The sequence below is a fragment of the Bradyrhizobium sp. Tv2a-2 genome, from assembly GCF_000472425.1.
Classification (GTDB): Bacteria; Pseudomonadota; Alphaproteobacteria; order Rhizobiales; family Xanthobacteraceae; genus Bradyrhizobium.
Window position 1 is genome coordinate 1 of sequence record NZ_AXAI01000011.1, and the last position, 57,671, is coordinate 57,671.

The 57,671-nt window shown below is 60.8% G+C and carries 51 protein-coding genes and 1 pseudogene; 38 read left to right on the forward strand and 14 right to left on the reverse strand.

Annotated features, from left to right (window positions below; translation table 11 throughout):
* On the reverse strand, positions 1-1,509 hold a 1,509-nt coding region (locus tag A3AI_RS43275; RefSeq protein ID WP_245286935.1), incomplete at its 3' end, for a S8 family serine peptidase.
* Positions 1,510-2,840: 1,331 nt separating this feature from the next.
* Here A3AI_RS43275 and A3AI_RS0122805 point away from each other — a divergent pair.
* The 21 genes and pseudogenes from A3AI_RS0122805 to A3AI_RS0122905 all read left to right on the forward strand — a co-directional run bounded on the left by A3AI_RS0122805 (position 2,841) and on the right by A3AI_RS0122905 (position 23,764).
* A complete protein-coding gene (locus A3AI_RS0122805) occupies positions 2,841-3,485 on the forward strand; it encodes a winged helix-turn-helix transcriptional regulator (RefSeq protein WP_024517801.1) in 645 nt (214 codons plus the stop codon).
* Positions 3,482-3,997 carry a transcription termination/antitermination protein NusG gene (gene nusG, locus A3AI_RS0122810; RefSeq protein ID WP_024517802.1) on the forward strand — a complete coding sequence of 172 codons (516 nt, stop codon included), beginning with the start codon at positions 3,482-3,484 and terminating at the stop codon, positions 3,995-3,997. The genes A3AI_RS0122805 and nusG overlap by 4 nt, the downstream gene beginning before the upstream one ends.
* A 116-nt stretch (positions 3,998-4,113) precedes the next feature.
* Positions 4,114-5,112, forward strand: coding sequence for a UDP-glucose 4-epimerase GalE (gene galE, locus A3AI_RS0122815; RefSeq protein ID WP_024517803.1), 999 nt, complete (start codon positions 4,114-4,116; stop codon positions 5,110-5,112).
* A gap of 27 nt (positions 5,113-5,139) precedes the next feature.
* On the forward strand, positions 5,140-6,000 hold the full coding sequence (locus A3AI_RS0122820) for an ABC transporter permease (protein WP_024517804.1): 861 nt from the start codon (positions 5,140-5,142) through the stop codon (positions 5,998-6,000).
* Positions 6,001-6,006: 6 nt separating this feature from the next.
* Positions 6,007-7,437, forward strand: a complete 1,431-nt coding sequence (locus A3AI_RS45805; RefSeq protein ID WP_024517805.1) for an ABC transporter ATP-binding protein — start codon at positions 6,007-6,009, stop codon at positions 7,435-7,437.
* 23 nt (positions 7,438-7,460) lie between these two features.
* On the forward strand, positions 7,461-8,006 hold the full coding sequence (gene rfbC / locus A3AI_RS0122830; RefSeq protein ID WP_024517806.1) for a dTDP-4-dehydrorhamnose 3,5-epimerase: 546 nt from the start codon (positions 7,461-7,463) through the stop codon (positions 8,004-8,006).
* Positions 8,007-8,011: 5 nt separating this feature from the next.
* Positions 8,012-9,154: a DegT/DnrJ/EryC1/StrS family aminotransferase gene (locus tag A3AI_RS0122835; RefSeq protein WP_024517807.1), complete on the forward strand. Its 1,143-nt coding sequence runs from the start codon at positions 8,012-8,014 to the stop codon at positions 9,152-9,154.
* A gap of 41 nt (positions 9,155-9,195) precedes the next feature.
* The gene (locus tag A3AI_RS45425; RefSeq protein WP_024517808.1) at positions 9,196-9,984 is read left to right on the forward strand and encodes a class I SAM-dependent methyltransferase; all 789 of its coding nucleotides are present in this window, start codon (positions 9,196-9,198) and stop codon (positions 9,982-9,984) included.
* 43 nt (positions 9,985-10,027) lie between these two features.
* Complete coding sequence (locus A3AI_RS0122845; protein WP_024517809.1) at positions 10,028-10,798, forward strand: rhamnosyl O-methyltransferase; 771 nt, start codon at positions 10,028-10,030, stop codon at positions 10,796-10,798.
* A gap of 44 nt (positions 10,799-10,842) precedes the next feature.
* A complete protein-coding gene (locus A3AI_RS0122850; protein ID WP_198030180.1) occupies positions 10,843-12,939 on the forward strand; it encodes a glycosyltransferase in 2,097 nt (698 codons plus the stop codon).
* Positions 12,940-12,982: 43 nt separating this feature from the next.
* Positions 12,983-13,756 (forward strand): glucose-1-phosphate cytidylyltransferase, encoded by a 774-nt coding sequence (gene rfbF, locus A3AI_RS0122855; protein WP_024517811.1) that lies wholly within the window; start codon positions 12,983-12,985, stop codon positions 13,754-13,756.
* A gap of 25 nt (positions 13,757-13,781) precedes the next feature.
* Entirely contained in the window at positions 13,782-13,934 is a 153-nt protein-coding gene (locus tag A3AI_RS47820) for a hypothetical protein (RefSeq protein ID WP_156927896.1), read from the forward strand.
* 64 nt (positions 13,935-13,998) lie between these two features.
* Positions 13,999-14,958 (forward strand): class I SAM-dependent methyltransferase, encoded by a 960-nt coding sequence (locus tag A3AI_RS45810; RefSeq protein WP_198030181.1) that lies wholly within the window; start codon positions 13,999-14,001, stop codon positions 14,956-14,958.
* Complete coding sequence (locus A3AI_RS0122870) at positions 14,958-16,025, forward strand: DUF268 domain-containing protein (RefSeq protein ID WP_198030182.1); 1,068 nt, start codon at positions 14,958-14,960, stop codon at positions 16,023-16,025. Before A3AI_RS45810 ends, A3AI_RS0122870 begins: the two co-directional genes overlap by 1 nt.
* A 123-nt stretch (positions 16,026-16,148) precedes the next feature.
* A pseudogene (locus A3AI_RS43295) lies at positions 16,149-16,762 on the forward strand (sugar phosphate nucleotidyltransferase).
* A gap of 5 nt (positions 16,763-16,767) precedes the next feature.
* Entirely contained in the window at positions 16,768-18,033 is a 1,266-nt protein-coding gene (locus A3AI_RS0122880) for a class I SAM-dependent methyltransferase (protein ID WP_245286936.1), read from the forward strand.
* A complete protein-coding gene (locus A3AI_RS0122885) occupies positions 18,026-19,030 on the forward strand; it encodes a glycosyltransferase family 2 protein (protein WP_024517815.1) in 1,005 nt (334 codons plus the stop codon). The genes A3AI_RS0122880 and A3AI_RS0122885 overlap by 8 nt, the downstream gene beginning before the upstream one ends.
* 90 nt (positions 19,031-19,120) lie before the next feature.
* Positions 19,121-20,536 carry a glycosyltransferase family 4 protein gene (locus A3AI_RS0122890; RefSeq protein WP_198030183.1) on the forward strand — a complete coding sequence of 472 codons (1,416 nt, stop codon included), beginning with the start codon at positions 19,121-19,123 and terminating at the stop codon, positions 20,534-20,536.
* Between the two features lie 221 nt (positions 20,537-20,757).
* Positions 20,758-22,191, forward strand: a complete 1,434-nt coding sequence (locus A3AI_RS0122895; RefSeq protein ID WP_024517817.1) for a glycosyltransferase family 4 protein — start codon at positions 20,758-20,760, stop codon at positions 22,189-22,191.
* Positions 22,188-22,889, forward strand: coding sequence for a nucleotidyltransferase family protein (locus A3AI_RS0122900; protein WP_024517818.1), 702 nt, complete (start codon positions 22,188-22,190; stop codon positions 22,887-22,889). Before A3AI_RS0122895 ends, A3AI_RS0122900 begins: the two co-directional genes overlap by 4 nt.
* Positions 22,886-23,764 carry an NAD-dependent epimerase/dehydratase family protein gene (locus A3AI_RS0122905; protein WP_024517819.1) on the forward strand — a complete coding sequence of 293 codons (879 nt, stop codon included), beginning with the start codon at positions 22,886-22,888 and terminating at the stop codon, positions 23,762-23,764. Before A3AI_RS0122900 ends, A3AI_RS0122905 begins: the two co-directional genes overlap by 4 nt.
* Here A3AI_RS0122905 and A3AI_RS0122910 read toward each other — a convergent pair.
* Positions 23,747-24,973 carry a polysaccharide biosynthesis protein gene (locus A3AI_RS0122910; protein WP_051382475.1) on the reverse strand — a complete coding sequence of 409 codons (1,227 nt, stop codon included), beginning with the start codon at positions 24,971-24,973 and terminating at the stop codon, positions 23,747-23,749. The genes A3AI_RS0122905 and A3AI_RS0122910 overlap by 18 nt on opposite strands.
* Positions 24,974-25,143: 170 nt before the next feature.
* Here A3AI_RS0122910 and rfbG point away from each other — a divergent pair, with 170 nt between their 5' ends.
* The 6 genes from rfbG (at position 25,144) to A3AI_RS45430 (ending at position 30,950) form a co-directional block, all read left to right on the forward strand.
* Positions 25,144-26,241: a CDP-glucose 4,6-dehydratase gene (gene rfbG, locus A3AI_RS0122915; protein WP_024517821.1), complete on the forward strand. Its 1,098-nt coding sequence runs from the start codon at positions 25,144-25,146 to the stop codon at positions 26,239-26,241.
* Positions 26,228-27,169: an NAD-dependent epimerase/dehydratase family protein gene (locus tag A3AI_RS0122920; RefSeq protein ID WP_024517822.1), complete on the forward strand. Its 942-nt coding sequence runs from the start codon at positions 26,228-26,230 to the stop codon at positions 27,167-27,169. The genes rfbG and A3AI_RS0122920 overlap by 14 nt, the downstream gene beginning before the upstream one ends.
* A 20-nt stretch (positions 27,170-27,189) precedes the next feature.
* Entirely contained in the window at positions 27,190-28,101 is a 912-nt protein-coding gene (locus A3AI_RS0122925; protein ID WP_024517823.1) for an alpha-1,2-fucosyltransferase, read from the forward strand.
* Between the two features lie 46 nt (positions 28,102-28,147).
* A complete protein-coding gene (locus A3AI_RS0122930) occupies positions 28,148-28,894 on the forward strand; it encodes a class I SAM-dependent methyltransferase (RefSeq protein WP_036049253.1) in 747 nt (248 codons plus the stop codon).
* A 37-nt stretch (positions 28,895-28,931) separates the two neighbouring features.
* Positions 28,932-29,861 (forward strand): glycosyltransferase family 2 protein, encoded by a 930-nt coding sequence (locus tag A3AI_RS43300; RefSeq protein ID WP_024517825.1) that lies wholly within the window; start codon positions 28,932-28,934, stop codon positions 29,859-29,861.
* A gap of 132 nt (positions 29,862-29,993) precedes the next feature.
* On the forward strand, positions 29,994-30,950 hold the full coding sequence (locus A3AI_RS45430; RefSeq protein ID WP_024517826.1) for a class I SAM-dependent methyltransferase: 957 nt from the start codon (positions 29,994-29,996) through the stop codon (positions 30,948-30,950).
* Positions 30,951-31,028: 78 nt separating this feature from the next.
* Here A3AI_RS45430 and A3AI_RS0122945 read toward each other — a convergent pair whose 3' ends face one another.
* Positions 31,029-31,991, reverse strand: a complete 963-nt coding sequence (locus A3AI_RS0122945; RefSeq protein WP_024517827.1) for a lysylphosphatidylglycerol synthase transmembrane domain-containing protein — start codon at positions 31,989-31,991, stop codon at positions 31,029-31,031.
* A gap of 200 nt (positions 31,992-32,191) precedes the next feature.
* On the opposite strand from A3AI_RS0122945, the gene A3AI_RS0122950 reads away from it, so the two are divergent.
* From A3AI_RS0122950 to A3AI_RS0122975, 6 genes are all read left to right on the forward strand, one after another.
* Positions 32,192-33,475, forward strand: coding sequence for a nucleotide sugar dehydrogenase (locus tag A3AI_RS0122950; protein WP_024517828.1), 1,284 nt, complete (start codon positions 32,192-32,194; stop codon positions 33,473-33,475).
* Between the two features lie 16 nt (positions 33,476-33,491).
* The gene (locus A3AI_RS0122955) at positions 33,492-34,508 is read left to right on the forward strand and encodes an NAD-dependent epimerase (RefSeq protein WP_024517829.1); all 1,017 of its coding nucleotides are present in this window, start codon (positions 33,492-33,494) and stop codon (positions 34,506-34,508) included.
* Between the two features lie 13 nt (positions 34,509-34,521).
* Positions 34,522-35,934, forward strand: coding sequence for a mannose-1-phosphate guanylyltransferase/mannose-6-phosphate isomerase (locus tag A3AI_RS0122960; RefSeq protein WP_024517830.1), 1,413 nt, complete (start codon positions 34,522-34,524; stop codon positions 35,932-35,934).
* A 109-nt stretch (positions 35,935-36,043) separates the two neighbouring features.
* Entirely contained in the window at positions 36,044-36,442 is a 399-nt protein-coding gene (locus tag A3AI_RS0122965) for a hypothetical protein (protein ID WP_024517831.1), read from the forward strand.
* 67 nt (positions 36,443-36,509) lie between these two features.
* The gene (locus A3AI_RS0122970) at positions 36,510-37,262 is read left to right on the forward strand and encodes a class I SAM-dependent methyltransferase (protein ID WP_024517832.1); all 753 of its coding nucleotides are present in this window, start codon (positions 36,510-36,512) and stop codon (positions 37,260-37,262) included.
* A 247-nt stretch (positions 37,263-37,509) separates the two neighbouring features.
* A complete protein-coding gene (locus A3AI_RS0122975) occupies positions 37,510-38,697 on the forward strand; it encodes an acyltransferase family protein (RefSeq protein WP_024517833.1) in 1,188 nt (395 codons plus the stop codon).
* A gap of 67 nt (positions 38,698-38,764) precedes the next feature.
* Here the strand turns inward: A3AI_RS0122975 and A3AI_RS0122980 are convergent, their stop codons facing one another.
* From A3AI_RS0122980 to A3AI_RS0123030, 11 genes are read right to left on the reverse strand one after another with little or no spacing between them, the layout of a single operon-like run.
* Entirely contained in the window at positions 38,765-39,427 is a 663-nt protein-coding gene (locus A3AI_RS0122980; RefSeq protein WP_024517834.1) for a class I SAM-dependent methyltransferase, read from the reverse strand.
* 39 nt (positions 39,428-39,466) lie between these two features.
* Positions 39,467-40,498 carry a phosphotransferase gene (locus A3AI_RS0122985; protein ID WP_036049259.1) on the reverse strand — a complete coding sequence of 344 codons (1,032 nt, stop codon included), beginning with the start codon at positions 40,496-40,498 and terminating at the stop codon, positions 39,467-39,469.
* Complete coding sequence (locus tag A3AI_RS0122990) at positions 40,485-41,111, reverse strand: hypothetical protein (RefSeq protein WP_024517836.1); 627 nt, start codon at positions 41,109-41,111, stop codon at positions 40,485-40,487. Before A3AI_RS0122990 ends, A3AI_RS0122985 begins: the two co-directional genes overlap by 14 nt.
* An 8-nt stretch (positions 41,112-41,119) precedes the next feature.
* Positions 41,120-42,160, reverse strand: a complete 1,041-nt coding sequence (locus A3AI_RS0122995; protein ID WP_024517837.1) for a zinc-binding dehydrogenase — start codon at positions 42,158-42,160, stop codon at positions 41,120-41,122.
* A gap of 12 nt (positions 42,161-42,172) precedes the next feature.
* Positions 42,173-43,096 carry a transketolase family protein gene (locus A3AI_RS0123000; RefSeq protein WP_024517838.1) on the reverse strand — a complete coding sequence of 308 codons (924 nt, stop codon included), beginning with the start codon at positions 43,094-43,096 and terminating at the stop codon, positions 42,173-42,175.
* Positions 43,093-43,941 (reverse strand): transketolase, encoded by an 849-nt coding sequence (locus A3AI_RS0123005; RefSeq protein WP_024517839.1) that lies wholly within the window; start codon positions 43,939-43,941, stop codon positions 43,093-43,095. The genes A3AI_RS0123000 and A3AI_RS0123005 overlap by 4 nt, the downstream gene beginning before the upstream one ends.
* A 40-nt stretch (positions 43,942-43,981) precedes the next feature.
* Positions 43,982-44,980, reverse strand: a complete 999-nt coding sequence (locus tag A3AI_RS0123010) for a GDP-mannose 4,6-dehydratase (RefSeq protein WP_024517840.1) — start codon at positions 44,978-44,980, stop codon at positions 43,982-43,984.
* A 10-nt stretch (positions 44,981-44,990) separates the two neighbouring features.
* The gene (locus A3AI_RS0123015) at positions 44,991-45,602 is read right to left on the reverse strand and encodes an SIS domain-containing protein (protein ID WP_024517841.1); all 612 of its coding nucleotides are present in this window, start codon (positions 45,600-45,602) and stop codon (positions 44,991-44,993) included.
* Positions 45,599-46,537, reverse strand: a complete 939-nt coding sequence (locus tag A3AI_RS0123020; RefSeq protein WP_024517842.1) for an NAD-dependent epimerase/dehydratase family protein — start codon at positions 46,535-46,537, stop codon at positions 45,599-45,601. Before A3AI_RS0123020 ends, A3AI_RS0123015 begins: the two co-directional genes overlap by 4 nt.
* The gene (locus A3AI_RS0123025; protein ID WP_024517843.1) at positions 46,534-47,301 is read right to left on the reverse strand and encodes a nucleotidyltransferase family protein; all 768 of its coding nucleotides are present in this window, start codon (positions 47,299-47,301) and stop codon (positions 46,534-46,536) included. The genes A3AI_RS0123020 and A3AI_RS0123025 overlap by 4 nt, the downstream gene beginning before the upstream one ends.
* Positions 47,302-47,312: 11 nt before the next feature.
* The gene (locus A3AI_RS0123030) at positions 47,313-48,818 is read right to left on the reverse strand and encodes a PfkB family carbohydrate kinase (protein ID WP_024517844.1); all 1,506 of its coding nucleotides are present in this window, start codon (positions 48,816-48,818) and stop codon (positions 47,313-47,315) included.
* 331 nt (positions 48,819-49,149) lie between these two features.
* Between A3AI_RS0123030 and A3AI_RS43310 the strand changes: the two genes are divergently transcribed.
* The 5 genes from A3AI_RS43310 to A3AI_RS0123055 all read left to right on the forward strand — a co-directional run bounded on the left by A3AI_RS43310 (position 49,150) and on the right by A3AI_RS0123055 (position 57,660).
* The gene (locus A3AI_RS43310; RefSeq protein WP_024517845.1) at positions 49,150-50,043 is read left to right on the forward strand and encodes an SDR family oxidoreductase; all 894 of its coding nucleotides are present in this window, start codon (positions 49,150-49,152) and stop codon (positions 50,041-50,043) included.
* A gap of 97 nt (positions 50,044-50,140) precedes the next feature.
* Positions 50,141-51,295 (forward strand): class I SAM-dependent methyltransferase, encoded by a 1,155-nt coding sequence (locus A3AI_RS0123040; protein WP_024517846.1) that lies wholly within the window; start codon positions 50,141-50,143, stop codon positions 51,293-51,295.
* A 266-nt stretch (positions 51,296-51,561) separates the two neighbouring features.
* Complete coding sequence (locus A3AI_RS0123045; RefSeq protein ID WP_024517847.1) at positions 51,562-53,796, forward strand: O-linked N-acetylglucosamine transferase, SPINDLY family protein; 2,235 nt, start codon at positions 51,562-51,564, stop codon at positions 53,794-53,796.
* 107 nt (positions 53,797-53,903) lie between these two features.
* On the forward strand, positions 53,904-55,307 hold the full coding sequence (locus tag A3AI_RS0123050; RefSeq protein WP_024517848.1) for a GSCFA domain-containing protein: 1,404 nt from the start codon (positions 53,904-53,906) through the stop codon (positions 55,305-55,307).
* A 115-nt stretch (positions 55,308-55,422) separates the two neighbouring features.
* Positions 55,423-57,660 (forward strand): O-linked N-acetylglucosamine transferase family protein, encoded by a 2,238-nt coding sequence (locus A3AI_RS0123055; protein WP_024517849.1) that lies wholly within the window; start codon positions 55,423-55,425, stop codon positions 57,658-57,660.
* Positions 57,661-57,671: the final 11 nt, after the last annotated feature.

Sequence of the window (57,671 nt, forward strand, 5' to 3'; positions counted from 1 at the left end):
GTTGGTGTAAAGGTAGAAATTGTTTCCGACCTCCGTCAGCGTGGTGGACCCATCGGTCTGGATCACTTTGGTCGGAAGGCCGATCGTACCATCGCCGTTGAGGTCCTGATGGAAGGTGGTCTCAAGCGTTTCGAGCGATGTCGAGTTGCCCGGGACAGCGGGAATGAGGTTGGCGAGATAGTTGCCGTTGCTATCGGTGCTCCAGACCGTGTAGAGGCCGGAGCTCGGATCCTTCCAGGCGACGTCGTAACCGCCCGCAACTTGTACTGCGCCGATGGGAGCCCAGGTGCCAAACTCCCCCGCGAATACTGCTGATCCACCTCGCATTAGCTCGGGACCTGTTCCGCCGCCGACAGGATTGAGAAAATAGTTCCATCCGACCTGCACCAAACTTGTCGTGCCGTCGGTCTGTATAACGACGGCACTATCCTGGAGCGCGGCAGCAACGGCCGGATTGACCTGGACTAGGCCCGCGCCGCTCACGGCCGAATTCGCCATTGGCAGCGCCGTTTGCTCCATGATTGCTTCGACCTGCGCAGGCGTGAGACTGGGATCGGCGGACAAGATGAGAGCTGCGACGCCAGCCAGGCTGGCCGAGGCCGCCGAGGTCCCGTAGAAATTTTGTAGACCGCCTGGAACCGTCGTGGCGATATCGTCGATACCGGAGACGGCCACCGGGCTCAGCACGTCGGGCGAAGAGAGCGCCGCGCCATTGTTGGCGAACAGCAGCTCTGTCCCAGCGCCTGATGAGGAGAAGGTCTCGCTGACGGGACTGACCCCAAAGGCCGGCGTGTCGGCGGCGTTGACGGCGCCGGCGGCGATGACGCCCGGCGTCATGGCATGGCCATAGACAGTGCCGGCATTCGCGCCGCTGATTGTCTCCGGCAGGCCGTTGCCAAACAGGATCTCTTTAATCAGGCCGGGATCCGGGCCAAAATTATTGGCGATCACAATTTGGTAGGTGCCTGAGGCCGTGAACTCATACCCAGTAAACGGATTGTTCGGTTCGCCGGCGGTAGCGTTGGTTTCTTGGGCGACGAGGCTTCCGTTGTGGAAAACAAAAAGGTCGATATCCGGCGCTTGCCCGGAATTGAAATTCGCCTGTCCGTAAGCCTCATTCCATTCGAGCAACAGTGGAACCGGGTCGCTCGTGCTTGCGGTCACCGTGATGGTCTGCGCGAGGCTGCCGTTGAAGAGCTCGGCATCGCTGAAATACCAACCGTCGAATGATCCAGATCCAGGCGTCCATGACGCCTGATAGGCGTTGCTCGCATTGTTACCGGCTGCGGTGACATAGGTCACGCCTTCCGCTTCAACAGTCTGGATGGCCTGCGCGACGATGCCGTTTTGGAAAAACGGCTCGTCGAAATAACTCACGTCGTCGCAGATCACCTTGCAGCCCGCCGCTGCTAGCGCCAGGATGCCGTTCGCGAAATCTTGTTCGCTATTGGCGGCGGTGTAGAAGGCGAGACTCGAGCCGGGCGCGATGTCGTGCACGATCTGCATCATCGCGCGGCCCTCGTCGGTACCGCCCGACGATAGATCCGACAAGATCTGAACGTTGGAGGCAGAGGGCAATGCGCCATCGGCTTCGTCCGCCGCGGCCCCGCCGAGATCGTTGAAACTGTCGGACAGAACGCCGACCTTTATACCGCTGCCGTTGACACTCAGTCCGCTCTCGTCGAGCGCCTGCCGCACTTGGGCTGCGGTCGCTCCACCGGCGCCGACAGCGGAATTGGTCACAGGTGAGTTGGCCTGCGAATTCTCCAGGCTCGCCAAAGCGGCGATGGCGGCTGCCGGCGAGCTTGCGTCCGGGCTCGCCTGATGTGCAACGGCTGTTTCGGCGGGACCGGAGCCGATGACATCTTGCGTGGCGTGCGCTCCGAAGGGCGCCGGAGCTGAATTGGCCGAGACGAGCAGCGATACTGCAGAGGCCGCCGCGCCGAATAAAGCATCGGTGGCCGCTGTGAAGCTGCTATCGACGGGCGGGGCTAGGTGTAGACCGCTATTTGGATAGCCGACACTTGTTTCCTGAGTTGGCATCGCAATGACGCTAATGATGCCAGAGCCCAGATTGACTTCAGGAATGGACGTCTCGAAGGAGTCCGTCGCTGGATGTTGCGGGTCGGACGACACGTCAAGTAAGGCGAACAGGGGTGCTGCTGGCCCACCCTCATCGACATTCGCAGGTCCATCGTCTTCCGCCGTCACTGGGAAATCTAACGCCGCGGTCGCCTGAGGAGCGAATTCGTCGCCAGAACCGGACGCTAGGTCGGGCGGAGGAACGAAGATATTGGCATCGAAGTTCGTGTCTTGGCCACCTGCCGTAGCCACGACATCGCCATCTGAAAGATTCTGCGGATTGTGCAGGTGGGAGTTATCGCTCATCGTGGATTCCTGGCACCCGCTGGCACATCTGGAAAGTCGGAGTTACCGACGAACAAAGCTTACATAAAATCGACCCACAGTTGGAAGCATCTCCGCTCGATCTTAATTTACGATTGTCGGCGGGCCCCAAGATTTGCGGCAGCTGCGCCACGACTTTCCCCATGTCCTTTGTTGAAACGTGCGGGCAAGCCACCGCAAAACATTACCAACCTCTGGCCGAACGCCTGATGACGTTTGGAAAATGTCGCCATCGGGCAAGGGCGTCGATCCCCGAGAACCTGGGGTGGCCATCGGGAGAGTCTGTTGCCCAGATGCACTATCCACCTCAGAATTTCGGTCTCTGAGATAAAGTCTAATATTTTCAAATACTTGTAATGTTCATCACTTGAACGTTGCACTTGACGTTCACTGGGTGAACGCAGTAAGACCGCCAGCAGACCGGAGGGGGCGGGGTGGACCATTCGTTAAACACAGAGCATGAGAACGAGCGAATCGTTCTCGGCCTGTTGAGTTCGGTGGAAAGCGATGGTGCGCGCTCACAACGCCACATCGCTGCCGAGCTCGGCATCGCGCTCGGCCTGGTCAATGCCTACCTCAAGCGCTGCATCAAGAAGGGACTGGTGAAGGTGAGCGACGCGCCGGCGCGCCGCTATGCCTATTACCTGACGCCGCAGGGTTTTGCCGAGAAATCCCGCCTCACGGTTCAATACCTGTCCAATTCATTTTCCTTCTTCCGGCTCGCCAAGAGCGATTGCGCGCGCGTGCTCGATCAGGCCAAGGAAAAAGGCTTTTCGCGCCTGGTGCTGGCCGGCCAATCGGACCTTGCGGAGGTTGCAATCCTCTGCGCGGTCGAGGCTGGTGTCTCGATCGTCGCAGTGGTCGATCCCGCAAGCGAGCTTGCACGCTTTGTCGGCGTCAATGTCTTCAGGTCCTTTGACGAGGTGACGGACGCGTTCGACGCCGTCATCGTCACCGACGTTGCACACGCAAGCGCATCCTACGACGCGGCTGCGGCGGTGTGCGGCGCGGAGCGCGTGCTTGCGCCGGGGCTGCTCGGCCTGCGCGAGCAGGGCGGAGCTGCGGAGGGCGCGCCATGAGCGAGGCCCTCGACATGCACTGGTATGTGGTGCAGACCCAGGTGAACGGCGAGGTAAAGGCCGCGCAGAACCTGTTGCGCCAGGGCTATGAGATCTATCTGCCGCGTTATCTGAAGCGTCGGCGTCATGCGCGGAAGGTCGATTTCGTCGCCAAGCCGCTGTTTCCGCGCTACATGTTCGTGGCCATCGACATGGCGGCGCAGCGCTGGCGGGCGATCCAGTCGACGCAGGGCGTGTCGCATCTCGTCTGCAACGGCGACGAGCCGGCCGCAGTGCCGAGCGGCGTGCTCGGTGCGCTGAGGGCGCGCGAGGACGAGCGCGGCTTCGTAAGGATGGAAGCCAAGCCTGCCTTTGCGCCGGGCGACAAGGTGCGCGTGCGTGCAGGCGCCTTCATGGACAATGCCGGGCTGTTCGATGGAATGGGTGACCATGACCGGGTCGCCATTCTGCTCGACATGCTCGGCCGCAAGGTCCGCGTTCATCTCGACGTGGATCTGGTTGTCGCCGCCTGAGCGCGGCGTATCGCGTGGCGCCCTTCAGCGGCGCCGCGCTTGGTCTGCTCTCTTCGGGGAGCCTCCGGGTGGAGAGCGTTTCACCCGGAGTGCGGTAGCATGGAAATTTTTGGCGAATGACAGTTCTGGTGACAGGCGGCGCGGGCTATATCGGCAGCCATGTCGTGTACGGGCTCCTCGAGCAGAATCAGCGCGTGATCGTGCTGGACAATCTGTCCTCAGGTTTCCGCGAGGCCGTGGCGGAGCAGGCGACGCTTATTGTCGGCGATGTCGGGGATGCAGAGCTGGTGTCGCGGCTGATCGCCGAGCACGGCATCAACGCGATCATGCATTTTGCTGCGTCGACCGTGGTGCCTGAATCCGTCGCAAAGCCGGTAGCCTATTACAGAAATAACACGGTCAATTCGCTTGCGCTGGTCGATGCGGCTATCCGCGGTGGCGTCAGGCACTTTGTCTTTTCGTCCACCGCCGCGGTCTATGGAAATCCCGCCACCCAACTGGTCGACGAAGACGTACCCCCGCAGCCAATGTCGCCCTACGGCACCTCGAAGCTGATGACAGAAATGATGCTGCGCGACGCGGCTTTGGCGAGCGGGCTGAGCTACGTGGTGCTGCGCTATTTCAATGTCGCCGGCGCCGACCCTCTGCTGCGGACGGGGCAATCGACGCGCGCTGCCACGCATCTGATCAAGGTCGCTGCGCAGGCTGCGCTAGGCATTCGCAACGGCATGGAGATTTACGGCACCGATTATCCGACGCCCGACGGCACCTGTATTCGCGATTACATCCATGTCTGCGATCTCGTCAGCGCCCATATCAAGGCGCTTGACTATCTACGCGGCGGCGGCGCGAGTGCGACGCTCAATTGCGGCTATGGTCATGGCTATTCGGTGCGCGAAATCATCGCGGCCGTGAGGCGGGTGTCTGGCAGCGATTTCGAAGCCACACAGCAACCACGGCGCGCCGGTGATCCCGCGGCGATCGTCGCAGACAGCCAGAAGCTGCGGCAGTTGCTGTTATGGGCGCCCACTTTTGACGATCTCGACACCATTGTCGGGCATGCGCTTGCCTGGGAACGGAAGCTGGCGGCAGGGGACCAGCATGCAAGATCGTAACCTGACGGCGCGAGGTCGGAGCCGGATATGACAATCGTTCTGACACCCATCGAAGATATCGAAGATATAGGTGATACCGACGCCGGCCTGCGCTCTCTGGAGACCACTGCAGCCGAAGATTTGTTGCGCGGACTCTCCAAAAGAGAGCTGTGGGGTCGGCTCGGCTGGCTCGATGTCAGGAGGCGCTATCGTCGAACGACGATCGGTCCGTTCTGGACGTCGATTACGCTTGCGATCTATGTCGTCACGGTCGGAACGGTCGGCGCCGCCCTCTGGCACCAGAACATCTACGAATATCTGCCGTTCCTGGTCAGCGGCATGATCGTGTGGACGCTCGTGTCTTCGATCATCATGGAGTCATGCAATCTGCTCATTGCTGGCCAGTCACTGTTCCGCAGCATCCGGTTTGACTATTCGATTCTCGCCTATGCGCTGGTCTGGCGAAACTTCCTCGTCCTTCTGCACAATTTCGTCGTCTATTTCGTGGTTGTTCTGGCGCTGAAGCCGTCTCTGCTCAGCTTCACCGCGCTCCTGGCGTTGCCGGGTCTGGCGCTCGTTCTTTTGAACGGTGTCTGGGTCTCCCTGCTATTCGGGATCGTCTGCCTGCGGTTCCGTGACGTGCCGCCCCTGGTCTCCAGCGCCTTGCAGATCTCGATGCTGATCACGCCGCTGTTCTGGCCGGCCGACACGCTGACCGGAATCAAGCGGTTCGTGTTCGTCGATCTCAACCCGCTTTATCACGTGGTCGACGTGGTCCGCGCTCCCTTGGTGGGCCGGGTGCCGGACGCGATCAGCTATGGCGTGATGATCGCGATGACGATCGGGGGGTGGTGGCTGACCTATGCGATGTTCACGCGCTTCCGCAAGCGCATCGCCTATTGGAGCTGAGCGAACGTGGCGACCATTATTCTTGAAAATGTGAGCGCGCAGTTCCCGATCTACGGGGCGCAGCAGCGCAGCCTGCGCAAGGCGATCTTCCAGCGCGCCACCGGCGGGTCGATCGAGCGCGAAGGCAAGAACGGCGAACGCATAACAGTGAAGGCGCTAAGCGATATTTCACTGACGTTGCACGACGGTGATCGCGTCGGCCTGCTCGGCCACAATGGAGCTGGCAAGTCGACGTTGTTGAAGCTCATGGCCGGCATCTATGAGCCAGTCTCGGGTACCATCAAAGTCGAAGGTCGCATAACCCCGCTGTTCGACACTATGCCCGGGCTCGATGGCGAGGACACCGGCTACGAGAATATTATCACGTCGGGAATGCTCGTCGGCATGACGCGTCAGCAGATCGAGGCCAAGATTCCGGAGATCGAGGAATTCTGCGAACTCGGAGAATATCTCACGCTTCCGGTTCGCACCTATTCGAGCGGCATGACCATGCGGCTTGGCTTTGCGCTGGTGACTGCGTTCGATCCCGGTGTGCTGCTTATGGACGAAGGCTTCGGCACAGGCGACCAACGCTTCGCCGAGCGCGCCGAAGCGCGCATGAAGGAGTTCATCGGACGAAGCCGCATCATGGTACTGGCGAGCCACTCCGACACGATCATCAGATCGATGTGCAACAAGGCCATCATCATGGAGACGGGGAAGATAATTGCATCTGGCCCCGTCAACGAGATCTGCGACCAGTACTACGAAAGCGTCCACAGGGCTGCTGTGATCGCTAAACGGGCCACGCAACTGAAACAAGCTGCGGCGATTGCGGCTTCATCCTTCGATGGCGCGGAGCCCGGGACGGAAAATGAGACCAATGAAATCATCGAGGCCCAAGATAAGTGCGATGCCTGGGAGGATGCCGGGAATGGAGTTTTTCGGCTGGACGACGCTTCCCGCATAATCAGCGGAGAGATTCGTCCCAGGTCCTTGGTGAGTTTTCCCTCGGACATGAGGAGACCGGGCGATGATGTCGCGAGACTTTGTAGTGCACGATTGCTGGTGGATGATCTCGACGATCTTGAGACCATCGACAGGGATGAGCTGATTTGTGTCGAAATGACATTCGAGGTGCTGAAGCCTGGCTATGTTCTGATGCCGAATTTTCATGTGTTTCTGGGGGACCAGTACGTCTTCGTAAGTTCTCCGCCGCAAATTTCCGAACTGGCGCCAGGTATTTACAACTCCACGATGTCCATTCCGCGAGGATTTCTGAATGTTGGATTCTTTATCATCGGGGTGGCGTTGACGTCGGTTAATCCGCTGAAGGTGCATTTTTACGTTCAGCATGCCTTGCGTTTTCATGTTCCGGAGAAAACGGTTGCTGGTGTCATCAAAGGAATTCCGGGACCTATCAGACCGTCGATGGAATGGAATGTTACACACACGTGAAGCTGCTAGGCCGAGCTGTTTTTATGATTTTCCATGAGCTCCATCTTTCCGGAGCGTACCGCATCGAGCTGCAGTTGATCGCTGATCAACGCGGCGCGTTCGCGCGAAGGTTCTGCGCCGAAAAGTTTCGGGCGCATGGTCTGGAATCCGATTTCGTGCAGAGATCCGTCTCGTACAACAGGCATGCGGGAACCCTGCGCGGGATGCACTTTCAGGCCCCCCCGCATCTTGAGGCGAAGCTCGTCCGCTGCACGCGCGGCGCAGTGTTCGATGTGATGGTGGATTTGCGCCAAGATTCGACAACCTTCGGTCAATGGTACGGTGAAGCGCTGACTGCCGATAACCGCATCGTTCTCTATATTCCGAAGGGTTTTGCGCACGGCTTTCAGACGTTGGTTGACGATACGGATGTCGATTACGAGATCACGCCGGCTTACGTGCCTGGCGCGGAAAGAGGCTTCCGGTTCGACGATCCGTCTCTAGCCATCAATTGGCCGATCACGGATGCTATTTTGTCCGAGCGGGACAACGCCTTGCCGGCATCGTTTCTCGAACGTCGCTTGGGGTAAACCGAATGTCAGGCCAAATTGGCGCGGCTTCCTCGAAGCCTCCGCTTATTCTCTACACCAAGCCATCCATTACCGAGCTTGAAACTCGCTACGCCGCTGACGCTGCAGCGAACGGCTGGGGCGAACGCTGCTACGATTATATCAATCGCTTTGAGGCAGCCTTCAAGGATCATGTGGGCACGTCCTTTGCGATCGCCACATCGAGCTGCACAGGCGCACTGCACATGGGAATGGCCGCGCTGGGGATTGGCCCGGGTGACGAGGTGATCTTGGCCGATACCAATTGGATAGCGTCGGCAGCGCCGATCATTCATCTCGGCGCCAGGCCGGTCTTTGTGGACATCCGTCCGGATAGCTGGTGCATCGATCCCGATCTGGTCGAGGCTGCGATCACGCCTCGAACCAAGGCGATCCTCGCGGTTCACCTCTATGGCAATCTTTGCGACATGGAGTGTCTGCTCGCGATCGGAGAGGCGCACAGCATTCCTGTGATCGAGGACGCTGCGGAGGCGATCGGCTCCGAATATTTTGGCAGGCGTGCGGGTAGCATGGGGCGGTTCGGCGCGTTCTCGTTTCACGGCACCAAGACAGTCACGACGGGTGAGGGCGGGATGTTGGTGACGAACGATCCGGTGTTATACGAGCAGGTGCTGACGCTTTCGAACCACGGTCGGTCGCGCGGGCAATCAAAGCAATTCTGGCCCGATATCGTCGGGTTCAAATACAAAATGTCCAACATCCAGGCTGCGCTGGGCTGCGCACAGATGGAGCGGATCGAGAGTTTGATCAGGCGAAAGCGGGAAATCTTTTACTACTACCGCGGTCGTCTGCGGGACCTTCGCGGGGTAGTGATGAATCCGGAGCCCAGTAACGTTGTCAACGGCGCCTGGATGCCGACCGTTGTCTTCGACAAGGCCGCCGGAGTCACCCGCGAGAAGCTGTGCTCTGCTTTTGCAGCTGAAAATATCGACGCTCGGGCATTTTTCCATCCCCTGTCGGGGCTTCCGATGTTCGAGCGTGTGCCGAAAAACCGGAACGCATCGGACATTCCGACCCGGGCGATCAATCTTCCGAGCTATCATGACATGACGGATCAAGAACAAGATCGTGTGGTCAAGACAATCCAGAAAGTCATGGGACGGTTGTAGCGTCGATCGGAATTTTACCTCATTGGGCTGTAGAGTGGTCGATGGACAAAATTAGAGAATATTGGAACGAGCGGGCGGTCGATGCGAAAGGCTCGCCGACGGCTACGACGAATGATGTTTTCTTGCGGCAGCTCGAAGGCGTCACTTTGGTTGCGAGGCTGCGCGACCATTGTTTGCGAAGTTTGTGCACGATTTTGGATGTCGGATGCGGCGACGGCATGACAACTTTGGAGCTCGCCAGGCATTTTCCCGATGCGCGTTTCCTCGGAATTGACTTCAGCCCATCTATGATTGAGGCCGCGCGATCCAATCTGGCGGTCCAACCGGACCTGGGTGCAAGGGTCGCGTTCTCGAGCGGGGATGCGCGCGATCTAAAGGGTGCCGTTGGTAACCAGAAGTACGACGCGATCATAACCAATCGGTGTCTGATCAATATTCCCGAGCCGGAGGGGCAATTTCTGGCGCTAAAGGAAATTGCCGATCATCTCTCGGACGCTGGCCTCTTTCTTGGAAGCGAAAACTTCATTGGTGGTCAGATCGAGTTGGATCGACTTCGAAATTTGATGAATTTGCCGAAAATCCCGATCCGTTGGCATAATTTGTACCTTGATGAAACGAGTTTTCTGGATGAGTGCAAGAAGCACTTCTCCTCCGCGACATTGGAAAATTTCACCAGCAGCTATTATTACGCGACCCGTGTAATCTATTCGGCTCTCTGCAAGATTGAAAATTCTCCGGTGGACTATGAGCATCCTATACATCGCGTGGCAATGCAGCTTCCGCCGTTCGGCGACTCCAGCCCTATCAAGTTGATCGTGGCGGTGAAATGAAAAGCATTGTGACCGGCCAAGTGCGGGGCAGGTGGGCTACCCAATGAGCAGTCGAAGCAGCGGTACAGGTCCGCGTGAGGAATTCCTCGCGGAGATAAGACAGCAAATTGAGGGAATGGGGGCAGATAGTAATACCCATTCTCTCTCCCGAGCTTGGATTCAGGGAACCCTGAAGCACAAATATGCGTATCATTTCTCATGGATGGGGCAGCCCATCATTCAATATCCGCAGGACATTCTCGCGGTTCAGGAAATCATCTGGTCGGTGAAGCCCGACCTCATTATCGAGACGGGTATCGCGCATGGTGGATCGCTGATCTTCTCCGCCTCGATGCTAGAATTGAACGCGATCTCCGGCGGTCCGCAGGACGCGCAGGTGCTGGGAATCGACATCGATATCCGTGCCCACAACCGCGCGGCGATCGAGGCACATCCAATGGCTCGGCGCATCGCTATGATCGAGGGATCGAGCGTCGCTCCCGAGGTGGTCTCTCAAGTCAAGTCCAGGGCTGCCGGCAAGCGCAGCGTGCTCGTCATGCTGGACAGCAACCACACCCACGATCATGTTCTTGCCGAGCTGGAAGCCTATGCGCACCTGGCTACAGTCGGAAGCTACTGTGTTGTGTTTGATACTATTATAGAGGATCTGCCGGACGACGCGTTCTCCGATCGTCCCTGGCGGAAGGGCAACAACGCTAAAACCGCGGTCTGGGAATTTCTCAGACATCATTCGGAATTTGAGATCGACAAGAGCATAGAGCACAAGCTGCTTATCACGGTGGCGCCGGATGGTTACCTGAAGCGTCGGCGGTAGTGACACCAATGCTCTTTCAAGGCTGGTACAGGAGACAGCAGCAGATGCTGGGCGGCTCTGGCGTCCGTATGGTGCTTCGGATTGCAAGGAGAGTTGCTGGGCACGTGGCTGCTTGGACGGATCAAAATGAGTTGCGCCAACAGAGCGCAGCGTCCGGCACCGATGCTTCCGGGCCAAATGCTTCCGACTTTTTTGTCTCTCAGGTCCGCGCGGAAATCCCGAAAGTTGACGGTCCGATCTTTTGGGTCGTGATCCCGACGATGGATCGGGCTGCCACGGTTGCCGATACGATCAGAACCTGTCTGGCCCAAGAAGATGTCAATCTCCGGATCGTCGTGAGCGACAATGCATCGATCGACAATACGGCCGAGGTCGTGAAGTCGTTCGCCGACTCTCGGCTATCTTACATCAATCCCGGCCATCGCCTGGGGATGTCGGAACATTGGGAGTACGCCTTGACCCATGTAGGAGACGGCTATGTCACCGTGCTAGGCGACGACGATGGTCTCCTGCCCGGCGCGGTGAGTGCCGCACGTCAAATGATTGCGAAATACGATACGCAAGCTTTCAGCTGGCGGAAGGTTGAATATTGCTGGCCCGATCACATCGCCCCCTCCTTCCGCAACTGGCTGCAGATTCCGCTCGGGACGGACATTAGGAGGATGAAATCGCTCGATGTCGTTGGTAGCGTCGTTGAGTTTCGCGACAGCTACACGAAACTGCCCTGCATCTACAACTCTTTCATTTCGATCGATTTGATCAGGTCTTACCAGGCGAAGAACGGCGGAATATTCTTTGGTGGGAGCAATCCCGACATATTTTCGGCTTTTGCGATCGCCTCCGAGGTCGAGGAGTTTGTCTTTTGCCAACGTCCTCTGTCCATCAATGGTGCCGGTAGCAAAAGCAACGGCACACTACAAACAGTCGGTGACAAGGATGATGGGCTTGCGAAGAGCTTCTGGGCCGACACCAAGTTCACGTTCGAGCCAGGCATCCCGCAGGCGCCGGTGGTTGAATTCTGCATTATCGACTCGTTTATGAAAGTTCAAAAAGTCGCGGAATGCTTTTCTCCCGACTTGGTGGACAAGAAGTTGCTGATCCAATCCGCGGTCGGGGGCACATTCGGCGGCCATATTCCCGCAAGCCGTCGCGCCGATCGTCTTGAGTCCTTGAGGGAATATGCCCGGACAGAAGGGCTCCTGGAGCTGTTCGAAGAGACCTGCGATCGCTATGCGCGAATCAACATAGAGCCGGGTTTACCGAAGCCCGGATATTACGAACCCGATATTGTTGTCTTCGACGCATCAAGTATGGGGGTCGATAACGTCTATTCGGCGTCGTTGCGCGTGGCCGAAATACTCAATCTTAAGGCCGTGCAGGAGGCGCTCTTCCGGCGATTGACGGAAACACGTCGTCCAGAGCTCGCAATCGCCCTATTCGCGCGATCGAACGGTTCGCCGCTGCGTCTTCATCTCGGGTGCGGCGCCGCCCATTTTTCTGGCTACGTCAATGTCGATAATGTCGATTTTCCTCAGTCGGAACGCGTGATCATGACTGTCGTGCCGGACGTCGTGTGCGACATCGCGCGGATTGATCTGCCGGAAAATAGCGTGAAGGAGATCCGCCTTCATCACGTGTTCGAACATCTCAGTCGCGCTGTCGCGCTGGCGTCCCTAATCAAATGGCAAGGTTGGCTTGAAATCGGCGGAGAGTTACGGATCGAAACGCCAGACTTTGAGGCCTCCGCCCGCGATTTTCTCAATGCAAATAGTGTCCAGGAAAAGCTGCGGGCGATTCGGCATCTCGAAGGAGACCAGGTCGGCGGCTGGGCCTATCACGTTGGCCAATGGTTTCCCGAGCGCTTCGACCACACGATGAGGAAGCTAGGTTTTGGAGAAGTCTACACAAGGCAGGAAGCTTCAGCTCACACGCCGCCTCTGCGCAATGTCATCGCGATCGGAAGGAAGACAGCTTTCAGGTTGCGCTCAGAGCAATTCGAGGCCGGCTGCGAACTCCTGAGAGATTTTATGGTGGCTGATGGAGAGATCTCAGCCTGGGAGGCGTGGAAAAATCAATTGTCGACGATCCTGGACGAGGCCGATGTTTTTCCGGCCCCGAACATTCTTAGTTCTGAGGCTTAGCGCTGCTTCGCAGCAGCGCACGTTGAAACAGGCAGGTGGAATCGTGAAAGCAGTCATTCTGGCAGGTGGCATGGGTACGCGGATCTCGGAAGAGACGTTGGTGCGGCCGAAACCCATGATCGAGATCGGTGGGCGGCCGATCCTGTGGCACATTATGAAGCTCTATGCGCACCATGGGATTACGGACTTCGTGATCTGCCTCGGCTACAAGGGGTACATGATCAAGGAATATTTCATGAACTTCGTGCTGCATCATTCCGATGTTACCATCGATGCCACGAAGAACAGCGTCACGTACCATCAGAGCAGCGTGGAGCCGTGGCGGATCACGCTTGTGGATACGGGCGAGACAACTCTCACGGGCGGCCGGCTCAAACGGGTGCGCAACTATGTCGATCCACAGGAGCCGTTCTGCTTCACCTACGGCGATGGCCTTTCCGACATCAATATTGCTGACAGCATCAAATTTCACAGCAGCCATGGCAGACAGGCGACAGTGACGGCCGTGCGGCCGCCGGGCCGCTACGGCGCGCTGGAGATCGATGGGTCGACCGTAAAATCCTTCGTCGAGAAGCCGCCTGGTGATAATGCGTATATCAATGGTGGTTTCTTCGTGCTCAATCCGGCGGTGATCGACCGTATCGAGGGCGACAAGACATCCTGGGAGTCGGCCCCGCTTGAGGCATTGGCCCGAGATGCGCAGCTCGCTGCTTATCGCCACTACGGTTTCTGGCAGCCGATGGACACGCTTCGCGACAAGATGATGCTCGAGGAACTCTGGCAATCGGGCCGTGCGCCCTGGCGGCAATGGGGCTAGGCGCAACGGCGGCTAGCTCTCCGACGTGTCAGTCCATGTGCCCGACATCAATGACTTCGTCGCGGGTTTTGAGATCCTGCTCGGCAAGCAGGTCGATGCCACGTTCGAAATTCCACATGTATTGGAAATGATCCGCAATGTCGAGTTCGATACAATCTATCGCAAGCATTACTCCTAATTCCGAATGGCAGCATGCTGGCGCAGTTCGGGGCGGCCAAGACGGCCGTCGATAGGACCGCTCAATGATCCTTGCGCACCAAGTAAGGGCAATCGTGACGCGTGCATTGGCCAGGATGCGCCGCGGCCCAGGGCTGCTGGAACAGCTGAAAGATTTACAGGGCGCCCATGCAGCGCTCCATACCTCCGCCGCGGTCCAAGCCGCTCATGTTGCGCTTCAGGCCAAGCACGAACGCTGGGCGGAGGCGGAGCCGCTAATCGAGAGCTTCCTCGCGCTGTCGACTATCGACCGTACAAAGATTCTCTCCACCGATCAGGGGCAGTATGTCGTCGGCACCAGAAACGCCGCGACGCGCGATGGCTGGGTAGCCGAAGTGCTTGCCGAATTGCCGGCCGGCGCGCGACTGCTCGATGCGGGGGCCGGCGAGTGCCAGTATAAGAAGCACTGCGGCCATCTCATATACGTCGCGCAGGACAACGCGATCTATGACGGCAAGGGCGAGGAGGGCTTGCAGACCGGAAGCTGGGACTTCTCCCAGATCGACCTCGTCTGCGACATCCTGAACATCCCCGAGCCTGATGCATCTTTCGATGCAGTGCTCTGCACGGAGGTACTGGAGCATCTGCCGGATCCTCTCCGCGCGCTCGAGGAAATGGCACGTCTGCTGCGGCTGGGCGGTGTGTTCATTATTACCGCGCCGTTCTGGAGCCTGACGCATTTCGCGCCTTATCACTACGCCACTGGCTTCAATCGTTACTTCTACGAACTTCATCTCGGCCGGCTCGGTTTCGACATCGTCGACATGATCCCGAACGGCAATTTCTTCGAGTGCGTCGGCCAGGAGCTGCGTCGCGTGGCCGATATGGCGGAGCGCTTTGCGGCGGGCGAGAGACCGACTGCGCTGGAGGTCTATGCGGTGCAGGTCGTGCTCGCGATGGTCGAGCGCATGTCGGCCCGGGACACCGGTAGTCCCGAAATGCTGCACTTCGACTATCAGGTGCGCGCGATCAAGCGGCAGAAATAATGATTCGCGATCTGGCTAAGAGCATCCGCTCCAGCCTGGTCGGTTGGGCTTGGAGGTTCACGCTCCGAGCGGGCGGCGTGGTGGACCATGGCGAGCTGCCCAGCAAGGCCGTGGGAGATTACGAGCTTCTCGGGGAGGTGTTGCGCTTCAAGCCTTATGTGAGACGTGTGCTTGCCGACCGCTGCTGGCTCGAGGACGCGCTGGGGCGCAAGGAAGAGCTTCTCAGGGAAGCGTTGCGCCTTGAGCCTTATGTGAAAGATGTGCTCGCCGACCGCTACTGGCTGGAGGATGCGCTGGCGCGCAAGGACGAGGTGATGTCGTTCCTCGACCAGCGGCGCGGCCAGGAAACCGCGCGAGGCGCATTTGGCGACGAGTTCAACCAGTTTGTTGCCCTCGCCGGCGAGACGCCGCGCCTGCCAGTCCATCCTGACGATGTCAACCCTCAGCTGTCCGACCGCGGGAGCGTCACCCCGATCGACCGCCACTACACGTACCATCCGGCCTGGGCCGCGCGGGTCCTTGCCAAGACCCGGCCGCCCAAGCATGTGGACATCTCTTCCATCGTGAATTTCGGCGCGATCGTCTCGGCTTTCGTTCCCATCGAGTTCTATGATTTCCGGCCCGCGCCGGTCGAGCTCGACGGGCTCTTCACGGGTGCGGCCGACCTGACGCAGCTGCATTTTCCAAGCGACAGCATCGGCTCGCTGTCCTGCATGCATGTGATCGAACATATCGGCCTTGGCCGCTACGGGGATCCGCTCGATCCCGATGGCGATTTGAAGGCGATTCGAGAGCTCGTCCGCGTTCTGGCGCCCGGTGGGGATCTTCTGGTCGCAACGCCAGTGGGCCGTCCGCGAGTGGAGTTCAACGCGCACAGGGTCTATGACCATGAGGCATTCGCGCGCTATTTCGCGCCGCTCGAGCTCGTCCAGTTCGCGCTCATTGAAGAGCGCGGCGAGGGTGGGATGATCGTGGCGCCGCCGCCGGAGCGGGTGCGGGCGGAATCCTACGGTTGTGGATGCTTCTGGTTCCGCAAACCGAAACAGGAAGAGGGCGCGCAAGCCTAACTTGCCGCCGGCGGTGTGCCGGCGGGTTGAGGGCTGTTCTATGCGTGATCGTCAAGTATCGCGCCGGCGTGACAATACTGGGCTGATGGCGCGTGCAGTTTGAAATTGGAAAAAGGTGATAGCGTGAAGGTGGTCGGACTGGCGGGAGGCATGGGTACCCGCATGCTGAAGAGAGTTTGGTGCGGCCGAAACCCATGATCGAGATCGGTGGGCGGCCAATCCTGTGGCACATTATGAAGCTCTATGCGCACCATGGGATTACGGACTTCGTGATCTGCCTCGGCTACAAGGAGTACATGATCAAGGAATACTTCATGAACTTCGTGCTGCATCATTCCGATGTCACCACCATCGATGCCACGAAGAACAGTGTCACCCACCATCAGAGCAACGTCAGCCATAGAAAACTGGCGACGGTGACAGCGGTGCGTCCGCCGGGCCGCTACGGCGCGCTGGAAATCGATGGGTCGACCGTAAAATCCTTCGTCGAGAAGCCGCCTGGTGATAATGCGTATGTCAATAATGGCTTCTTCGTGCTCAATCCGGCGGTGATCGACCGTATCGAGGGCGACAAGACATTCTGGGAGTCGGCGCCGCTTGACGCATTGGCCCCGGATGCGCAGCTCGCTGCTTATCGCCACTACAGTTTCTGGCAGCCGATGGACACGCTTCGCGACAAGATGATGCTCGAAGAATTCTGGCAATCTGGCCGTGCGCTATGGCGGCGGTGGAGCTAGGCGCGATGGTCGCTAGCTCTCCGATGTGTCGGTCTTGCGGCGCGCCGCTGACGGCCGTGCTGGTGGATCTCGGCATGACGCCGATCTCGAATGCGTTCGTTCGCTCAGATCATGCGTCGTTCAGCGAGCGCTTCTATCCGCTCAAGAGCTTTGTCTGCGATCGCTGTTGGCTGGTGCAGCTTGAGGATTTCGAGACGCCGGAGACGCACTTCCACGCCGAATATGTCTATTTCTCGTCATTCTCGGACAGCTGGCTTGCCCATGCGCGCAGCTTTGTCGAAAAGGCTGTGGTACGTCTTGCGCTTGGCGCCAGTTCCCGGGTCGTCGAGGTCGGTAGCAATGACGGATATCTGCTGCAATATTTCGTTCAGCGCGGTATTCCCTGCCTCGGCGTCGATCCGGCCGCCAACTGTGCCAAGGCAGCCTGGGGCCTGCGACGTGTGCCGACCGAGGTCGCGTTCTTCGGGTCAAAGGCAGCAACGCGGCTTCGCGAGCAGGGCGGGACGGCGGATTTGATCATCGCCAACAACGTGCTTGCCCATGTGCCGGACATCAACGACTTTGTCGCAGGCTTCAAGATCCTGCTCAACGAGCAGGGCGTTGCCACGTTCGAATTTCCGCATGTTCTGGAAATGATCCGCGACGTCGAGTTCGATACGATCTATCACGAGCACTATTCCTATTTGTCGCTATTGGCGCTGGAGCCGTTGTTCGGACGTCACGGATTGCGGGTGGTTGACGTCGAACGGCTCTCGACCCATGGAGGGTCGCTTCGACTCTATGTCGCGCATGCCGATCGCATGGCGGTGACCGAGTCCGTCAAGAAGCTCAGGCAAGAGGAGGTCCTCGCCGGTCTCGACCAGCTCGCGACCTACGAAACCTTCGGCCAGCGCGTTCGCCAACTGAAGCGCTCGTTGCTGCGTCTCCTGATCGAGCTAATAGAAGGTGGAAAATCGGTTGCGGCTTATGGCGCGCCCGCGAAAGGCAACACTCTGCTCAACTACTGCGGAATCGGCCGCGACTTCATCGCCTTCACCGTCGATCGCAACGTGCACAAGCAGGGTCTGTTGTTGCCGGGAACGCGGATCCCGGTCCTTGCCCCGGATGAAATCGCAAGAAGGCGGCCCGACTATGTTCTCATTCTGCCGTGGAATCTACGGGAGGAGATCGTGGCCCAGCTGAACGAAATTCCCGACTGGACGGGGCAATTCATTATTCCCGTGCCCGAACCCGTGATTCTGGACAGCCATGGCGATGCACACAATGAGTAAGCAGGACAGCGCGCCGACGGTCAGTGTCGTCTTGTCGGTGAAAAATGGCGGCCGCGACTTGCCGCAGGCGCTTGGGACGATCCTGAACCAGTCATTCACCGATTTCGAGCTGATCGCAATCAACAACGGCTCGACGGACGAGACTTGTTCCTACCTCGACAGCATCGGCGATCCACGTGTTCGCGTCATCCATCAGGATGACGCGGGTCTTGCGGGAGCGCTCAACCGCGGAATCTCACTGGCGCGAGGGCGCTATATCGCAAGACAGGACCACGACGATCTCGCCGATCCGAGTCGAATAGCAAAGCAGGTGGAGTTTCTTGACGCTCGCCCCGATCATGCCCTGGTCGGCACGCGCGCCGAAATCTGGGTCGGCGACACGCCCACCGGCCGGTTCCACGATCATCCGACGGACGATGCGGACCTGCGCTTCGCTCTCCTGTTCAACAATTACTTCGTCCATTCCTCGGTGATGATGCGCAAGGCGGCGCTCGACGAGGTCGGAGTCTACAGCACCGACCGTACGCGCCAGCCGCCGGAGGACTACGAGCTGTGGTCGCGCATCGCGCGACGTTTTCGTGTCGCCAATCTGCCGGAGCGGCTGACCATTTATCGTGAGGTGCCGACTAGCATGTCGCGAGATGGCGTCGATCCCTTCAAAGAGAAGCTGGTGCTGATCTCGGCCGAGAACCTCGCAGCGGCCAGCACCGGTGAGGCCAAACCGCAGCGCGTTCATCACGACGTCGCCAATCTGGTGCACGGTATGCCCGACAAAATGTCGCGAGGCGCAGATATTGAAGCGATGTGCGCTGTCATTTCCAAAGCAGGTGCCGCGATTTTCGGCGACGGGTATCTGGACGGACAAAACAATCCTGTGGCGATCTGGAGCCGGAATTTGCGGCATCACTTCGGTATCCAGAGGGCGGGCCTGACTGGTGTGCGCAACTTCGCCGGCGGCGTTAGAAGTAGATTGCGGCGTCTTGGATTTTCTATTTAAGATTGTAAGATGAAGTTTCGAGGTTGCCATATGAAACTCCTTCTTTGTTGCGAAAGCTATTTTCCTGCGCGTGGTGGCGTGCAGGAGGTCATGAAACAAATTGCGGAACGAATGGCGGCAGCCGGCCACGACGTTTCAGTTGCGGCTCGCAAGCAACCCGACCGGACCTCGACTATCCACAATGGCGTGCGGATCCACGAATTCGACGTGAGCGGCAATCTGGTCAATGGACTTCGCGGTGAAGTGGAACGGTACCAGGAGTTCATCAAGAATTTCCATGGTGATGCGATCCTGATCAAGGCCGCCCAGCAATGGAGTTTTGACGCTCTTTGGCCCGTGCTCGATCAGGTGAAGGTCCGCAAAGTATTCGTGCCGTGCGGCTTCTCGTGCTTCTACGAACCCGACTATGCCGACTATTTCGCGCAATTGCCCGAAATCCTGCGCAAATTCGATCATCTGATTTTCTACGCGGAGAAATACCGCGACATAGACTTCGCCAAGGCGCACGGCATTACGACATTCTCGATCATTCCTAATGGGGCCAGCGAGATCGATTTTGGGCGTCCCGCCGACGGTAGGCTGCGCGCCAAGCTCGGCATTCCTGCCGACGATCTGCTGTTCCTGACCGTGGGTACGCCCGTCAATGCCAAAGGGCACAAGGACGTCGGGGAGGCATTCGCCGAGATGGATCTGGACGGGCGCAATGCCACCCTGATCCTCAACGGTTCCTGGCCTGAGCCATCGATTCAAGTCGGGCGGCGGCTGTGGGGGCCCAAGTGGCTGCACGATACTTTGCGCAAGGCGCGCAGGGTCGCACACAAGGTGCGCGCAGTTGCATCGCTTTATCTGCGCCCAAATACCATGAAGAAGGGCCTTGTCGTCCTTTATCGTGAAGGCTGGAGCGGCGTCTGGGATCGGTTATTTCCGAAGCCGCCGACCTTGCCCGCCCCGCCGCCAGCCGTCGCTGCGCTTCCGACGGCTGCCCCGTCACCACCGCCACCGCGACGCCTCGAAGTGCCTGACACCATCGGCGCCGACAGGGCCATCAAGGAGGCCAGCGGAACAAAACGGATTCTGTGCCTGGATATGCCGCGGGAGGACGTGATCAGTGCATTTCTGGAGGCTGATCTGTTCGTTTTCGCCTCCAAAGTGGAATATTCTCCACTCGTTCTGTTTGAAGCCGCCGCATCCCGGACGCCGTTTCTCACCGTTCCGGTCGGAAATTCCAGAGAGATCGTGCGCTGGACTGGCGGCGGTTGGATATGCCCGGCCGAGGTCGACGAGCGCGGATACACCAAGGTATCGCCGGCTGTGCTCGCGAGAGAGATGGAGAAGGCCGTGCACTCGCCGGAATTTCTTCGCCAGCTCAGCGAGGCGGGCAAGCAGGCGTGGTGCGATCGCTTCACCTGGGCGAAGATTGCGCAGTCGTACGAACGGATATTGCGTGGCGAGACTGTTTGGTCGCGGACGCAAGACGCGTCGCTCGACAAGGTACTCGGCGGGTAAGGCTCGCCCGATCCAACCGCAATTTTGACGCTGATTGAGGATCCAGTGGCTTTATGGATCAGAAATCTGCGGCATCATTTTGCAATTCAACGGCTTAGGTTGTGTCAGGTCCGTAATGTTGCCCAGGGCGCGAAAGGCATTGCGTCGTCCCGCCTTCGCATCTAGGTCTGTAAGACACACGCCTCTTCAAAGCGTCGATTGATAGAGTGAAGGAACATTGATTGCGCCTGCTGCTTTGTTGTGAATCCTATCATCCGCATCGAGGCGGTGTGCAGGAAGTGATGCGCCAGGTTGCGGAATGCATGGCAGCATGGGGCCATGACGTTACGGTCGCCACAAGCCGGCATCCGCGCAGGAAATCGAGTGTGGTCAACGGCGTGAGGATTCGCGAATTCAAAGCGGGCGGGAAGATGGTTTATGGCCTCAACGGCCAAATAGATGAATACCGCGAGTTTGTCAGGACCTTTGCGGCAGACGCGATCCTCATCATGGCCGCGCAGCAATGGAGCTTCGATGCGCTGTGGCCCGTTCTGGATGATATCAAGGCGCGCAAGGTGTTTATTCCTTGTGGCTTCTCAGGTCTCTATGAGCCGGATTTCTCGGAATATTTCAGGGAGCTTCCGGACGTCCTCAGGAAGTTCGATCATCTCGTCTTCAACGCGGAGAAATACCGCGATATCGATTTCGTAAGGAACAACGGGCTGAGCAATTTCACGGTGCTGCCAAACGGCATCAGCGAAGCTGATTTCGAGCGGGAGCCTGACGGTCAGTTTCGGCAGAGGCTGGCAATACCGGAAGATGCGTTTCTGTTCCTGACTGTCGGCAATCCGATCGAGGCCAAGGGACATCGTGACGTTGTCGACGCATTTTCGCGCCTGGATACGGGCGGACAATCCGCGGTGCTGCTTTCGATCGCCGGCTGGCCCGGGAGTGGTTTGGGAGCTTCCCGCAGAGAACGCGGTCTAGCTCAGCTTGTGCGTCAGAAGGTGATTAATTCCCGCCTGGGGACTGCCGTTCGCTATGGTGACGCGGTTGTGCGACGTCTATTCTATATCGCTCGATTCGAGGGATGGATCGGGATCGAACAACTTGTGCGTCGCAAGCTGACACGACGCAAGCTGGCGCGCATGGATCCGCCCGTACCACCGCTTGAGAGCATCGAGAGCATCGCCGCGAAGGCCTCGGCGCAGCCGTTCAAGCGCGTGATCCTGACGGATCTTGAGCGGCAGGACCTTATTCAGGCTTACCTCGCAGCCGACTTGTTCGTTTTCGCCTCGCGAATCGAATATTCCCCGCTGGTCCTGTTTGAGGCCGCCGCCGCGGGCACGCCGTTTTTGACGGTTCCCGTGGGTAACGCCGATGAGATTGTCCGCTGGACTGGCGGAGGGATGCTATGCGAGGCGGCTAAGGACGGACGCGGTTATACCCGTGTCGATCCAACGACGTTGGCTCGCGAGATGGCAGGCTGTATGAGGGATCGCGAAAAGCTTAGCCGCCTCGGTGCTACGGCACGCGAAAGGTGGCGCAATTGTTTCACCTGGAAGGTTGTCGCTGGCTATTACGAGGACATCCTCGCCGGCAAAACTCCGAATGTGCGTATCACGGAGTTCAAAGAATTGGTGCCGGATGAGCAAGCAATCTCGGGTGTAGCATGAAACACGCAGTTATCTTGGCAGGTGGTCGGGGGACGCGCCTGCGGCCGTATACGTTGACGCTCCCGAAGCCGTTAGTCCCGCTGGTCGATACGCCGATCGTCGAGATCGTGATCCGCAAGCTGGCAAACGCGGGTTACGATGGAGCTACCTTGGCGATCAACCACATGGGCGAGCTCATCCAGGCCTATTTCGGCACCGGCGAGCGTTGGGGATTGGAGCTTCGATACTCGCTGGAAAACGAGCCATTGGGAACGATCGCTCCGCTTCGGCTGATAAGCGACCTCCCTGACAACTTCCTGGTCATCAACGCGGACGTATTGAGCGACCTCGACCTGTCACGGTTTCTTGCGGACCATGTTGCGTCGGGCGCGATCTTCACGATTGGCGCCACCAGCCGCGATCAGGTACTGGACTATGGTGTTCTTGGGGTCGAGGGCGAGCGCCTCGTGAACTTCCGCGAGAAGCCGAAACTCCCGCAACTTGTCAGCATGGGCATCTATGCCGTCAATCGGCGAGTGCTTGACAATATTCCGCCAACCGGTCCCTTTGGGTTCGATCAGCTGATGCTCAAGCTCATCGAGACGGGTGAGCCGGTCAATGTCAAAAGGCATGACGGATATTGGCTCGATATCGGCCGTCCCGATGATTATGAGCGAGCCACCATCGAGTTCGAAAAAGACCGGAATCGCTTCTTGTGAGCGAACGTGTGCTTGTGACGGGCGGCAGCGGCTTCGTCGGCCGCAGGCTCATTCGATTTCTGAGAGAGGAGGGCGCCGAAATATTGGCGCCGGGGCGCGATGCCCTTGACGTTTCGGTGGGGGCATTTCCCGACGTCTCAGTTGATTGGGTCATTCACCTCGCGGGCCGAACCTACGTGCCCGCGTCATGGAGCGAGCCCGCGGATTTCTACCGCGTCAATGCGCTAGGGACGGTCAATGTTCTCGAATATTGCCGCCGGACGCGGGCACGGCTGATCTATGTGAGTGGTTATTGCTACGGTATTCCCGAAACGCTGCCGATATCGGAAACCGCGCCGTTGAAGCCGAACAATCCATACGCGTTTTCGAAGTGTGCTGCCGAAGAAGCCTGCCGCTTCTTCTTCGAGTCCCTGCAGACGCCCGTGATGATCGTACGTCCGTTCAATATCTACGGCCAGGGACAATCAGCGAATTTTCTGATCCCGCGCATCGTGGAGCAGGCGATCGATCCGAACGTCGCCGCCATCGTTGTGGAGGACGATACGCCGAGGCGAGACTATATCCATCTCGACGACGTCATTGGCGCGATCGAAAGCCTGCGCAGGAATCCCAAACCCGGTGCGACGTTCAATATCGGCTCGGGAGAGTCCTATTCGGTAGCGGAAGTGGGGGAGCTGGTGCGCTGCGCTGCCGATGTGAGCAAACCCTTCGTTAGCCGTGGCAACCGGCGCGTAAACGACATACCGGACGTAATCGCCGATATCACTGCGATCCGGGATGCGACCGGCTGGTCGCCGTCGATCACACTGCAGGACGGGCTCCGTGACGTGGTTTCCCACGCGAGAGCTCATGGTGGCTCAGGTGCGGTCGTCTAGGCTGCGGCCGGTCTCGATGTGCTTGAACCCGGGAACGACGGAAGCGACGTGGCGCGCGATGTCGGATTTCTCCAGCTTCATGCTGGCGTCCGCCGCGATCTCGTCGAGGAATGCCAGAGCCGGCTCGAGGGGAACCGGGGCCGGCACATACCGCAACGCGCTCAACGCTGCGAACCTGGTTGGCGCCGGCGTCTCGTCCACCGCCACAAACTCTTCATATGGCTTCTCGCCGCTGGTATCGAGCGGCGTCAACAGGACGGGATAGGAGCCGCGCTTGAGCTCGGCCTCCGTTGCCGTGCAGGCTTCCGCTTCGTGCTCGTAGAACGCAGGCTGCAAACCGAGATCTCGCAGCAACGCCGCGGCGATCTCGACGAGCGGCCGCAAATGCTCGTTCGGATCGAGACGGGGAAAGGTGATATGTCCGGGCTCGGCGGCGCCGGCGGTCAACAGACAAATCTCTGCCGCTTCCCTGGGGCTGACAAAGTATCGGCGCACGTCGCGAGGCACGGCCAACGGTTGCCGGCGCGCCAGCCGGTACAGAAAGCCCTGCAGCAGGCTCCCATTGGAAAAGGCGACATTGGCAAAACGTGTCGAGGTGACCGAGGAGCCAGTGCTTCCAATCGAAAACAGCACATGCTCCATGAGACGCTTGCTGGCGCCCATCAGGCTGGTCGGGTTCGCCGCCTTGTCGGTGGACACAGCAAAATAGCGCTTTCCGTGGCCGTACTTCTGCAACCATTTGGTGAAGCGATGCATCTTGATAACGTTCGTGTCGAGCATCTGAATGACCGATGGAACGTCCTTTTCGGAGCGAACGTGCTTGTGGGCCGCAAAGTGCAGAACGAGATCGTAAGCCGGTTCCGACTGCAGCAGCCGCTCGGTTGCGGCGCTGCCATAGTCGATCGGCAGCAGCCGGAATTCGCCGCTGACCAGCGACTGCGGACGCGAGCGGAAATCACGGACCAGTTCGACAAGGCCGTTTTCGGCGAGGTCGATGACGTGAACGGCGGCAGGGGCGTAAGGAAAAAGCAGCTCGAGCGTAGCGCTGCCGATGCTCCCGGCGCCGCCGGTCACCAGAATGCGCCGGCCGCCGATCGCCGACCTGAGCTCGGCATCGTGCGTTTTGATGTCCTCTGCAAAAAGCGAGGTCGTCCGACCTGTCGTGAGACGGCTCAACCCGGGATCGAAGAACAGAGACCCCGTGTCCATCAAACTGTTGCCTGAGAAGGCTTTCATAGCATGTCCCATTCTTGCTAAAGGGGGCAGGTCGGAATCTCGGCTCGGGACCCTCGGGTGGGCTCCCATTCGCAACTTTTCCCTCATCCCATGCCCTCTTTAAGGTGATCGGTGTCCATTCTGCAAGGTCGTAAATGAGTGCCATGAGCCCTGAATCTCCTCTGCTCGATTTCGAACTCGTCTTGCGGGGAGCGCGTGTATTCGTGACCGGACACAGCGGCTTCACCGGCGGCTGGCTCGTCAGCTGGCTGAAGCGAATCGGCTGCGATGTCGCCGGGCTCGCGCTTGAACCCGCGACCGAGCCGAGCCTGTTCGCCGCGGCCAACGTCGCGGACGGCATCGCCTCCACCATCGGCGACATCCGCGATCCCGCAACCGTCCGCGACGCGATCGCGCGCCATCGGCCATCAGTCATCATTCACCTTGCCGCGCAGCCGCTGGTCTCGAAGTCCTTTGCCGACCCGATCGAGACCTTCGCCACCAACGCGCTCGGCACCGCACATGTGCTGGAGGCGGCTCGGCTCACGCCCGACGTCAAGTGCGTCGTCTGCATCACCACCGACAAGGTCTATCGCGACCAGGACTGGGTTTGGGGTTATCGCGAGCAGGATCCGCTCGGCGGCAAGGATCCCTACAGCGCCTCCAAGGCCTGCGCCGAGCTGGTCGCAGCCTCCTATCGCGCGACGCTGGCCGAGCGCGGCAACGGCGTGCTGATCGCGAATGCCCGCGGCGGCAACATCATCGGCGGCGGCGACTGGTCGGCTGACCGGATAGTCCCGGACTTCGTTCGCGCCGTGACAACGCGCCAGCCGATCTCGCTGCGCAACCCGGGCGCGGTGCGTCCGTGGCAGCACGTGATGGCGCTGGTCCATGGCTATCTGGTGCTGGCTGCCCGCCTGTTGAGCGGCGACCGCGCGGCGGCCGACAACTGGAATTTTGGTCCGAGCGATGATGCCGCGCGCACCGTCCAGGATCTTGTGGAGCGCCTGGCCGCGAGCTGGACCAGACCCGAGATCACTTACGCGCCCGGAAGCTTCCCGGAGACGCGCTTCCTGCATCTCGACAGCACCAAGGCGCGAAGCTTTCTGGGGTGGACGCCGCCTCTGTCTTTCACGGACACCATCGAATTGACCGCCGGTTGGTACCGCGATTTCATGGCCAATCCAGTGGAAGCCGCGCAAATCACCAGTCGTCAGATCGAGCATTATCGCAACGTCTTGAGGAACCATGCCGGCCGCTAACGTTCTCGTCACTGGTGCCTCCGGCTTCATTGGCGCCCATCTCGTCGCCCGCTTGTTGTCGGAAGGAAGTCACGTCACGGTTCTTGCAAGACCGTCGAGCGTACTTCCGAAGGAATGGCATGATCGTGTGAGTGTCGTCGCCTGCAACGATTTCAGTGAGAACGGCCTGCGACGGCTGCTTCGCGAGCCCCTCGATACGGTCTTTCATTTGGCAGCCTACGGCGTGCGGCCCAATCATCGCGACATCGACGAGATGATCGCCATCAATGTGGGGCTTCCCGATGCACTGGTGCGGCTTTGCGCCGATTGGCGCGCGCGAATGGTCATGGCCGGGACCTTTTCGGAATATCGGAGCCCCTCGAGCCGGGACCTTCTTACGGAAGCGTCGCCCCTGGAGCCGGGTAAGCTCTACGGCTCGTCAAAGGCCGCGGGCGGCCTGATGGCGGGCGCGATCGCCAACAGCGGCGGCACCGGCTTTCGCTTGTTGCGTCTTTTCAAGGTCTATGGTGCCGGAGAGGCGTCCCATCGCCTCCTGCCGGCGCTGGTCGATGGCCTGGCCAAGCAGGAGCGCGTGGCGATCTCGGCGGGCACGCAGGTCCTCGACTTCGTCTACATTGACGACGTTATCGAGGCGATGCTGCGCGCCGATGCGCATTGCCGCGAGAAGGGCGGTATCGCGACCTGGAACGTTGCCACTGGCCGCGCCCATTCGGTGAGGGAATTTGCCGAGCGTGTCGCCGCGGCAATGAACGCTCATCCGTCGCTCCTCGGCTTTGGCACGATTGGCATGCGCAAGGATGACGAGCCCTGGCTTGTTGGTTCGCCCGATCTGCTTCGTTCGGAGCTCGGCTGGCAGCCGTCGATCGGACTGGATGAAGGCGTGCGTGCCGCCGTCGCTGCGCTTCGCAGATTTCAGTCTCAGCAATAGCTCCAAGGAATTAGATCCAGGTGATTACGGTATCGCTGATCGGCGGGCTCGGTAACCAGATGTTCCAGTATGCAGCCGGCAAGGCGCTTGCGGAGCGTCATGGCGTCGCGCTCGCGCTCGATCTCAGCGGCTTCAAGAACTATGCGCTGCGCTCTTTCCTGCTGGATCGACTGTGTGTGCCGGAAGCTTGCGTCGCAAATGCTGACCTTGCAAACGAGATACCAGCCGGGAATTTCGTTCGCGCGTTATGGAAGCAGCGCGTTGATCGCGTGCTCGGGCGCGCAGGCCTGCCCAAGCTCGCGCCCTCCGCCGAGCAATATCGCGAGCCGCATTTTCACTTCGACCCTGCATTCGAGGCGCTCGGGCCGCAGGCCTCGCTGTTCGGCTATTTCCAGAGCGAGCGCTATTTTGCGTCGATCGCCGAACGGTTGCGCGACTGGTTTTCGCCGCGCGAGCCGTTTGGTGAAGCCGCGGCGAGCGTACTTGCCCGGATCGAACGCAGTCCGCGGCCGGTCTCTGTGCATGTCCGCCGCGGCGATTATCTCAACCCCGGCACAGCCGAATTCCACGGCATTCTCGGCGAGCCGCATTATCGCCAGGCGCTCTGCCGCCTGGAGGGCGCGATCGGTCAGGAGGCCGAATTCTTCGTGTTTTCCGACAATCCGGCCGAGGCCGAACAGGTGCTGGATTTTGTGCCGAAGTCGCGGCTCATCCATGCCTGCGGCGATCCGGCGCGGCCCTGGGAGGACATGGCGCTGATGGCGCACTGTCGCCATCACATCATCGCCAACAGCTCCTTCAGCTGGTGGGGGGCTTGGCTGAACCGCTCGACGGACAAGGTCGTCATTGCGCCGCGTGCGTGGTTTGCGCCGGCAGAATTGAAGAAGCTCAATACGGCTGATCTCTACCCGTCCGGGTGGATTTTGGTCTGATCGTTCATTGGCAAAGTCCTCCATGATTGAAACGGGAGTATCTCAAGTGCCGCTCACAACCCGGTCCATCATTCACAAGTTACGCCGTAACACCAAGCAAGTGGCAACCGCGGCTGCTGCAAAGGGGCTAACGCGCTCCTGGCCGGATCCGGTCCGCAATGCCCAAGCCTCCGAGTTCGAGGTCGATCTCTGGACCCTATCCAGCTTCGTGCTGGAGAAGATCGTGCCTGTGGTCGGCACGCACCCCTATCCGTTGAACGAATTGCTGCTCATGACTGGGGCTGCGTGCCGGCTCAAGCCGTCCGTGGTATTCGACTGGGGAACACATATCGGCGTGTCCGCCCGGATTTTTTACGAATGCGATCAGGCGTTCAAGCTCGGCTATGAAATCCATTCCGTTGATCTGCCGCCGGACGCTACCCATGTCGAGCATCCCGGCCAGGAACATGGCCGACTGGTGCGAGGCCTGGGGAAGGTTCACCTGCACCGAGGCAACGGCGTAAAGGTGGCGCTCGATCAATGGCAGAAGCTCGGCCGGCCTAAGCGGCCGCTATTCTTCGTCGATGGCGATCATGCCTATGAATCCGTTCGCGACGAGCTGAACGAGATATTCTCGACCGTGCCCGATGCGAGCGCGCTCGCGCATGACACATTTTTCCAGTCCGCTGAATCGAAATACAATGTTGGGCCGGCGCGGGCGATCGACGAGACCGTGGAGAAATTCCCGTCGCGCTTCCGCGTCATCAAGTCCGGCCTTGGCCTGCCCGGCATGACCCTGCTCGCCACGATGTGATGCGCGCGCGAAAATTGCTGCGATCGCCTGCCTGTAAATGAGCACCGTGGATCGGCCTCCTCTCGTCTCCGTCATCATGTCGATGCGCAACAGCGCGTCGACTGTGGAGACCGCCGTGCGCTCGGTGCTGCAGCAGACGCTTGCGGATTGGGAACTGATCGTCATAGACAATGGCTCCTCCGATGAGAGCGGCGCCATCGTCGCGGCGTTTAACGATTCGCGCATTCAGCTCGTCCGGGAAGCAAGCACCTCGTTCCTTGCGGTCCGCCTGAACCAGGCGGTCGCGCTCAGCCGCGGCGAGTTCGTCGCGAGGATGGATGCCGACGATATCTGCTTTCCCGAGCGCTTGGCGCGGCAGGTCGCGCGGTTGCGCGAGGATGCGGAGCTCGATCTCATCGGCTGCGGCGCCGTCGTCTTCACCAGCGGAGGCGAGTTGGTCGGCGAGCTGCCGATTGGCCTCGTCCATCAGGACATCGTGGCGCGGCCCTTTGCCGGCTTTCCGTTTCCGCATCCCACCTGGTGCGGGCGTGCGAGCTGGTTCAGGAACAACCCCTACGATACCGGCGTTGGCTATGCAGAAGACCAGGATCTCCTGCTGCGCAGCTTCCGCCACTCCAGGCTTGGCGCCGTCGATGCCGTGCTGTTAGCCTATCGCCAGGATCAGCTGGCGTTGAGGAAGCTCCTTCCGGGACGGGCAACCTTCATGGGCTCGCTGTGGCGTCACAGGCGCGCCACGGGTGAATTGTGGCCCGTGCTCGCAGGCATCACAAGCCACGTCGTCAAGGGGGCGGTCGATATCGCCACCGTTGGCTCCGGTCTGAATCGGTTGATGCAGCTGCAGCGGTTGCGAACGATCTCGCCTGAGATCCCCGCGCAATGGGGCGAATTGCGGAAGTTGCTTCTCGCCCCATCCAGCCTAGCGGAATCCCCGGGCCCAAATGCGCGAGCACATGCCGGACGTTGGTAACACGGCTGATGGCTGTGGAATCTACTGATGTTCCTAGATGGCATGACAGCTGGTTCCCAAGTGTCCCCTCTGCTAGACTGTAGGGAATGGCAGGCAGTTGATGCTGCTTTCGTAGTTGAAGGATGAACGTCAATGAGTGAGCTGAACGCAAAGCTTAGGTCTTTGCCCGCGCGGATCTTCAAGAATATGAATCGGAAAATGCCGGCGTCGCCCGTCAAATCGGCGCCGCGAGATCCTAGGGAGTGGATTAAGCTCGCCCGAGAAAAATTTGATCTGCTTCCGATGCGGACGCAAGAATTGATGGACCGTCATGAGCTTGTGCCGGATGCGAACGCGGTTGTCTTCTTCAAGGACGATATTGAAAGAGAGGCCGGGGTCACGCTGGAGCGCCTTGCGGCCAATCCTGAGCCCGCGGCCATCGCCCAGGCGATCGACGAAATCATCCGCTGGCTGACTGTTAGCCAGTGTGCGCACGCGCATCGGGAAGGTCTCTACTTCGCTCACGCTGAGCCTCACATGGCTCAACAATGGGAGCGGATAATCTGGCCCATAATCAAGGAGGAAGATTTTACTTCGACACTTGAGCTCGCGTGCGGTCACGGCCGGAATACCGAATTCCTGCGAAGGTTTGCAAAATCCATCGATGTGATCGATGTGAATCAAGTCTGCGTTGATGCCTGCAGGGAAAGGTTCGGTTCGCAAAGGGATGGCTGCAGCTTTCGTTATCGCGTGACTTCCGGCAACCAGCTGCCTGTCGAGAGCAGCTCGATTTCCTTCGGCTATTCCTGGGACTCAATGGTGCATTTCGACAAGCTCGTGGTTCGAGACTATGTCTTTGAGTTCGCCAGGGCGTTGAAACCCGGTGGGAGTGCATTCCTCCACCATTCAAACTATGGAACGATCGCGCCAAACAGTAGCTGGACGAAGAACCACGGCAACCGAAGCGACATGACCGCGGAACTTATGCGGGAGTATGTGAAAGAGGCTGGGCTTGCCATCAAATTTCAGCGGTTGAGTGGAAGAGCGGACGGCTGGGGCATCGACGATCTGGACTGTTTGACGTTGCTCTTCAAGCCTGTCGCTTCTTGAGATGGTTGGTCTCGGATCAAACGACCGCTGAGCGGTGTCGTCATCGAGCGATTCCACGCCCCGGGGAGACTGACACCATCAGTCCTTCGCGGCGTGGGCCACCTCGATATGGCCCGAGCCCTTCTCGGCGGAAAAGATCCAGACCAGCCCGCCGATCGCGCCGACGATGAAGTAGACCGCACCAAACAGGATCGACACCACGGTGCCGTCGGTCTGCGCCAGGCCGGCATAGCCGAATGCCACCATCATTGTCGCCTCGCGCACGCCCCAGCCGGCGATCGAGATCGGCATCATGGTGATCAGCATGATCGGCGGGGTCAGCATGAACAGCTGCTCGAAGTCGCCTGCTGCCGCGATGGCGCGCACGCAGCACCAGGCGATCACCACCGCCAGCACGTGAATGGTCAGCGAGAGCGTGGCGATCTTCGGCCCGCTCTTTCTGGAGAAAATCACCTGATTGGCAATCACCGAGCAGGCATGGATATGCTTGGTCGGCCACCAGTGCTTCAGCCAGGCCCAGTGCAGGCGGCCGAGCAGCAGAAAGCCGAGACCTCCGGCCAGCGCGGCGAAATCGACAAACACCAGTGCAAGCCGCCCCTTGGCATCCGAGATCATGCCGTAGCTCCAGGGCAGGCTCGCCACGATGATCAGCGCCAGCGCAATCAGGCCCACCGCGCGATCCGTCAGGATCGAGTAGGTCGCCGCGCGCCAGCCCGCACCGGTGCGGTTGACCAGCCAGAGTCGCACCGCATCGCCTCCGATCGACGACGGCAGCGTCTGGTTGAAGAAGCTGCCGATCATGTTGTAGCGAAACGCCTTGAGATCGCTCAACGGCGCGTGACAGAGATCGGAGATCACGCGCCAGCGCAGCGCGCCGAGGAAGATCTGGAAGATGGTCACCAGCACCGCGAGTGCGATCCAGAGCAGGTTGATCTGGCTCAGCCGCGACTGGATGGCAGCAAAATTGATCCCGCGCAGCGCGAGGTAAAGCAGCCCCAGCGATACCACCACCCGGGTCGTGAAGATCAAAAATCCGCGCATTGCAGGCCGGGTTCGCTCGCGTTTGTTGGACTACGGGGTGGCGCTGTGGTCCCGAAGTTCGGATCAGGCTATGCAGGGACTCGCCGAAACAACCCTGACGGCCGGGCGGATCGCCACCCCTTGCGATCTTTAGCATACGGTGGCTAAACAGTCGCCGGAGTGGCGTCAATGGCGTCTGGAACAGCCTGGAAGATTATTTTATGTCGCACGGCCGGAAGATCGCCGTCATTGGTTTGGGTTATGTCGGCCTTCCCGTGGCCGCGGCCTTCGCGCGCGCCGGCAATTCCGTGATCGGCTTTGACATCGATGCCGGCAGGGTCAGGGAACTACGGGCTGGGGAAGACCGGACTCGCGAGGTCGAGACCTCGGACCTCAAGCGAGCAACGCTGGATTTGACCTCCGACGAGGCCGCGCTTGAGGGTGCCGATTTTTTCATCGTTACGGTGCCGACGCCGATCGATGCCGCCAACAGGCCGGATCTGAGCGCCATGCTCGAGGCCTCGCGCACGGTCGGAGCAGTGCTCAAGCCCGGTGCCATCGTGGTCTATGAATCCACGGTTTATCCCGGCGCCGTCGAGGAGGATTGCGTGCCGATCCTGGAGCGCGCCTCCAGCCTCAAGGCGGGCACGGATTTCGATGTCGGCTATTCGCCCGAGCGCATCAATCCCGGCGACAAGAAGCATCGCTTCGAGACCATCACCAAGGTTGTCTCCGCCCAGAATGCGAGGGCACTCGATATCGTCGCCGCTGTCTATGGGTCGGTCGTGACCGCCGGCATTCACCGCGCGTCCTCGATCAAGGTCGCGGAAGCGGCCAAGGTGATCGAGAACACCCAGCGCGATCTCAACATCGCCTTCATGAACGAGCTGTCGATGATCTTCCAGGCGCTCGACATCGACACTGGCGACGTGCTCGCAGCAGCTGGCACCAAGTGGAACTTTCTTCCGTTCCAGCCCGGCCTTGTCGGCGGCCACTGCATCGGCGTCGATCCGTACTACCTGACCTATCGTGCCGAAAAAGCGGGCTACCATCCCGAAGTCATTCTCGCCGGTCGCCGCATCAATGACGAAATGGGGCGAGAGATTGCGCGCGAGTGCATCCGCGGCCTGTTGCGGCGGAAGGGAAGAACCGGGATCGTGACGATCCTCGGCATGACATTCAAGGAGAACGTTCCCGATATCCGCAATTCCCGTGTCATCGACGTCGTGCACGAGCTCAAATCATTCGGCGTCGAAGTGCAGATCGCGGATCCTCTCGCGGACACTCATGCGGTCGAGGAGGAATACGGCGTCGCCCTCAGTGACATCGACGCGCTCGAGCCTGCCGATGCCGTGATTCTGGCGGTGGCGCATGATGCTTATATCGAGGGCGGCTGGCGCCTGGTGCAGCGCTTGCTGCATGACGGGGCGGGTCTTGTCTTCGACGTCAAAATGAAGCTCGATCGCGGCGCGAAGCCGCCTGCCATCGATCTGTGGCGACTATGAGAGGTATGGAATACCTATGCCGACACAAGCGATCCTGGTCACTGGAGCTGCGGGCTTCATAGGGTTTCACGTCGCGCAGCGGCTGCTCGCGCAGGGACGCGAGGTGGTCGGCGTCGACAGCGTGAACGACTACTACGATCCCGCGCTGAAGGAAGCACGGCTTGCGCTGCTTGCACGCGATCCGAAATTTGCATTCGTCAAGCTCGATCTCGCCGATCGTGTGGCGACCGCGGCGCTGTTCGCGCAGCACGGCTTTGCCGAGGTGGTGCATCTCGCGGCCCAGGCGGGCGTGCGCTATTCGCTGCAGCATCCGCACGCCTATGTCGATGCCAATCTCCAGGGCTTCATCAATGTGCTGGAAGGCTGCCGCCACAATGGCTGCAAGCATCTGCTGTATGCGTCATCGTCGTCGGTCTACGGCGCCAACACCAAGTTGCCGTTCTCGGTGCACGACAATGTCGACCATCCCGTGAGTCTCTATGCTGCATCGAAAAAAGCCAACGAGTTGATGGCGCATTCCTACAGCCATCTGTTCCGGCTGCCGACGACGGGCCTGCGCTTCTTCACGGTCTATGGGCCGTGGGGACGGCCCGACATGGCGATGTTCATTTTCGCCAAGGCGATCCTGGCTGGCGAGCCGATCAAGCTGTTCAACCATGGCAAGATGCGGCGCGACTTCACCTATGTCGACGACGTCGCGGAGGCGGTGGTCCGCCTGGTCAGCCGGGCGCCCAAAGGAGAGCCGGACTGGGACGGCGACGATCCCGATCCCGCGACAAGCAAGGCGCCGTGGAAGGTCTTCAACATCGGCAACAACAACCCTGAGGAGCTGACCCACGTGGTCGCGCTGCTTGAAAAGGAATTCGGCAGGCCGGCCCAGAAGGACCTGCTGCCGATGCAGCCTGGCGACGTCGAGGCCACCTATGCCGATATCGCGGCGCTCGAGCGCGAGATCGGGTTCAAGCCCGCGACATCAATCGAGGACGGTATCGCGCGTTTCGCGAACTGGTATCGTGAATTTCACAGCAGATAAGGCGAGAAGCCCGATGAGCAAACGAATCACCCCCTTGATCATGTGCGGCGGTGCCGGGACGCGGCTGTGGCCGGCGTCGCGGGAGGGACGGCCGAAGCAGTTCCTGCCGCTGTTCGGGGCGCGCTCGACCTTTCAGGATACGTTGCTGCGGGTGTCGGATCCCGCGCTGTTCGAGCGTCCGATCGTGATCACCAATGCCGGCTACCGTTTCTTGGTTGTGGAGCAGCTGGCCGAGCTGGGCATCGAGGCCGACGTCCTGCTCGAGCCCGCGCGGCGGGATTCCGGGCCGGCGATCGCCGCGGGCAGCGCTTTTGCGCAAACCCGCGACGACGAGGCTGTGGTGCTGGCGCTTGCCGCCGACCATATCGTGCGCGACACAAACGCGTTTCTTGCCGCCTGCCGTCAGGGGCTTGTCGCGGCCGAGAGCGGGCGCATCGTGACCTTTGGTGTGAGGCCGGAGCGCGCTGCCACCGAATACGGCTACATCAATCCAGGCGAGGCGGTGTCCGACCAGGTCCGCGCGGTGCAGAAATTCGTCGAGAAGCCGGATCAGCCGACCGCCGAGGATTATATCGATAAAGGCTATCTCTGGAACAGCGGCAACTTCATGTTCCGCGCCGCGGCGCTGCTTGATGAATATCGGAAGGTTGACGCCGCAAGCGTGGACGCCATCGCCAACGCCGTGAGCAAGGCGGGGCGCGATCTCTCCTTCGTCACCCTCGATTCCGACGCCTTCGGCTCGGCCAGGGCGATCTCGATCGACTATGCGGTCATGGAGAAGACCGCGCATGCCGCGGTCGTGCCGGTCGCCTGCGGCTGGTCCGACGTTGGCTCCTGGCACGCGGTATGGGAGCTGTCGAACAAGGACGGTGAGGGCAACGCCGCGCAGGGGGATGCGGTATTCGAGGATTCCCGCAACTGCAACGTCGCTACCGACAGGGCGCTGGTGGCTCTCGAAGGCGTCGACGACCTCGTCGTGGTGGCAACCCAGGACGCCGTGCTGGTGTCGCGGCAGAAGGACGCCAACGGCCTGAAGCGGCTGGTCGCCAAACTCAAGAGCGTGGCGCCACAGGTCACCGCGGATCATCTCAAGGTACACCGGCCCTGGGGCAGCTATCAGTCGGTCGACAATGGCGAGCGCCACCAGGTCAAGCGCATCATCGTCAAGCCGGGCCAGCGGCTGTCGCTGCAGAAGCACTATCATCGCTCCGAGCACTGGATCGTGGTGCGGGGTGCAGCGCGCGTCACCGTCGACGACCTGGTCAAGACCGTTCACGAGAACGAATCGATCTATATCCCGATGGGCGCGGTGCACCGGCTGGAAAATCCCGGCAAGATCATGCTGGAGCTGATCGAGGTGCAGACTGGGAGCTATCTCGGCGAGGACGACATTATCCGCCTCGAGGACGACTATCGTCGCTCGTAAGCCGCATCAGTCCCATTGGTCCGGTCCGTGGCTCCCAAAATCGCCTCGGGCGTGCTAGGCTGGTCCGTGAGACTGAGCCGGGGCGGTGGGGGCAAGAGAGAAACGCGCGATGCTGATCAATCCTTTTCGCCGTTCGCGTTCCGACGGCCCGTTCCGGACGCGGGCGCCGGCCCGAGACCAGGAGCTGGATAACCAGCTGGTCGGCCAGGTCGCATCCGCCATCGACGACGCGCTGCAGAAGATCGAAGCGCAAAGAGACGGCCTCAAGCGGCGGCTCGATGATGTCATCGCGCGCGCGGCCATTGTCGGCGGCAATGACCTCGACGATTTCCTGACACGGGACGAGGCGCGCGCGAGCCTGCTTGCCGCCTCGGATGACGAGATCGCGCGTGGACAGGTACGGTTGAAGACGCTGGACGAGCAGCTCTCGCATTTCAGGTTTCTGAAAGCTGCCTTGCAGACCCGCTTTCCGGATTTCAAGGCCGACGGCGAGACAATCGCCGGCTGACTTTCATTATATTGGCCTTGAAAGGCTGCGGCCCTGCCGCGGCTGGCCCCTGAGGAGCCAAACTCTGATGCCGGAGCAAAGTAACCGCGTCTCGAGCTACTTCGATCAGATTTCGGACGGGTATTCCGCCCGCTACGAAGAGCGCAACGCGTTTCACAGCTACTTCTTTCGCCAGCGTCTGAAGGCCGCGACGGATCGTTTTGTGTTTGACGCAAAGCTCGTCCTCGACATCGGAGCCGGAACAGGCGCTCTCTATGACGAGCTGGTTCGACGAAGCCCGACGGTGGACTACTTCGCTTGCGACATATCTCCGCAAATGTTGGCACAGAGTGCAATTCCCGCGGAGCGGGCCTTCGTGGGCCGCGTATCGGACATATCATTTCCCCGCGACAGCTTTGATTTCATCTATTCACTTGGAGTCACCACCTATCAGGAGCCGGCGGAGCTCGCCGCCAATTGGCGCTTCATCGCAGATCATCTCGCGCCCAAGGGGACCGCGGTCGTCAGCTTCACCAACCGCGCAGCGATCGACCACGCCGTAAGAACGGTATTAAGAATAGCAAAGCCCATCATCAAAAGAGGCGTGTTCGGCCAATCCTTTGCGACCTTCGCCTATCGGGTAGCCGAGGTATCAGAAATGACACGGGCTATCGGACTGGAGATCGAGGCTGTGAAGTTCCTCAATCAGACGGTTTCGCCGTTCAATACGCTATTGCCCATGCCATCGGTAGCGGTAGCGAAGGCGATCGACCGGCATGCGCCGGAAGCGTTGCTGCCGTTCCTCAGCGCCGATTTTGTCGTCTTCGCCAGGCGCCCCTGAGCAGGAAACTCCCCACCTGTTCGATGTCCCGAGCGACTGAGACTATCTGGCTGCTTGCGCGCGCGCTGCGGCATGCGAGCGTGCCTTAAATGCCCTCTGGCTTCTGGAAGTTGACATGCCAACTGATACTCAAAAGACACGGCAGATGAAAAAATAAAGCGCGCAGCTTGTTTGTTTCTAACTTTTGCTCCTAAGCTTCAACTTGCTTCTTCCCGTTTATGTAGGGCAGAGCGAGCACTGATGGGCCGTGCAGTTAGCCGTGCAGTTAAAAGCTATTCTGAGTTCCGTCCACGCAGAAACTGCCGCTGTTGGCGGAGGTCAGATGGAGCCGAGGCGATACGCCTACATCGACGCTTTACGCGGATATGCGATCCTGATGGTGATCGCGGTCCACACCTCGCAGGCATTCGCGGATCTGCCAAAGGAAATAGCGACCGTAATTAGTCAAGGCGCCCGTGGCGTTCAGCTATTCTTCGTGACGAGCGCGCTTACTTTGTCCATGTCTTGGGTCTCGCGACACGAAAACGCGATGGAGTTTTACACCCGCCGCTTTTTTCGGATCGCGCCGATGTTTTGGCTGGCGATATTTATCTTTGTGTCGCTCGACGGCACTGGACCATCACTTTATGCCCCGGACGGCATCGGCTTCCGGCATATCGCAATGACCGCCATGTTTATCCATGGCTTTTGGCCCGATACGATAACCAGCGTTGTACCTGGCGGCTGGTCGGTCGCCGATGAGGTGATCTTCTACGCGCTATTCCCGGCAATTATTCCCGCATTGCTCAAGGCCAGTTGGAAGTCACTGATCATCGTTACAGTCGCAGTCATCGTTTTGGGGACGCAATTCTCGCGACTGTTGGAAGGCTTTTCTTATCTTCTCTCCCCATCGACTCAAAGTGTTGCGGGCATATACTTCTCGCTCTGGTTTCCTCGCCAACTACCATGCTTTATCTTCGGCATACTGCTGTTCAGGTTCTCTACTGAGCGACATTCGATCCCAGAGAGTACCGCGAGACGTCTCTGCGCTCTTTCCGTTGCGCTAATGCTGCTGATCCCTTTCTTGGAAGGGGTCAAGTATGCGCTGCCCCTCGGGCTGTTCACGACTTACGGAATCGTCTTCTCTCTATTTGCTTTCTCGCTCAGGTACTGGCGCAATTCGCCCCTGATCGGCTCAACGATAATATGGATTGGAAAGATCAGTTACAGCGGCTACTTTGTTCACTTCTTTGTTTTACACTACTTGCCGCGCTTGGGCCTCACTGCCTCGCCGACCGCCGACTTTGTCATCATTTGGACAGCGGTGACCGCTGTCACGGTCGCCGTGTCTTCAATTACATATTTGGCGATCGAGAAGCCCATGATCAAACTAGGGAGTGCGCTCATCGAAGCGCGGCAGTCGTCGACCGAGGCCGTCCAGCAAGCGCGAGCGTAATAAGCCTGAAGGGACGCACGCTATAAAGATGTGTCGTATGCTGACCTCCAAAGGGGATCCGCCTCGCTCATTCGAAGTAGATGAATTCGTGGTCGCCGGTGTAGCCCGCACGCTTGAAGTCGAATTCCCATTCGTCCGGCGTGTGGAAGATGCGGCAGGTTAGCTGCCAGTACATCAGGTTCACCTTCTCCCGCTCGTTGCGGTAGGCCTCGACGCAGAGATATTTGGCGCCGCGGCCGACGCGCTCGATCTCGCGCAAGGCGGCGTCGAGCTCGTAGTTATAGAGATTGTGCAGCGTATTGATGGAGATCACGAGGTCGAAATGCCTGTCGGGCCAGGGCAGCTTCGTGGCCGAGCCGACCTGGCAGAACGGTTTCACGTCCTCCATCGTGTGCGCGACGCCGTAGGGGGAGATGTCGATGCCGGCGACCTCGATGCCGGGCACCGCCTCGCGGAAATCGTGCAGCAGAAAGCCCTTGCCGGAGCCGACATCAAGCACGCGCATGCCGGGCTTGAGACGATAGGCTGCGACCATGGCATCCGCGACCTTGCGCCAGCGGCCGTCATATTTGTAGCCGCCATAGCCGGTCTCGCGGCTGCCGTCCCAATAGTCATAGTCGTATTTTATCGCGAGTTCGGCGACCTCGGCCTTGTCACGCTGGGTGACGCGCGCGACATAGTCACGTCTGGTCGATTTGTGGATCAGGCTGACGAACTCACGATAGGCCATCAAAGTCGCTCCGGGTGGAATGATCTGGTTGTTTGCGGCTCACGCGTGCAAGCCGGATAGCTTGGCCTCGGCCTTGGCGAGCTGGGCGGCGCAGCGTGCGGCTCGATCGCCTTCATTGGCAAAGGCGCGTCGCGCGTCGCCAAGCGGCAGGAAATCATTGAGGATGATGCAGGCCCATTTGATGCGGTAGGCATCGAGCAGCATCAAGCAGCGCGCCCGGCCTTTCTCGTCAAGCATAAGGCCGTCGGCGAGGCGTGCGACGAAGGCCGCATGGCAGTCGAGCGGCACCGGGGTTTCCGGCTGGCAGAAGAAATCCGAGACGAGCTTGGCCGGATCGTCGCGCCCGGCATACTCGAAATCGAGAAACGTGAGGCGGCCAACCTCATCGATCAACGCATTGTGGAAGCCAAAATCCGAGGGCGACAGGCAGCACTCGGAGCGCGAAAGTTGCTCGTCCATGCCAAGGCCGGCGCTGCGCGCGTCAGCCGCGAGGCGCGATTTCACTGCATTCCAGGCCGGCTTGAGCCTGGTCGAAACGAAGGACCGTGCTTCGCCCGCGTGCGGCGCGTCGGGATCGAGCGTGGTGAGCCGCGCGACGCGCCGGTCGACCGTCGCGACATGCTCGGACAGTGAGAAGCAGGCCTCGGAAGCCGGCGCAAGCTCGCCACGCGGCGGCGCATTGATCGCGAGCACAAAATCAATGGCGGCATCGATGTGGGCGGGTGTCAGCTCGGCGGCGGGCAGCTTGCGGCCCTCGACAAAGCCGTAGAGCGCGGCGCGTGCGGCCACGTCGCAGGCCAGCGGCTCGGGCACGCAGTGAATGCCGCGCGACCAGGCGTGCGCCAGGAAATTCCATTCGGCGCCGAGCCGGTCCCGCTTGTCGCGGGGGTCGCTGAAATAGCGCTTCAGCACCAGCGGCCGTCCGGCCTCGGTGTCGACGCGATAGACCTGGTTGTTCTTGCCACCGGCAAGCCGCGATAGCGCGCGCGGCTGCCCCAGGCCGGCGCGTTGGACGAGTGCGCGCGCCGGTGCGAGCAGGGTGTCACTGGTTGAGGCTTCAGACCCGCTCACGGACAAAATCCGCGGAGATCGCGGCCCAGGAGGTGCTGCGGTCAAGCTCGATCGCGTCATCGCAGCGAGCAGCGAACTGGCCATCCGGATCGAACAGGATCTTGCGCATCCCGGCCGGAAAGCCAGGCATGCCGAGAATTTCCGGGAGGTCGTCGATGAAGGCGTCGACGCCAAGCTGCGCTGCGCGTGCGATCTTGTCGTCCTTGGTCGGCTCGAAATAGACGCGCGCGGAATCGATCCTGGCGGCTCCGTCGCCGATCAGCCCGTGCGCGACGAGAAAGCCGCGCGCGGCCGCATGCATGTCGTGCCGCGGCCCGCGCAGCGGATGGCGGGTCTTGTGGCTGACAATGAACAGCGTGTGCCCCGCGCCTTGTGCCAGCGCGACGAATTCCGCAAAGCCTGGATAGGGCGACACCATGTCCATGCGCGCGCCATAGACGTAACCCTGCAACTCCGTGAAATCGTCCTTGCGGCCGCTTCCGTTCAAATGATCTCGCACGCTGTTCTTGTGACGTGCGAGGTCGGGCGGGATCAGGCCGCGCTCGAGTGCGGCGGCATGAAACACGCCGTCGTAGCAGGCGATCGTGTTGTCGAAATCGATCCCGATCCGCATCGCGGCACCTAGCGCAGCGACATGTCGATCAGGGGGCGGCCGACCTTGCCGGTGGCGAGATCCTGCAGCGCCTGGTCCGCGTTGGCGAGGCGATACGGCTTCGAGAGCAAGTCGCGCACCGGAAAGCGGCCCGAGGCGAGCAGGCGGCCGTAGCGGCCATAGTCGCGGTCCGGCACGCTGTCGCCGCCCCAGGTGCCGAGCAGGCTCTTGCCCTGGTTGAAGACGGCCGGATTGAGCGAGAGCATGGCGCCCTGCTTTGCGTTGCCGATCACGACGGCGCGTCCGCCCTGCTGGCGCGTGGCGTTGATCGCCTGATCCATCACGGCCGGAAGGCCTGAGGATTCCACCGCAATGTCAATGCCTTGCGGCACGATCTTCTTGATTTCGGCGAGCACGTCGGCTTCGGATGCGTCGATCACATGGCTTGCGCCATAGATTTTTGCGAGCGCCCGGCGGGTCGGGTTGGGATCGATGCCGATCACCGGCATCGCGCCGGCGAGCGCTGCCGCCATCAGCGCATTGAGCCCGATGCCGCCGGTGCCGAACACGGCGACCGCGTCGCCCGGCTGCACCTTCAGCACATTGTAAATCGCGCCCATGCCGGTCGGTGCCGCGCAGCCGAGCAGCACTGCCACATCCATCGGCAGCCCCGCAGGTAGCAGAGTGAGGCGGTTCTCGCTCACGACGGCGTGGCGCTGAAAGGTCGTGACGCCGCCGGCATTGACCTTCTTGCCGTCCCATTCATAGACGGCGCCGCCGGCCTCGATGCCGTTGCCCTTGATCCACGACAGCACGACCTTGTCGCCAGCCTTGACCTTGGTCACGGCGCTGCCGGTCTCCAGAACGGTGCCAGTGCCTTCGTGGCCGAGACAATGCGGCACCCATTTGTCTTCGCCCTTATCGCCGCGCCACTCCATCACTTGCGTCCCGCAGGCGCCGGAATAGGCGATTTCGACCAGCACCTGGCCGGGCTTGAGGGCGGGAATTTCGATCTCCGCCAGAACCAGAGGCCTTCCGGTTTGAACGAGCAGCGCGGCTTCGGTTTTCATGACGTCAACGTCTCAGCTCAGCGTGTGGAGGATCTTCTCGGCGATCTGGTGCCCGGTCAGGCCAAGGGCCTCGCGGGCATATTCCTGCTCGCCGGATTTCTTGAAGAACGCATCTGGCGTGCCGAAGCGCAGGAATTTTGATGCCCGCGTTTCGGTATCGGCGAGCCATTCCGAGACGGCGGCCCCGAAGCCGCCGATCAGCGAATGTTCTTCCAGCGTGGCGACCAGTCTGAACTTCGCAAAGGCGTGCCGCAGGCAGTCCTCGTCGAGCGGCTTCACGGTGTGGAAGCTCACGACCTCAGCCGAGATGCCACGCTCCTTCAGCTTGTGACCGGCCTCGACGGCCTCGGGGAGCATATTGCCAGTCGAGAGCAGGCAAACGTCGGTGCCGTCTTGAATGGTGATGGCCTTGCCGATGGCAAAATCGGCAAGTGGCCCTTTGTGCACCACCGGCTCGCCCTTCTTGCCCATGCGGATATAGACCGGACGATCCTGCTGCATCGAGGCGCGCAGCGCGGCGCGAACCTCATGCGCGTCGCCCGGGCAGATCACCACCATGTTGGGCAGCGCGCGCAGGAAGGAGATGTCCTCGCAGGCATGGTGCGTCGGGCCGAGGCCCGAATAGGCGAGGCCGCCACCGACCGAGACAATGGTGACGGGCGCCTCATGGTAGCAGACATCGGTGCGGATCTGCTCCAGGCAGCGTGTGGTGACGAAAGGCGTGATGGTGTAGGCGACCGGGCGCAGGCCATTCATGGCCATGCCGGCGGCAACGCCCATCATGTTGGCTTCGGCCACGCCGCAGTTGAAGAAGCGATCGGGGTGCTTGTCCTTGAACTTGTCGAACAGGCGGTTGCCAATGTCGCCCGACAGCATTACGACGCGGGCATCCTCGTTGCCGAGCCTTGTCAGCTCGTCGGCGAAGGCGTTTCTCATGTGAGGCCAAGCTCCTTCTTCGCCTTGACGACTTCGTCGGCCGTCGGCGCGCGGTAGTGCCAGTTGTTGTCGTCCTCCATGAACGACACGCCTTTCCCCTTGACCGTATGCGCGATCAGCGCGACCGGCTTGCCGCTTCCGTTGGGAATGCGCTGCATGGTTGCCGCAAGCGCTGCGACGTCATGGCCGTCGATCTCGTGGGCATCCCAGCCGAACGCGGCCCATTTCTCGCGCAACGGCGCCAGCATCAGCGTCTCGTTGGAGCGTCCGGTCGCCTGCCACTTGTTGTAGTCGACGATGACGCAGACATTCTCGAGCTTCTGCGCGGCGGCGAACATCGCGGCTTCCCACACCGAGCCCTCATTGTTCTCGCCGTCGGACAGAAGCGCAAAGATCCGAAAGCGTTCGCCCTTGATGCGGCCCGACAGCGCCATGCCACAGCCGAGCGGCAGCCCATGGCCGAGCGAGCCGGTCGCGGCCTCGACGCCCGGCAGCAGATTGGCCGGCGGATGTTCGGCGAGCCGCCCGCCATCCTGGCAATAGGTGTCGAGCTCTTCGATCGGGAAATAGCCCTTCATGGCGAGCGTCGCATAAAGCGCGGCTGCTGCATGTCCCTTGGACAGGATGAAACGGTCGCGCATCGGATCCTTCGCCCGCGCCGGATCGATGTTGAGCACATGCCAGTAGGCCGCGGTGACGATATCGGCGCAGGACAGCGAGGAGGCGAGGTGAGCTGCCTGCGCCGCATGCGACATCTCGATCACTTTGCCGCGCAATAGCGCCGCTTGCAGCTTGAGGGCGGCGGTGTCGATCGGCGGAGCAGTGTTGCGAACTGCAACGTTCATTGTGCTCTCCAGTTGGACGCGCTGCGAAAGGCGCGACCCTCTACGGCTTGTGTTGGTATTTCGTCGGCAGTTTCGGAATGGCGTCGTGGAAGCGCTCGGCCCAGGCGATAACGTCGTCAATGCCCTGCTGGAGCGAGATCGTGTCGCGCCAGCCGAGCTCGCTGCGCAGCTTGAAACTGTCGAGCGTATAAGCGGTGTCCTTGCCCGGCCGTTCAGGGCCGATCTCGACGCATTCGTCGAACGACTTGCCGAGGCGCCCCAGGATCATTTCCACCAGCGTGCGGATCGAGACCAGCTCATAGCCGGAGATGTGATAGGCCTCACCCGGCGTCCCGTGTTGCGCGATTCTGAGCGTTGCCTCGGAGACGTCGGTCATGTGGATGAAGACGCGGACCGACTTGCCGCCACCGTCGAGCTTCAGTTTTTGTCCGCCGATCGCGGCCAGGATGGTGCGCGGCACGATGCGATAGAGCTGCTGGCCCGGGCCGTAGACGTTGGCCGCGCGGGTGAACACGACGGGAAAGCTGTAATTCGCAAAATAAGCGCGCAGGCTCATGTCGCTCGCCGCGCGCGACACGGCATAGGGCGTCGACGGGTTGAACGGCGCGTCCTCGCGCGCCCAGCCCTCGGTCGAGCCATAGACCTCCGGCGTCGTCACGTGAACGTAGCGTGAGAGTCCATCATAATTGCGCAGCAGCTCGTGAAGCCGAACCGTGGAGACGACATTGGTCATCATCCAGTGGTCGGGATAGAGCCAGCTTTCGCCGACCATGCTTTGCGCGGCGAAGTTGACCACATGGGTCGGGCGCTCGTCCCTGAGCAGCGCTTTCACTGCATCGAGATCGGAATTGAGATCGATCCTGACGAAGCGGACCGTGCCGGGACGCTTCTGCCATTTATAGGGCAGCAGCGCCTCATGCGGCTCGTCAGACCGGCTGGTCGCCAGCACGTCGTAGCCCTTGGCAGCGAGATGATCGGCAAAGGTCGCGCCCGAAAACGAGTTCGAGCCGAGGATCAGGAATTTTTCTTGCGCCTTCATTGTAGTGGCGTCAGCCTGGTCCCTGGATCGAAATCTCTTCGCCGCGCTGTTCCTGCAGCCATTGCATGAGCATGTGTCCGATGATCATCTGGGCGTCTTCGGCAATCTGCATGTCGTCGATGGCAAAATGGATCGGCACGTCGGCCAGCTCCCTGGCCTTGCCGCCGGAAAAACCGAGCACGGCATAGCTGGTCACGTCCCTCAGCTTCGCCTCTTCCAGCACGCGCAGGATGTTCGGCGAATTGCCCGAGCCCGAGAACGCGACCAGGATGTCGCGCGGGCGCGCCAGCACCGCAAGCTGCAGCGAAAACACCTGCTCATAGCCTTCGTCATTGGCAAGGCAGGTGATGACGGAGGGATTGGCCGCGAGCGAATGCACGCGAAGCCCCGATCCCGGCGTCTTCGTGAACGCATAGAGGAAATCGTTGGCGAGGTGGTTGGCGTTGCCGCCGCTGCCGCCATTGCCGCAGAAGAACACCTGGCGGCCGGTCTGCCAGCAATCGAGCAGGTCGTAGGCGAGGCGCTCGACCGGGGTCCAGTCGAAGCCATCGAGCGCGCGCGCAAGGCGCCTCGAATACTCGCCGAACAGCTTTGCGGGAGGTGCGAAGGCCGGCGCGTTCATGCCACGACCTCCTTCTCCATCCATTTCAGATTGTACCAGCGGTCCTCATTGCTGAGCCGACCCTGGGAATACATCCCGATCAGCTCCTTGATGGCGTCTTCGACCGTCTTCTTCGGCTGGAAACCGGTCGACAGCAGGCGGTCGGAATTGACACGGTAGCTGCGCGGGTCGCTCGAAGGCGTCACCACGACCTCGGCCGGGACGTACTTGGTCACCATCTTCGCGATGTCGAGGATCGAAATGTTTTCGAAGCCGGCATTGTAGATGCCGGTGTGCTCGGGGTGTTCGAGCAGGAAAAGATAGAGGTCGGTGATGTCGTCGATGTGAATGTTGGGACGGGTCTGGTCGCCGCCGAACACTGTGATGCGGCCGTTCATCAGCGCCTGCATGGTCAGCATGTTCACCGAAACATCGAGGCGCTGCCGCGGCGAGTAGCCGCAGACGGTCGCAGGACGCACGATCTGCACGACCATGTCGTCCTTGTAGGACAAAACGATGCGCTCACCGCACATCTTGGTCTTGTTGTATTCAGAGATCGGCAGGAGCTCGAGATCCTCGGTCACCTGCGCTTCCTCCTTCACGCCGTAGACGCTGCCGGAGGAGGCATAGATGAAGCGCTTGATGCCATGGCGCCTGGCGCGGTCGGCCAGCTGCATGGTCGCGAGGCAGGAAATCTCCCAGGTCAGCTTGGGGTCGAGATCGCCGCAGGGGTCGTTGGCGACGCTCGAGAGATGGATGATGGAATCTACGCCTGAAAGATCGATCTCGTCCGTATTACGTACGTCACCCTTGACCACGGTGAGATCAGGATGCGGATCGAGGAAATTGCCGAACCACATGGCATCGAAGGCCACCACCTCGTGGCCCGCGCGGAGCAGCTTGGGAACGAGCACGCTGCCCTTGTAGCCACACGCCCCCGTCACAAAGATCTTCATCGTCTCACCGTTTTGAGGGGTTCAGCGCGAGCTTCTGCTCGCTTGTGCTCGCGATCTTTGCGGGAGCCTTGCGAAAATTCGATATGGGCGCGCAGCAGGCTGGCCGGACTGCCGATGTCGCGGTGATAGCCATGTGTTTCCACGCAGAGGATACGCCCCAGATAGTTTGGGATCACTTCGGTCGAGAGGTCGACTTTCGCCTTCCCGAGCATCGCCATGTCGTCTACGACCTCGGGCTCGAAAATATAGACCGCGCCGTTCGCGAGGTTGCCGGGCGGCTTTTCGGCCTTTTCGTGGAACGCGACGACGGTGTTGTGCCGGTCAAGCTCCAGGATTCCGCAGGAGGAGGGATCGTCGGTACGGAAGCCGAGCATGGTGATGACATGACCGGCGGGACGGGTGCGATGCGCCTCGATCAATCCGCGCACGTCGAAATCGGTGAGATTGTCGGCATGCGCGACGAGGGATGCGTCGTTGCGAAACCAGGCGCGATTGGCAAGCACGGTGCCGCCCGTGCCGCGCAGCTCGTCCTCATGGACGAGATCAATGCGCGAATGCCAGGGCGAGGCAGCGACATGCGCCTCGACCTGCCCGGAAAGCCAGTGGGTGTTGATCAGCGCGCGCTCGATGCCGCCTTCGAACACGAGGTCGAGCCAGTAGTCGAGCAACGGGCGTCCGTGGATCGGCACCAGGCATTTCGGAGTGCTGTCGGTCAGCGGCCGCAGCCGGCATCCCATTCCCGCAGCAAGAAGCAGTGCGCGCATCCCTCGCCCCATCACTCGTCGCTGTACCTGCGATCATCTATCTCGGTGATGAGCTCGCGCGTGGTCAGCGGCAGGTTGCCGACGCGAGAGACCTGCAGCGCGGCCGCGAGCGAACCGAGATAGGCGGCCTGCCAGATATCGGCACCGGCCCGCAGCGCCATCGACGAGGCCATGAACAGGCTGTCGCCGGCGCCGGAAACGTCCTTGGGCGAGGGGTTGAAGGCGGGCAGGCGGTCGGACTGCTGGTTGCCCTCGATCATCGCGTTGACCAGGACGCCTTCGGCACCGAGCGTAACGACGAGGCTTTCGGTGCGCGCCTTCTTGATCAACCGTTCGCTGATGACGGCGAGACCCGAGGTGAAGTCGTTGAGCGCGACGCGTGCCTCGCGCTCGGTCGGAGTGAGCAGCGTCATGCCCTTGAAACGCGAGACGTCGCCGGTCTGCGAGGAGACCTGGCTGTCGGCCGCCATCATCACGCCCCTGGCGCGGGCGCGATCGGCGATGGCATCGACCAGGTCCTGAGGCAGGCAGCCGTAGTTGAAGCAGGAGAACAGCAGGAGATCGCACGCCTTCAGCGCGCGCTCCACCGTGCCAAGCATCTTGCGCTGAATCTCGGAGCCGGCCGCATGCTGGCGCATGTGATTGACCCGCAGCATGGTCTTGTTGAGCGCGCGGAAGCGCTGTTTGCGGGTGGTCGGCCGGGTCTCGTCGACGAAATGCTCGCAGGCGACACCGTGCTCCTCGAGCGTGTCGCGGGCAAAGCGCGCGGCCTCGTCGTTGCCGACCAGGGTGAAGAAATTGACCTCGGCGCCAAGACCGTGCGCATGCGCTGCGACCGCGCCTGCGCCGCCGACGAAGCTTCGCGTCATCAAGGGCGTGACGACGATGGTCGGGTCTTCCTGTGACATGCCCACAGCGTCGCAGGTGACATATTCATCGACGATGAGGTCGCCGATCACGGCCACGCGCATGCCGGCGAGCTTGCCGAGCAATTGCTTGAGGCCCAAAATTTCGAAACCGTGGCGCCTGGGAAACTCCAGCGGCTTGCGCACGGTAGAGAGGTCGATATTGGCGTCGCGCTCGAGCAGTGAGAGCGAGGCGAACCGTAATTCTCCGGAGGAGAATATCAGCCGGCCGCCATAGGCATCGACCGCCTTCTGTTCGGGATTGAACCTGTCCTCGAACTCCTTGCCCTTGACCACGACGGAGGGTTCGAGGCGGACGATGAAGTCGGAGGCGGATGTCTCCAGTCGCACCACATGATGAACCAGCGAGATCGAGCGGACATTGTCCAGCCGCATCTCCTGCGCCAGCGTCACGCCGGGAGTGTCGTCCGCATTGACGCCGACGACCAGAATGTCCGCCTGCTCGGCGGCGAACTTCAGAAGCCGTAAATGTCCGGGGTGGACGACATTGAAGTTGCCCGAAACGAAGGCAACGGTCTGGTTGTCGCTGGCCGAGGCGCGAATCATACGGCAGACGTGATCGCCCCGCGCGGTGTCGATCAATTGGTCCAAGGATCGGGCCTCCGCCGAGTCGAATCCATAGAGGTCGAAGCCACGAAGGCCACAGGACATCGAACGATGCTGCCGGCCACCGAAAGCAGCGTCGTCGTCCTGAATGCCTGAGTCCCCAAGATCGCCGCCGCTTCGCGGATGCCGCGAATCATCTGAACTTTGCTAATATCGCAGAAATTGTGGAAAGATGGTTAATTGAATTTGAAAAGCGCGAGATGCGGGCGAAGCGGACTCCGAGTCGGACGCTTGAGCTAAGCGAACGATGATGAGTTCATCTTTTTTGTATGGACGAGAGCAGCGCGGCCGCCGGGGCAAAGCGGGGACATCGTCATTGCGGTGCCTGATCATCGGTGCGGACGGAACCTTTGGCGCCGCGTTGGCGGATTCGCTGCGCCAAGGCGGGCACGAGGTGATCGCGACGACACGGCGTCGTCATTTGGCGATAGCGGGCGGCTCTTTCTATCTCGATCTCGCGGAAGAGCTGCCATCGATGCCGGAGGCGGATGTCGCGGTGATATGTGCCGCGATGGCGCGATTTGAGGATTGCCGGCGCTATCCGGAGCGCGCCCACCGCGTCAACGTCGCTGCACCGCTGGCGCTGGCTCGGTCGCTGACTGAGGCCGGCGCGCGCGTGATCCTGCTCTCGACCGGCGTGGTCTTCGACTGCAAGACGCCGCATGTGAGCGAGAGCGCAGAGCCCGCGCCGCGAAGCGTATATGGACGGCTCAAGGCGGAAGCCGAAGCCTGTTTGCTCGATCTCGGCTCGCTCGTGTCGGTGCTGCGGCTCACCAAGGTCGTGAGGCCAAACGCAGGTGTTCTTTCGGAGTGGATACGACATCTTGGCGAAGGCAAAATCGTTCGCGCCTTCGATGACCATCGCTTCTCGCCGCTCACGGTGGCCCATGTGGTGGATGCATTGGTCGCGCTGGTCGAAAGGGGCGAGGGCGGAATCTACCATGCATCGGGAGCCGCCGACGTGAGCTACGCGGAGGCCGCGCGCTTCCTCGCACGGCAAATCGGCGTTCCCAGTCAGCTGGTCGAAGGCGTGCGTGGTGTCGACAATGGACTTGCCGATGGCGACCTCACGCCGTTCACCTCATTGGCAACGACGCGCTTGAGTGATTTGACGGGCTTCATTCCGCCTCAACCGCTTGAGGTGCTGCAAACGGTGTTTGGGCGGGAGATCAGCCAGGCCAAGGACGTGCTGGCGGCTCTTGCAAGATGATTGGTGTCACGGAACTCGAAGCATGCCTTTGCGCCCGCGCGTGGCTCGCGGTGGGTCCGTCCAAAGGCAGATGCAGGCAATGCGAAGGTAGGTTTTGATGGCAATCGACATATTCAAATGCAAGGTCTGCGGGCAGGGGCGTCTCGAGACGATCGCGAGCTACGCTGAACTGCCGCGCGTCACGTCGGACTGCAAGCCGTGGCCCGCGGGCGGGGCAATGTCCTGCTGCGAGGCGTGCGGGGCGGTCCAGAAATTGTCCGACGAGACCTGGTTCGACGAGATCGAGCGGATCTACAAGGCCTACCAGATCTACCAGCTCTCTGCGGGTTCCGAGCAGGTGATCTTCTCCGAAGCAGGGGTGGCGCAGCCGCGCTCGGGGGCGCTGGTCGATTTCATCAGGCGGAATACTGGCAGCGATAGCACAGGCAAGCTGATCGACATTGGTTGCGGAAACGGCTCGGCCCTGAAAAATCTCTCGGCCGCCATGCCGCGCTGGAGTCTTTATGGAAGCGAACTCTCCGATTCCGCGGAGAAGGCATTGCGGCAGCTCCCGAATTTCGTTCAGCTCTACACGACGCCGGCAAGGGACATCCCCGAGCGCTTCGACATCCTGACCATGATTCACGCGCTGGAGCACATGCCGGATCCGCTCGCGTCGCTCCATGACGCCGCTTGCTTGCTGAACGATGACGGCAGGCTGTTTGTCGAGATTCCCAACGTTCTTACGTCGCCTTTTGATCTGCTGATCGCGGATCATTTGCTGCACTTCTCGCCGGCGCACCTCTCCTATCTCGCCAGCCGGGCAGGTTTCTCGGTCTCGATACTCCGCGACGACCTGTTGCCGAAAGAAATCACGATGCTGGCAATGCGAGGCGGCGCGGAGCTCGAGCGCCCGGCACCGGCGCGGACGCGGGCCGTGCTCGAGGCCAACCTCGCCTGGCTGATCGCGCTGCTCGCTGAGGCGCGCAAGGTCGCGGCCGCCGCCGGGACATTCGGCATATTCGGTACGTCCATTTCGGGAATGTGGCTCTATGGCGCCTTGCGGGACAGGGTTTCGTTCTTCGTGGACGAGGACGCCAGCCGGGTCGGCAACGCGTTCGAGGGCGTGCCAATCCTTTCGCCGGCACAGGCGCCCGCCGGAAGCACCGTGTTTGTGCCGCTCCATCCGGACGTTGCCCGGAGGGTGGCAGGTCGGCATGCCGGCACGGGAGCGGTTTACGCCGAGCCTCCCGCTTACCGGCCCCCGACGTGATCCGCCTTGCGGCTGCTTCGGCGGATTGACGGAAGTCAGTCACATCCGGAAACGTGGTTAACAGTGTCTTAACCAATCTCGCCGAGGTTGGCTGCGCTATCGAAACATGCTGCGGCAAGCCCGATCCCTCTGCTTGCCAAACGATGCCGAGCCCTTCTGTGCGAGCGTAGGCGGCTGGCGAAAGCGTCGGGTGTTGCGAGGCGGCGGTGCTAAACGAGCGCGTTGCGCTGGGTTTGGATCGCCAAGATCCGATCGGAGAAAGGCCTTTGCAAAGCACTGTCGGCTCCCGCGCCTACCAGAACGCGCGGCTTCAGAAGAAGTCCAGGAAGCAGGCGGACGCGCTGTTGCAAGCGGCCTATGGCGCCATGCGCCAGGGAAGGCATGCCGACGCCCAGGCGCTTTGCGTCCAGATCCTGCGCGAGCTGCCCGACCATTTCGACACATTGCATCTGCTCGGGGTATCGCTGCTGCAAACCGCGCGCATCGACGAGGCGCGGCGGGTTCTCGAGCACGCCATTGCCGCCGACCCGCGCTCGGCTGAGGCGCATTCCAATCTTGGCTTTGCGCTATTCAGGCTGAAGCGGTACGCCGAGGCGCGCCTTGCGCAGGAGAGGGCGCTGGCGCTGCAGCCGCAGTTCCCGACCGCGCTGACCAATCTCGGCAATACGATGATGCGGCTCGGCCACCTGCCGGAGGCCATCGCGTTGCACGAGCGCGCTATCAGCCTGAAGCCGGACTATGCCGACGCCTATTGCAACCGCGGCATGGTGGAGGTGATGCTGAAACAGAACCAGAAGGCGGTGCACAGCTTCGGTCGTGCGTTGTCGTTCGCGCCGCGTCACCTGGAAGCCATCATCGGCAAGGGGATGGCGAGCATCGAGCTTCGCCATTTCGAGGAGGCCGCGGAGCTCTTCACGGCCGCGCTCGCGATCGCGCCGAACATGGCTGAAGTGCTGGCACATCGCGCGCGGCTGCACCTGTATCTCGGGCGGGTGAAGGAGTCGGAGGCCGATTTCGATGCCGCGCTGGCGCTCTCGCCCGAGCTTGAGCTCGCGCTGCGCGGAAAGGCCCAGGTCAGCCTGCACCTCGGCAAACATGCTGCCGCGCTCGCGGCCTGCAACAGGGTGCTCGAGCAGAATCCGAATTGCGAGATCGGCGTGACGCTGTTGGGCGACTGCCTGGCCAAGCAGGGCGAAGCCGTCGCGGCGATCGCGCAGTTCGACCGGGCGATCGCACTCAAGCCCGACTATGAAGAGGCCATCACCAAAAAGATTTTCGCGCTGGCCTTCTGGGAGGACACCAACTTCGCGGCCGAACAGGCCGCCCGGCGTGGCTGGTGGGAGCGGATCGGCAGCCGGATCGCACAGCGACAATTGGCACCGCGTTCGCTCGATCCGGATAGGCGCCTGGTGGTGGGTTATGTGTCCTCCGACTTCAGGAACCATTCGGCGGCGCTCTGCTTCCTGCCGGTGTACCGGCATCACGATCATACGAATTTCCAGATCGTCTCCTATTCCTGCTCGCCGCAGGCCGATCCCGTCACGCAGGGCTTCCGCTCCTTTTCCGACGTCTGGGTCGACGCAGTGAGCCTCTCCGACGAGGAGCTGGCATCGCGCATCGAGGCCGACAAGGTCGATGTTCTCATCGACCTGTCGGGGCATTCGGCGGGCAATCGCCTCAGGGTATTTGCGAGCAAGCCCGCGCCGGTGCAGGTGACGGCCTGGGGGCATGCGACGGGGACGGGCCTGCCGACGATCGATTGCCTGTTCGCGGACCCCGTGACCGTGCCGGAAACTGCGCACGCGTTGTTTGCCGAACGGGTGGTTTACGATCTGCCCTGCGCCATCACGATCGAGCCCGAGACGGGCAGCCCCGTTGCGGACGCGCCGGTGCTGCGGAACGGCTACGTGACGTTCGGCGTGTTCAACAGGATCGAGAAGATATCCGATGCCGCACTCGCGGTGTGGTCGAAGATCATGCATGCGCTGCCGGAATCGCGCATCCTGCTCAAGCATGGCGCCCTCGACGATACCATGCTGCGCGACCAGCTGACCGGCAGGTTTGCTAGCCGTGGCATATCGCTGGATCGCGTCGCTTGCCTGGGCACGTCGACGCGGCCCGATCATTTGCGGGCTTTTGACAAGGTCGACATCTCCCTCGATCCGTTCCCACAGAACGGCGGCGTCAGCACCTGGGAATCGCTGCAGATGGGCGTTCCTGTCGTGGCCAAGCTCGGCAGCTGCAACTCCGCGCGGGTGGGCGCCGCGATCATGACATCGCTCGGGCTGGATGATTGGGTCGGCGACGACGATGACCGCTACATCGCGATCGCGCTGGAAAAGGCCGGAAATCCGTCCGCGCTCCAGGCGGTGCGCCAGGGCATGCGGGCCAGGATCGCACAATCAGCCTCGGGCAACAGCGCGACCTACACCGCAAAGGTCGAGGAAGCCTATCGCACGCTGTGGCGCGATTACTGCAGCCGCATGTCCGGCTTCGAGTAGCATGATGCACGCAGGTCCGAAAAGCTTGGATTGCAGATCTGTTCCGTTGATGAGTCCTCGAGGCCCGGCTTCGCCCCCGGCGCTTGAACCTAAAGGCACAGCTTGACATGACCGCTCAACCCGCTGCTCCCGCGACCTTTGAGGCCATCGTCGGCCAGATCAGAGACCTCGGCTACAAGTATATCCAGGAGAAGGATTTCATCAGCGCGCAGCTCGCGTTCAAGAAGCTGCTGGAGCTTGACGGCAAGGACATCAACGGGCGGTTCGTCCTTGCCCAGCTGATCGACGACGGATCGCACAAGAAGCGTGCCGAGGCGCGCGACATGATGCTCGCGATACTGGAGGAGCATCCCGAAATCTTCGGCAATCCGAGCGAAGGCAATCTGCACCTGATCAGAAGCGCCGCCGTGAGATGCAGCCATGTCGGGCCTTTTGCCAAGGCGATCGAGCTCTTCCGCAAGCTTGCTCACGCGTCGAATCTCGCTGGCGACTATTTCCAGCTCAGCGAGATCCTGACCCAGGGCTCCTTCTTTGAAGAATCGATTGCCAGCCTTCAAAAGGCGATGGAGCTCGATCCTGCCAATTTCGATACGCCGACCAATCGTGAGACCCTGGACATCGCAAGATCGCGCCTGAGCGCTCCGGCCCCCAAGACGGAAAAGGAAAAGAAGAAGATCGGCCGCTATCCGGAAACCGAGGTCTTTCTGGGCGACTTCCAGAAACTGGTCAAGGATCACATCGCGGTCAATTTGAAGAGCGAAGACAGGTTCATCAACAAGAGCACGAAGTTCTTCACGATGGGTTCGTGCTTTGCCAGGAACCTGTCGCGCAGCCTAGTTACGAATGGCTATGTCAGCCATCACATGGAGATCTCCGAATACATCAATACGACCTTCGCCAACCGGGTGTTCGTCGACTGGCTCAGCGACCGCGACATCGATGACGCCATTCGCGAGCGGATCGTCAGCCTGCTGCCGGGGGGCTGGAGCAAGGAAAACACCCTTCAGGTCCTGAGAAACAGCGATGTGTTCATCCTGACGCTTGGTGTTGCACCTGCCTTCTTCGACAGGGTAACGGGTGATTTCGTTCTGCCGCGGCCGACCGCCTTGAATTCGAGGGTGCTGGCGGAGAAATATGTTTTCCGGACCACGAGCGTCCGGGAAAACGTCGAGAACGTCACCTACCTTCTCGACTTCATCAGAAAAATTTCTCCCGGGATCAAGGTCGTCGTCACCGTGTCTCCGGTGCCGCTGGTCGCCTCGTTTGAACACGAGTCAGCCGTCCAGGCGGACTGCCTCTCAAAAAGCACCATGCGACTGGTTGCCCATGAAGTGGTGAATCATTCGAACATCTCGAACATCCTGTACTGGCCGTCGTTTGAGGTGTTCAGGTGGGCAGGCTCTCACGCCGGCAGCTATTATGCCGCCGACGATGGCGCGGCCTGGCATGTGTCCGAGGAGAAGGTGGCCGGCACGATCAGCGCATTCATCGAAATGTTCTCTGCCGCATAACCGGAGCCTGATTCTTCCAGGCTCGGGAGCCATCGCGCGCCGAGCTTTCGCCGGCGCCGGCGAATCAACCAACCGGTGTTAGACATCGCGCAAGAAAATTCCTGGAGAAGAGGCTTTGCAAAGCACCGTCGGCTCCCGCGCCTTCCAGAACGCGAGGCTGCAGAAGAAGATCAAGAAGCAGGCGGAGTCATTCGTGCCGGCGGCGCTCGCCGCCTATCGCGAACGCAGGCATGCGGATCTTCAGTCGCTTTGCCGGTGGGTGCTCCAGGATGTGCCGAACTATTTTGACGCCATGCATCTTCTGGGCGTCTCCGTGCTCGAATGCGGGCGGCTCGAGGAGGCGAGGCAGATTCTCGAGCGCGCGGTCGCGCTCGACCAGAACTCGGCGGAGGCGCATGGCAACCTTGGCTTTGTGCTGTTCAGCCTCCAACGCTATGAGGAAGCGCGGATCAGTCTGGAAAAATCGGTCGCGCTGAAGCCGAATTTTGCAGCGGCCCAGCGGAATCTGGGCAATGTCCTGTTGCGGCTGGAGATGGGCGAGCAGGCGATAGAGGCCTTCGATCGGGCGATCCAACTGCAGCCCGATGACGCCGACGCCTATTGTAATCGCGGCGTCACGGAGATGATGCTTCGCCGATACGAAGCAGCCGCCCTCAGCGCCGAGCGTGCTCTTGCGATCCAGCCGCGTCATTTCGAGGCCATGGTGGGCAAGGGGCTGGCTCACCTCGAGCTCCGGCACTTCGAGGTGGCCGAAGCCGCCTTCAATGCGGCGCTCGCGCTCAGGCCGGACATGGCCGAACTCCTGGCGCACCGCGGACGGCTCAATGTCCTGTTGGGGCGGAGGGCGCAGGCGGAAGCCGATTTCGATGCCGCAGCCGCGCTCGAGCCCTCGCTCGAACTCGCATGGCGAGGGAAAGCGCAGGTCGGCATGCTCACGGGCAACGTGGAGCAGGCCATCGTCGCCTGCAAAAGGGTGCTCGAGCAAAATCCGACCTCGGAAGTCGGCCTCACTTTGCTGGGCGCCTGCCTCGGACGGCTGGGAGACACGGCCGGCGCTATCCAGCATTTCGACCGGGCGCTGGAGATCAAGCCGGACTACGATGAAGCGATTTCGAAGAAGATCTTCTATCTGGATTTTCTTCCCGGTGCGGATTTCGCGGCCCAGCAGACGGCGCGAAGCCAGTGGTGGGATGCGGTCGGCTCGAGATTTGCCAGACGTCAGCTTGCGGTGCGATCGCCCGACCCGAACAGGCTCATCGTCGTCGGCTATGTGTCGTCCGACTTCAGGATCCATTCGGCTGCGTTTGCCTTCTCGCCGGTGCTGCGATCGCATGACAGAACGAACTTCCAGATCAACTGCTATTCCTGCTCGTCGGTGCGGGATTCGTTGACCGCCGTTTTCCGGTCGCAAGCCGACGTCTGGGTCGACGCCCTGGCTCTTTCTGACGATGAGCTGGCGGACCGCATCCAGGCGGACGGCGTCGATATCCTGGTCGACCTTTCAGGCCACACGACTGGCAATCGTCTGGGCATGTTCGCGCGCAAGCCGGCGCCGGTCCAGGTCACGGCCTGGGGCAGCGGCACGGGGACGGGCCTTCGAACCATGGATTATCTGCTCGCCGACCCCGTGATCATTCCCGGGGACGTCAGACATATGTTCGCTGAGCGGGTGCATGACTTGCCGTGCGTGATCACGATGGAGCCCTTATCCGACGGGCAGCCCTCCGCGCTTCCGATGCTTCGCAACGGCTTCGTCACCTTCGGTGTTTTCAACCGGATCGACAAGATATCCGACGAAGCGCTGGCGGTCTGGGCAAGGCTGCTGCGCGCGGTGACGGACTCGAAGATCATCGTCAAGCATTTCGCGCTTGACGAAGCGTTTCTGCGCGACGGTTTGATCGCTCGTTTCGTGGCCCAGGGTGTTGCGCAGGAGCGGGTCATTTGCATCGGCTCGACCGATCGCCCCGGCCATCTGCAGGCCTTCGAAAACATCGACATCTCGCTCGATCCGTTTCCGCAGAACGGCGGCATCAGCACCTGGGAGTCGCTCTATATGGGTGTCCCGGTCATTGCCAAGCTCGGCAACGGCGCGTCGTCGCGTGCGGCCGGAGCCATCCTGAAGGCGATCGGTCTCGACGACTGGGTCGCAGACGATGACGATGGCTATGTTGCGATCGCGCAAAAGTTCGCAGCCATGTCCTCCGATTTGGAAGCGCTTCGAGCGGATCTTCGCGCAAAGATCGCGAACTCGGCGGCCGGCAATGTCACGGTTTACACGCGAGAGGTCGAGGCGGGTTATCGACAGTTCTGGCGCGAATACTGTGCGTCGAGACACCGGGACGCGCGCGAATAGCGGCCGGTTGA

Coding starts and splice junctions, on each gene's coding strand:
- nusG (WP_024517802.1), top strand. CDS start 3,482: ATGAGCGAGGCCCTCGACATGCACTGGTATGTGGTGCAGACCCAGGTG.
- galE (WP_024517803.1), top strand. CDS start 4,114: ATGACAGTTCTGGTGACAGGCGGCGCGGGCTATATCGGCAGCCATGTC.
- A3AI_RS0122820 (WP_024517804.1), top strand. CDS start 5,140: ATGACAATCGTTCTGACACCCATCGAAGATATCGAAGATATAGGTGAT.
- rfbC (WP_024517806.1), top strand. CDS start 7,461: ATGATTTTCCATGAGCTCCATCTTTCCGGAGCGTACCGCATCGAGCTG.
- A3AI_RS0122835 (WP_024517807.1), top strand. CDS start 8,012: ATGTCAGGCCAAATTGGCGCGGCTTCCTCGAAGCCTCCGCTTATTCTC.
- A3AI_RS45425 (WP_024517808.1), top strand. CDS start 9,196: ATGGACAAAATTAGAGAATATTGGAACGAGCGGGCGGTCGATGCGAAA.
- A3AI_RS0122845 (WP_024517809.1), top strand. CDS start 10,028: ATGAGCAGTCGAAGCAGCGGTACAGGTCCGCGTGAGGAATTCCTCGCG.
- A3AI_RS0122850 (WP_198030180.1), top strand. CDS start 10,843: ATGCTGGGCGGCTCTGGCGTCCGTATGGTGCTTCGGATTGCAAGGAGA.
- A3AI_RS45810 (WP_198030181.1), top strand. CDS start 13,999: ATGATCCTTGCGCACCAAGTAAGGGCAATCGTGACGCGTGCATTGGCC.
- A3AI_RS0122870 (WP_198030182.1), top strand. CDS start 14,958: ATGATTCGCGATCTGGCTAAGAGCATCCGCTCCAGCCTGGTCGGTTGG.
- A3AI_RS0122880 (WP_245286936.1), top strand. CDS start 16,768: ATGGTCGCTAGCTCTCCGATGTGTCGGTCTTGCGGCGCGCCGCTGACG.
- A3AI_RS0122885 (WP_024517815.1), top strand. CDS start 18,026: ATGAGTAAGCAGGACAGCGCGCCGACGGTCAGTGTCGTCTTGTCGGTG.
- A3AI_RS0122890 (WP_198030183.1), top strand. CDS start 19,121: ATGAAACAAATTGCGGAACGAATGGCGGCAGCCGGCCACGACGTTTCA.
- A3AI_RS0122900 (WP_024517818.1), top strand. CDS start 22,188: ATGAAACACGCAGTTATCTTGGCAGGTGGTCGGGGGACGCGCCTGCGG.
- A3AI_RS0122910 (WP_051382475.1), bottom strand. CDS start 24,973: ATGGACACGGGGTCTCTGTTCTTCGATCCCGGGTTGAGCCGTCTCACG.
- rfbG (WP_024517821.1), top strand. CDS start 25,144: ATGAGCCCTGAATCTCCTCTGCTCGATTTCGAACTCGTCTTGCGGGGA.
- A3AI_RS0122920 (WP_024517822.1), top strand. CDS start 26,228: ATGCCGGCCGCTAACGTTCTCGTCACTGGTGCCTCCGGCTTCATTGGC.
- A3AI_RS43300 (WP_024517825.1), top strand. CDS start 28,932: ATGAGCACCGTGGATCGGCCTCCTCTCGTCTCCGTCATCATGTCGATG.
- A3AI_RS45430 (WP_024517826.1), top strand. CDS start 29,994: ATGAGTGAGCTGAACGCAAAGCTTAGGTCTTTGCCCGCGCGGATCTTC.
- A3AI_RS0122945 (WP_024517827.1), bottom strand. CDS start 31,991: ATGCGCGGATTTTTGATCTTCACGACCCGGGTGGTGGTATCGCTGGGG.
- A3AI_RS0122950 (WP_024517828.1), top strand. CDS start 32,192: ATGTCGCACGGCCGGAAGATCGCCGTCATTGGTTTGGGTTATGTCGGC.
- A3AI_RS0122955 (WP_024517829.1), top strand. CDS start 33,492: ATGCCGACACAAGCGATCCTGGTCACTGGAGCTGCGGGCTTCATAGGG.
- A3AI_RS0122960 (WP_024517830.1), top strand. CDS start 34,522: ATGAGCAAACGAATCACCCCCTTGATCATGTGCGGCGGTGCCGGGACG.
- A3AI_RS0122965 (WP_024517831.1), top strand. CDS start 36,044: ATGCTGATCAATCCTTTTCGCCGTTCGCGTTCCGACGGCCCGTTCCGG.
- A3AI_RS0122970 (WP_024517832.1), top strand. CDS start 36,510: ATGCCGGAGCAAAGTAACCGCGTCTCGAGCTACTTCGATCAGATTTCG.
- A3AI_RS0122980 (WP_024517834.1), bottom strand. CDS start 39,427: ATGGCCTATCGTGAGTTCGTCAGCCTGATCCACAAATCGACCAGACGT.
- A3AI_RS0122990 (WP_024517836.1), bottom strand. CDS start 41,111: ATGCGGATCGGGATCGATTTCGACAACACGATCGCCTGCTACGACGGC.
- A3AI_RS0122995 (WP_024517837.1), bottom strand. CDS start 42,160: ATGAAAACCGAAGCCGCGCTGCTCGTTCAAACCGGAAGGCCTCTGGTT.
- A3AI_RS0123000 (WP_024517838.1), bottom strand. CDS start 43,096: ATGAGAAACGCCTTCGCCGACGAGCTGACAAGGCTCGGCAACGAGGAT.
- A3AI_RS0123005 (WP_024517839.1), bottom strand. CDS start 43,941: ATGAACGTTGCAGTTCGCAACACTGCTCCGCCGATCGACACCGCCGCC.
- A3AI_RS0123010 (WP_024517840.1), bottom strand. CDS start 44,980: ATGAAGGCGCAAGAAAAATTCCTGATCCTCGGCTCGAACTCGTTTTCG.
- A3AI_RS0123015 (WP_024517841.1), bottom strand. CDS start 45,602: ATGAACGCGCCGGCCTTCGCACCTCCCGCAAAGCTGTTCGGCGAGTAT.
- A3AI_RS0123020 (WP_024517842.1), bottom strand. CDS start 46,537: ATGAAGATCTTTGTGACGGGGGCGTGTGGCTACAAGGGCAGCGTGCTC.
- A3AI_RS0123025 (WP_024517843.1), bottom strand. CDS start 47,301: ATGCGCGCACTGCTTCTTGCTGCGGGAATGGGATGCCGGCTGCGGCCG.
- A3AI_RS0123040 (WP_024517846.1), top strand. CDS start 50,141: ATGGCAATCGACATATTCAAATGCAAGGTCTGCGGGCAGGGGCGTCTC.
- A3AI_RS0123050 (WP_024517848.1), top strand. CDS start 53,904: ATGACCGCTCAACCCGCTGCTCCCGCGACCTTTGAGGCCATCGTCGGC.